The sequence below is a fragment of the Bradyrhizobium sp. USDA 336 genome, from assembly GCF_044908355.1.
GTDB classification, from domain to species: domain Bacteria; phylum Pseudomonadota; class Alphaproteobacteria; order Rhizobiales; family Xanthobacteraceae; genus Bradyrhizobium; species Bradyrhizobium yuanmingense.
In genome coordinates this window covers 7,192,645-7,249,853 of sequence record NZ_JBIYDC010000002.1, presented here as the reverse complement: position 1 = coordinate 7,249,853, position 57,209 = coordinate 7,192,645, and the positions used below count along the sequence as shown (strand labels likewise).

The following is a 57,209-nucleotide window of genomic DNA, read 5'->3' as shown; positions in this document are numbered from 1 at the left end:
GATCTACAAAAGCAAGTTTGTGAGGACAGCATGCTCGGAATTGGAAGTCAGTTGCCGCCATTCGACATCACAGGCGTGAAGCCCGGTTTTCATGCGCAGGAAGAAGAAGGGCAGAGTGCATTTGAGACGCTGACCGAAACGAGCTTTCCGGAAAAATGGAAGATTATCTTCTTTTACCCCAAGGACTTTACATTCGTCTGCCCGACAGAGATCGCGGAATTTGCCCGGCTTTCCGAAGAATTCGCTGAACGGGATGCGGTTGTACTGGGTGGTTCGACTGACAACGAGTTCTGCAAGCTTGCATGGCGGCGTTCGCATGTCGACCTGCACAATCTACCAATCTGGCAGTTTGCCGATACAAAGGGAACGCTCGTCGATGGTCTTGGCGTGCGTTCACCCGAAGGGGTCGCCTATCGTTGCACCTTCATTGTTGACCCCCAAAACACGATCCAGCACGTTTACGCGACCAATCTCAGTGTGGGGCGCAGTCCTAAGGACACGCTCCGCGTTCTGGACGCGCTGCAAACCGGCGAGCTCTGTCCCTGCAACCGCGAAATCGGCGGCGAAACCTTGAAAGTTGCTTGAGGCAGCATGTCGTGGATCGAACAAATAAGGATTCCCGATTTCGCGAAGGATGTCCGGCTTAACTTGATCTCCGTGGTGACCGACGAGACGTTTTCGCTGCAGAGAAAATACGGGCTGCTGCTGGCGAGTGCGGCTGCCACCCGCAATGCAGCCCTGGTGGCCGCGCTGGAATGCGCGGCGTCCGCCGTGATGACCTCTGTAGAGATCGCCGCAGCGAAAGCCGCCGCCACTGTGGAGGCAATGAACAACGTCTACTACCGCTTCGCTCACCTCGTTTCCGACCCCGAATACAAGACGATGCCGCCACGGCTACGTATGGACGTGATCGGCAATCACGGGGTGGACAAGACAGATTTCGAGCTGTGGTCGCTTGCTGTCTCCGTCATAAATGGTTGCGGTGTCTGCATTGATGCCCATGAGAAGACACTGAGGGCCGCGGGCGTTGATTCCAGAGCGATACACACCGCTGTGCGTTTTGCTGCGATCACGCAGTCAGTGGCGGTCGCTATCGAGGCCGCTGGGTCCGCCCCCGCTCAGGCGAGAGGCTGATCTCTACTCTGCCATTCGATCGACGCAGTTGGGGCGCCACGCAGTGGCACCACAACGAGGCCTTTGCGGCTCCCGCACGAGCTGCACGGCGGGTCACGTCGGCAAGTCATGTTGCGCGGCGTCCTCATTAAGAGCGTCGTGGTCGAATTCCCGCCGTCCCGCAGATGACACGCAATGCGCCACGGATAGGATGAGTTCCCACGCCTCGCCTCGGTCGCCCGACGGCCTTTCGTTCACCATCACCCAAACTTGAACAGCACACCATACCCGCCGCGCGGATGGCTCCATTGGATGTCGCCGGTCGGCTCAGCGATAACGCGACAGGTACCGCACTCGATGCAGCCGTCAACCGCTACCTCGACCTGGCCGCCGTCGTTGAGCTCATAGCACCGCGCGGGGCAGACTTTCAAAAGTGAAAGTAGCTGCGGCGATGGCGTTGTGTGCGCACGGACCTTGACGTGAGGGTTTCCGACGTCGACAAGATAGCGGTTGTAATACAGCTTGTCTTCGACGCGCACCGCGGGTTCGGAACTCATGCTTTGGCCTTCCATTGTTGGACTTCACACCGTTGCGGTCAGCGCCAGGCCCGCGCAAGACGACAAGCATCGCCGAACAGACCTGACCATGACCGCGCCTTGACAAAAGATTTCAGGCTAGCTTTCTCCTTTTCAGCCTTGGGCGTACCATCGACGCGCACAAAGTTCTGCATCGCCTTGGAGATGAGCTGCGGATAGGTGAGAAAGAAGTTCTGGGAGTGAGTATGCATTAGGGGCGGCAAATCCTTGTACTTCTTCAGATCTTTGATGACGAACGAATCGTCCAGCATCTTCTTGTAAATTGACAGATTTGTTGCACTCATCGGTTCGCCGCGTGATTTAACCAGACCTATCGCTTCCGCGGCGATACGGCCGGAGGTCATCGCGAGATTGGAGCCCTCACGATGAATGGCATTGTTGAGTTGGGCCGCATCGCCCACTACGACCCAGCCTTCCCCAAAAAGCTGCGGGATCGACTTGTAACCGCCTTCGGGAATGAGATGCGCCGAATATTCCTTGACTTCGGACCCTGCTAACAGGGGCGCCACAGAGGGATGCCTCTTGAATTGATCGAGCAGTCCGTACGGCGTTTGGCCCGTGCGCTGGAAGTCGGCGACAAGACAACCGATGCCAAGCGAAATGCACTCTTTATTGGCGTAGATGAAACCCATCCCGGTCATGCCACGAGAAATGGTGCCGGCCGCTTCGATCACGACGCCTTCATCGCCCCTGAGATTGAAGCGCGCCTCGATAGTCTCGCGAGGCAGGAAATGCATTTCCTTAACCGCGAGCGCAACGTTGTCGGCTGTCGGGCGCGCGCGTAGGCCTGCACGTGTGCCGAGCAGGCCATTGACCCCTTCGGCCAGGACGACGACGTCGGCATGTATTTCGCCGTCTCTGCGATCTGTACGAACACCGACGATCCTTTCACGATCGTCCCGTACGAGCTCGGTGACGGTGGTCTCGCACAGCACGATCGCACCAGCTTCACGCACCTTGGAAGAAAACCATTTGTCAAACTGAGCGCGTATGATCGTATAGCGGTTCGGCCGCTCCTCGTTGAAGTCCTCCGAACGGTAGTGCATGCCGACATGGGAGCGGTCGTCCATCATCCAGAACCGCTGTTCGATCAGGTGGCGTTCGAGCGGCGCCTCCTCTCGAAACTCGGGGATCAGCTTTTCCATCATATCGGCATATAGGATGGCGCCCTGCACATTCTTCGATCCGGGATATTCGCCCCGCTCGAGCTGCAGCACCTTCATGCCGCGTTTGGCCATCGTCAATGCCGCCGCGTTTCCGGCCATACCGGCTCCGACCACGATCGCATCGAATTTCTCTTCAATCATCCTCATCTCCTCTAGACCGCGATCCGGGCGCGCGATTCTGGCAAAAGCCGCGCGCGGAATGCTGCCGTCAGCGTCGGTAGCAATTGAGTGGCATCACTGACGATCGCGAGATGGGCGAAGTCGAAGATCGGAGCGTTCTTGTCAGTATTGACGGCGACGATCAGATCCGCGCCCTCGACGCCAACCCGGTGCTGGATCGCACCGGAAATCCCCGCGGCAATATAGAGCTTCGGCCGGATGGTTTTGCCTGTCTGGCCGATCTGCCGGTCAGACGTAACCCACCCTTTTTGCACGAGAGGACGCGAGCAGCCATATTCAGCCCCAAGCAGGGATGCGAGCTCGCGCACCAACCGAAAGTTCTCAGGCGATCCTAGTCCTAGGCCGCCCGCAACCACGACATCGGCATAGGCCAGATTGGACGTTTGTGCATCGCGGTCGGGCAGAAATGACAATACTTTTGTGACGATATCGTCTTCGAAAAGGCCGAGCGGATGAACGACGATACGAGCGGCATCGCGGTCGACACGCTCAGGCATCGGCATGACCCGCGGGCGGACGGTGGCCATCTGCGGACGATAATTTAGCGTGTAGATCGTGCAGAGCAGCGAGCCGCCAAAGGTCGGACGCGTCGCCGCAAGCGAACCATCGGCGTCCACGTCCAGCGCGGTGCAGTCGGCAGTGAGCCCCGTCGATAGGGTCGTCGCCACAGAACCTGCGAGATCGCGACCGAGCGTCGTCGCACCCAACAGCAGGATCTCGGGCTTGTAGGTGTTGACGAGTTCGGTTAGGGCCTTGGTATAGGATTCGTTACGGTAATCCGACAAAACATTGTCGCTCACGAGATAGGCCAGATCGGCGCCATAGCAAAAGGCTTCAAGCGCGGCGTTACGTGTGTGCTGCCCCTCCGGACCGATAACCACAGCGGCAAGATTCACTTTTAGCCTGTCGGCAAGGCCGCGCCCTGCACCCATAAGCTCCCAGGAAACGGGATGCACCTGACCACGCTCAAGCTCGACGAAGACCCAGACGTGCTTGTACGACTTAAAGCGCTCCGGCAGCTCTTTTTTGGCTGCTGCGCGGCCGGCAGCCGCTGGCATGGCCGTTCTGCTGACGTTGCTCATAGTTTCAAATTCCTCCTCAACGATAGGGGCGCCGGCGCCACGGGTTGCTTTTTCGCTTCGTCAACTGAAGATCACTTTCGGTTAGCAAGTGGCTGGCTGCTCTGCCCCGCCTGCGTGTTCGGACCGGCCACACAACAACACAGGTCGTGGCAATAGACGCACCCGTCCGACCGGATTTGCAGAGGTCTTCCAAACTCGACCGTTACCCGTCGGGTTCGACGAGCGCCACCGCGGCTCGCCAGGGCGCTGTGGGGATTCTAACCGATCGCTTCGGTGCCTGAGTGGGCGAGTTCGTACGCTGCGCAGTACCTGCGACCCAGCTCGGCCCAACGACTCCACATTGGCGGTGCAAACGAGGGCGATCCTGGCAACACTTCTATCACGCAATCCATCCCGACCGTCAAACGAAAGCACTCCGTATGGGCCGAACCTGGCGCTCTTCGTGGCACCGTTCCCATCCGCCATGAGATGGGCACAAATCTGAGCGGGATCGGGGACCGATTTGATGCAGATGATGTTGTGCATACGGGGTGCAGGAGTAACGCGAAGCGAAGACTTATCCATTGACCAGCATCTCACCGACGTTACGGAGCTTTGATCGCGTCAAAACCGGTTTCGAGGGGAGCTAACGCGATTATGGGCCTCGAAATGGTAGCGCAGGTCTCAGCAGGTAGTAAAAACAGCATCATAGGTCCTCCTTCAAACTCATCGCGGTCGACTGCTATCTGTCGGCACCGCTGACAGGACAACAGCAAGTGTCGTACCAGTTGCAAAGACCATTGAAAGCCAGTCGGAAGTAATGGCCTGCGACACAATTCAAACAACCGCTGATACCGTCGACACGACCAGTCCAGACATGGGTCGGGAATACGACAGCCGCCGCTCCGGTGATGGCTGCAGATACTTGAGCACAAAGAGAAGGCCCCAATATCGGATTGCCTCGGCGCCGGCCGGTCGTAATTCGCTTACAGTGAAACGCTAGATCACTTCAACTCGCTCAACGGGACAAAGGCTGCGGCCTTCTTACGGTCCGCGACGGCATCCTTCAAAACCTTGAACACTCGCTGATCGATCGGTGACGATGCCACGAAATCTGCATAGGCTTGCTCCAGCATCGCCTTGCACCTCGCTCTGATTTCCGGCTCTTCGGCGCCAGTAAATTGCTCTTCGGCAAAATATTGTCCCATGCGCTTTAAGATGTGAAGGCGCGCGACATTTACGATTTTGGGGTCGTAATCGACGCCAAGCAGCGAGAAAAAATCCTCTGCCGACGAGGCCTTGCTGAGCCGATCCAGGATACCGGCTGGCGTGGATGAGCTGATCATCGAAAATTCTCCTTCGGATTAGCTCTGGACGGTCAATGAGATGGGGGGCGCGTGTTGACTGCTGCCGTCCTGCCTCGCACAGCTGGTGCGCATCGCCACAGCCTGACTCCGGAAAGCGGTGCTCCCAACTTCGCTGCCCAGATCGGCAGGTCCGCCGGTGACGAAGCCAGTTCCGATGAAGATCCGGGATCAATGGCCAAATCACGATCTAGCTTGGCGCTCGTCAGGACGGTCGTCGGGCCGGAAATCAGCCGGGCGAGAAGATGCCGATTGGCAGTCCGGGGACAGCTCGTCATTGGGTAGGAGATCACAGCATGTATGGCGGAACGGGAAGTAAGATCTGGAGGTGAGATCGCGCCAGGGGATCTGACGTGCGAGAGCTGGACGCCGCTCGTGCCATCAGCGACATCGCACACTGTCCTTGCGGCGCGTCGGTTTGCCAAGGGTCGACGCAAACGTTGCTGGACACGGCTTTTCACGCGGGGTGGGGTGCCAAGCATCCGCACACGTCGCGCCAGATCGCCGCCACGGTTTCGCGCTCGACCGGCAGCTTGTGCTCGATGGCATATTTGCGGACTTGCGACAGGATCTGCCTGGCTTGATCGTCGCTGGCGACGAGCTGCAGTTCATCGAGTATCGCGGTGATCGCCGCAAGTCCGGAATGCTTGCCGAACACAAAGCGGTTGCAGCGGCCAAGCAAAACGGGATCAAGCGATTGATAGGTGCGTTGATCCTTCAAAAGGCCAGCGACATGAATGCCGGATTCGTGCGTAAATACATGCTGTCCGACGATCGCCTTGTTCATAGGAATCGCACGTGCGGCCGCGGCTGCTACCACCGTGGCGACGTTCTCGAGCTCCGGGAGTATGATGCCAGTCTCGCGCCCGTAGAGCTGCTTGAGTGCGACCGCGATTTCCTCGAGCGGTGCATTTCCGGCCCGCTCGCCCAGCCCGATGACGGTCACTGAGGCGTGGCTCGCGCCAGCCCTGATGGCGGAGAGCGTGTTCGCGGTTGCGAGTCCTAGATCATCGTGACCGTGAAATTCGAGTTCGAGATCGGTAGTCGCACGCAAATTTCCGACCAGCGCGTAGGTTGCGTCGGGATCGAGCACACTGAGCGTATCTGCAATACGAAAGCGACGCGCGCCCGCGGCTTTTGCAGTCGCCATCAGTCTAATGAGAAAATCAATGTCGGCGCGGGAGGAGTCCTCACCACCGACGGCGACCTCAAGTCCGCGCTCACGGGCATAGCCTACCACTCGCTTCACCCGTTCTAGCGCCAGGTCGCGATGACCACCTAGCTTGGCCGCGATCTGGACATCGGAGGTCGGGACGGACATATTGATCATGGACACCTTTGCTTCGATCGCCGCGTCGACATCAGATTCCCGCATCCGGCACCAGCCTATGGTGGTCAGCGGAAGATCTGCTTCGACAATGGCGCGGATGGCGGCGATCTCCTCGTTGCCCATCGCCGGCGTTCCCGCCTCGATCTCCGTGACTCCGGCCCGGGCTAGCGCCTGCGCGATCGCCAGCTTTTCGTCTGTGGTAAACGCAACGCCAGGTGCCTGCTCGCCGTCGCGCAATGTCGTGTCGTTGAGCACGGTGGGCTTGGCGCGCACCTGGTCGTACCGAGACGATTTGGCGGCGGTGCTGGCGGCGATCACGCGAGAGCTCCTCATTGTTTGACCTACCTACGCTTCAGCAACCAGCATGCCAGCCTGCCGTCCCGGCCAATCCATTGACGACTCTACCGCTTCCGTCCTCGACCTTCTTGAGCAAATGAATTGTCGCAAATGCGACAGGTCATCAAGCGGACGCCTTGCCTGTTGCTACGCCGAGTTCGAACGTTAGCAATTGCGGCTCGCCAGGATGTGAGAATTGTCGCGGAGCACTTGGGGGCCGCCGCGGCCTTGAACACATGGTCACTCGCTCGCATGGAAACGGCGTCAGCCGCGCCCTCAACGTCCCGCGCGGCTTACCAAACCCGGCGAGGCTTTCTCGGATGACTGGGCGATAGCGGACCTTTGTTGCAGTTCAGGCGGCCAGTCGCCGGCAACCACCGGCCGAGCCGCCTGCAACAGAAAATCGCGCCGGCGCTCGGCCATCCGGCTCTCACCGCTTTCTTCACCGAAGCAGATGTTGAAGTCGTGACATTGATTGCACACGGGTGTTGTGCACATCACGAGGCCTTCATTCTCACAAAGCATGCGGTAGAAGAAGCGCTTCCAGCGCATATTGTTGAAATTGCGCGCGGCGAGCGGCGCGAAATGACGGCTCAGCAACCGAGAGAGTTCGCCACGATTGCGCAAGCCGAGAGCTTCCCACAGATGGTCCGGCTCTATCGCGCGGCGCGCGATCATCGCAGCCAGCCAGCGGCCGATATCCCCTTCCGTCGATCGTTGCTTGAGCAAGAGATCGCGCAGCATTGCGATCTCGTCGTCCTCTTCGCACTTGCAAGCCGAAAGCTGCTTCGCGAGCTTGATCTCAAGCGTGGGAAAGTACTGCTCCAGCAAGGCCACCAGTTCAAGGCCGGACAGGCCAGCCTTCTCGGGAAGGGAGCCACCATCCATTGTGGCAGCCGCCAGGATAGACGCCAGGACATGGCGATCGAGATTGCTGTCAATGGTAATGTCGGCATCTGCAGGCGGCACACCGGTGAGCATGCGGTAGGTTGCAATTCCCCTGTGCATCTGGGTGTTGACATCAACGGCACAAGCAGCCAGCAACGGAAGGAAGTGCGCTTCGGACAAATTTTGCGGGTCTCCACAATGGTCAGGTTTGCGTGCCGCATCCTGGTTTTGATCAGGGTCGCTCGTCAGAATGCCGGCCTCCCGGGATGGGCGGTGAGGGAGACCGGCATCCGTCGCGCGCCTTTACGAGGCCGCGAGTTCGGCGGCGGTCTTGCCGATGATGGATTCGTCCACGGGCTTCATAATGCCATGCTCCATCAGCATGTCCTCGAGCTCGTCCATGGAGATCGGGGTGGGGATGATGCCTTTGCCGCCATTATTGTGAACCTTGGTTGCAAGATTGCGATAGTGATCAGCCTGCTTGGAATCGGGTGCATATTCGAGAACCGTCATCCTGCGCAGTTCTGCATGCTGCACCACGTTGTCGCGGGGCACGAAGTAGATCAGCTGAGTACCCAGCTTCTTTGCCAACGCTTCCGCCAGTTCCAGCTCCTTGTCGGTCTGCCGCTCGTTGCAGATCAGACCGCCCAGCCGCACGCCGCCAGAGTTCGCGTATTTCAGGATGCCCTTGGAAATGTTGTTCGCGGCATACATCGCCATCATCTCACCGGACATCACGATATAGATTTCCTGCGCCTTGTTCTCGCGGATTGGCATCGCAAAGCCGCCGCAAACAACGTCGCCAAGCACGTCGTACGAAACATAGTCGATGTTCTCGTAGGCGCCGTTCTCTTCCAGAAAATTGATCGAGGTGATGACACCGCGGCCGGCACAGCCGACACCTGGCTCAGGACCACCGGACTCCACGCAACGAATCTCCCTGTAGCCGACCTTCATTACGTCCTCGAGTTCTAGGTCCTCCACGCTGCCGGCGCTCGCGGCAAGGCTCAAAATCGTGTCTTGCGCCTTGGCGTGCAGAATCAGGCGAGTCGAGTCCGCCTTCGGATCGCACCCTACAATCAGGATTTTCTGACCCATCTCGGCTAGCGCCGCCAGCGTGTTCTGCGAAGTGGTGGATTTGCCGATGCCGCCTTTGCCGTAGAACGCGATTTGTCTTAGTGAAGACATGTTGCTCTCCATCAACCGATTTGCCAAAAACGTTGCGCACTTCTTGTGCGAGCTTGGTTCTCTCACAGAAGCGGGGCACACGGGTTCAAGGGAAGGAGCGCATCGCTCGCCGTGGGCGTCGGCCTGCACTCAGCCCTCACTCAGTGTTGCTGCAGCTCATTAGCAACAGCCGTGCCAGCGCTTGAATCCACACATTAAGCTTCTGATTACGCTTACAAAAGCCAACCAGCCGGCGCGTGATCATTGGTTGTCTTGGATGTGACGCGATCTGCGCGGCTGTCGGAAAACAAACAAACAAGCACAAACATCAACGCCAAAAGCCGGAATCACGGGATCTATTCCGATCTCTCCAGTTGTGGAACGGAACTTGCTGTTCCTCTCACAACCCGAGCGATTTCGGGAGAGTGAATATGCCGGACGGGCTCGAAACATGGCGGACCAGCGGCGAGTGTTGCAAATGCGGTACGGCGCTCGATGCGCAGATATCGGAGTTGACGGGCAAGAACTTCGAATGGGCTCGCGACAGCGGCAGCGGCTTGCCACAGATTCAGCTCAGCATCCCTACATAGGTATGCCGTGGCGACAATCATCGTTTATCAGAAGCCCGGCTGCGCCAGTAACGCGCGTCAGATTAAAGCGCTCAAGTCCGCCGGCCATGACGTGGTCGTGCAAGACATCTTGAAGCAGCCATGGCACGCGGACGAATTGGGCAGCTTCTTCCGCAATATGCCCGTTAACTCCTAGTTCAACCGAGCCGCGCCTCGTATCAAGTCAGGCGAAGTCAATCCCGATTCTATCGACGCGGCAAGCGCACTCGCATTGATGGTAGGGGATCCGCTCCTGATACGACGACCGCTGATCGACGTAGACGGGGCACGAAGTGCCGGACTCGATCGTGCGCCAGTGCTGTCGCTGCTTGGCGGCAAGACGCAAGATGATCTCGAGGTCTGCTTGCACGAAGCACACCGCACGCGTTGCCCGCAGACGTGAAGACGCCGAGTGCCAGCCATCAGGCGAGGCAAAGAATGACGTTTCCACTTCCGGCTTGCTTTACGCCAAGTAACCGCGGAGCGCTTCCCTGAAAGGGCCCGCGCGAGCGGTTGCTCGTAGGTTGGCGTCGCCGATATTCCACTGGAATGCCGCGCTTGCCGCTTTGCAACATGTGAGAGACGTAGCCGCATTTGCTACCTTTATCACGCGCGACCTCGGCGGCCCGCGTTAAATCGGAGCGCCACCCCGAGAGGCAGATTCTTCAAAGGATTCGTTTAGACTGACTACTGGATTGAATAACGATCAAAGCAGAACACGTTTCGCAGCCGTGATCCTAATGCAACTTAGCGGGACAATTGTGCTAACGGTCGCTTCGATTTTGATTGGTATCAAATACTACTCCGTTCCTCATGTGTGACAGAGATCTCGCGCGGCTGCTCGCGCGAGTTTTGGAATGGAGACTTCGATGAGAGTACTAACAGTTCTGGCGAGGGCATCGGTCCTCGCGCTTGCGAGCTCGTTGGCCAGCAATTCGGTACGAGGTGCGGATCTGGGCCCGGCGCCGGTCTACTATGTCTACTATAAAGCGCCTCCAATAGAGCCCGACAGCCCCTGGATGATCCGCCTGCGCGTGCTCGGCGTTTTGCCGGATACCGCAGGTAGCTCGGTCAACGTTGCCGGGACGCCATCGCTGTCTTCACCAAGTTCAGGGCTTTCGCTCAGCGATCGAGCCATACCAGAGCTCGATATCACCTACTTCTTCACAAGGAACGTAGCCGCTGAACTCATTCTCGGAGCGACTCGCCATCACATCAGCGGCAATGGCGTCCTCACTGGGCTCGATATCGGCACCGCCTGGCTGTTGCCGCCAACATTAACCCTGCAATATCACTTCACCGATTTCGGCCAGTTCAAGCCCTATATCGGCGCTGGCATCAACTACACTGCATTCTTCAACCAATCGGCAGCCAATGCGTCGCTTGGCGGCCTTGCCGTCACGGATCTACACATCAGAAACCAATTCGGCGCGGCGGTCCAATTCGGCTTCGATTACATGCTTGACCGTCACTGGGGCCTCAATTTTGACGTGAAGAAGCTGTGGCTGCGGCCGGAGTACTCCGCGACCGTAAACAATGCGATTGCTGTCACCGGGCGCGCCAATATCGATCCATGGCTCGTCAGCGGGGGCGTCGCTTACAGGTTCTGATGCCAGAACAGGGTCATAAAGGAGACTCCGTTTGATCAACTCGGACGCTGCGAGCGCATCAAGCGCATCTCCTGCCCTCTCCGTCTGCAGTGGGGAGCCGGCTGACGCGTCATCGACGCGTCAGCTGGCCAGAGGCAGAAATTCATTCGTAGCATTGCTATCGCTGTGAGCCACGGATCGCGCGGCACGTAAGTGACGATACACGAACAGATCGGCGCGTTATAATCCTATTACTGCTTCGCCGCGCGTTGCAGAGGAGCCACTTTGCCTATTTGGCCTCACAACAGGCGGTGCGCCACGCCCCATGTCAATGACCTACTGTTAGCGACCCGGAGCTCGAGTTGGACGGTCAACCTCAGACGATACGAGCTCCGAGCGGCCGGGCAGCTCATGGACGAGCACGCCGTCCATGCTTGCTGGTCCGGTCAAGTGGTCGCGACGACGCCTCTAACTTCGCTTGAGCACCATCACAAGGCGGTCGACACGTTTGCCCTGCTTGAGGTGGGATTTGACGATCTCGTCAACGTCCTCAAGCGTGGTCACGCGGTACCAGATTCCGCCGGGATAGACGACCAGCAAGGGACCAGAGTTACAAAATCCAAGGCAGCCCGCCATCGTGAAACCAATATCGTTGAGGCCTTGCGCTTCGATCGCCTTGCCCATTCGATCCCACAGGGCTTGCGCGCCTGAGGCGCCGCAACTGCCGTGGGCATGGCCTGGCGGACGCTGCGTGTTGCAGGCAAAGACATGATGCCGATAAACCTGAGGGAACTCCATTTCTTTTTCTGAGTTCATGCGCCTATCCTCTGATAAATGCTGAAGGGATGAGGTGCGAGCACATCATGCCCAACAGTCTCCGACTATTGAACGTCCCATGATTCCCACCCGCGCTTGCGGAACAAGGCGCAATGAGCGGGCGCCATAGTGGTTGTCGTCGCTAAAGATGAGCGATAAATACCTACGCGTCCGAAGCCGCCTCCTGATCAATTCCAACCTCTTCTCCTGTCATCTCGATCTGTTTATCCACTCATCGCGTATTCACGATCCAAATTCTTTAAGGTAAGTTGCACACCAGATGCGCAACGTTCGCTGCTGCAACGATTCTTTGCTTTGGGCGGCGCGCCTCGCAACGATTGCCCAAGTAGGGGCAATGTCGTTCGCTTCTCGCTTCTATCAGCGGTCCCCGACAGGCTAAGAGCCATGGCCTCGTTCAGCTCAATGGCATCGGCCGGACCGACCGCAAAACCCTCGGACCTATTCGCTCATCAAATCCCGCCGGTTTCTGTTCGCTCATCTCGGCCTCGCGGTTTCCTGCTTGAAGACATCGACCGCAGTCCGGCTCAGCCGAAAAATCCCGCGGCCCCGAGTGAGCGGCCGATAAGCCGAGCTGGCACGGGTATTGAGGACATCAAACCATTGGTCTGGCGTGAGCTTGGCCGGACGCTCGCTGATTTGTATCACCCTCCCGTTCGGGGCGAAGCGGACGTGGGTGACGATTTCTTGCGAGTTCATACGATCCCCATTTTGGTAACACTAGCGATCACGGCCCAAAGTGACCGACGATCTCGATTATAACGTGCTTGGCTTCGGGCACTCGGCGCCGGCCTCAAGCCGAGCCTTGGACGCCGACACTTTTTATGATTGAGCAGGCCTTCTCCGCGGTCGCCTGGAACATTTCTCTTCCCCCTTTCCTGGACGAATACATGTCGCCGGTGGCATCCAGCGCGCTCCTGCATTTTTGTGGATCACGATGCACAAAGCACGTATCCTTGGTCCGCTTGCTCATCTCTCGCGATGATAGTTGTGCGCGCCATCCAGCTGAAACTCTGCTAATTCAGTGCTCGCCGCACACCGCTCCTTTTGGCCAACAGGACGCTAGTCGGTCGCGTTGGGTCGGCCGTAATCTGCACGCAGCGATGTCGGGTCGATCGAGAAGGTCGAGACGAGAAAATTGTCGGAACGGCTGATCCGATAACTCTGACGCATCACAGCCGCCCCAAGAAAGCTGCGGAAAACGGCGCCGCGGCCCAACAAACGGGCCCATGTCGGCGCGATCTGCAGCAAGCGTTCGTTCGATTTCGATCAATTCTTTCGCTGTGAGCGCCATCGTGGCTTCTCTTCGACTAAAAGGCTGGTCCCTTATGGCCAGAACAGACGCTCAGGATCGGCGTTCAATTCGTCGATTGCAGAAGGCAAGCGGAGGTAAAGGCTGTAAAATTCCCAGATTCCTTGGGCATGATTCTTCCGAAAAAGCTTCCAGATCCCGCTCACGGTATCATAAAGAATTAGGGCGACATCGATGAGAGCGCCATCCGTGTCGATGTTGCGCGAGCAACAAGGGCTCTCGACGAGGTAGCCGCCCCTCACCGGCCCCACTTTCGGCGAGACGTAAAGATAGCGCTTGCGCGCGCTCAAGCCGCGCTCAATTCGTTTGCGGTCGAGCTCGTTTGGGTGAGGCAGCAGCTCCGTCTTTGCTTTCCTCATCAGCGCAGCATTCATGGCGAAAGCCTCCTTCAAAGCACTGTTATTTCTTCTTCAAGACAGCCGATGAGCAGCGCCTCACCAAAATCGACAATATAGACCGGCACGTTCGCTTCGGTGTGGATAGCGACTTTGATGATTTCTCCGGTCGCTCCGGCGGCGAGCAAAACTCCCTCGGGCTCCGCGTTCGGAAATGAGCTGTCGTTGGTGAGGTCGACTGCGGCTTTGACTCGCTGGCCGCGTCGATATTTCGGAACGCCTTGCTGAGTCATGTCTCCTCCGGTAATGGCAGATCATCAATCTCCTGACAGGTCTCCACCGGCTCTAGCTCCTTGCGTTTCATGCCAACGCGGTGGCCGCTGTCCAGAAATTCCACACCGTAGATGTAGAATTGCTGCAAGAAAGTGCCGATCGAGACGACGTAACCCACCTCCCCCTTCTTGACTAAGACGTCACCAATTTCCTTGCCGGGATAGGTGCCATCGTTTCGGATGGTGCGATTGGCACGGAGCTTTTGGCCAAAGCTGAAGACGGGTGGGTCGCTGAGCTCGACGATGTCGCTGTCACGAAGAATGCTGTTCATATACCCCTCCTATGCGCCGCTCCTCTGCAGAGGCAGAGAAGCCGCCTAGCTCACGCGGGCAACACTCTGCATCATTTCGTGCTCACGCGCCGTATCGTCAATCACATCGACGATGGGAGGGTTGCCTCGGAAGCCGCTCTCGTACCACGAAGCGCCCTCGGACAGCCGAGATGCCGCCAGGCCGTGCTGCCGACGCAACAGCACGACCGCAGGACAATACAGAGCAGTCGCCGTCCGCAAGGGCGCGAAGGCCGGCGCCTGCGACGTCGCCAGCCCCGAGGGCGACGCTTGGGACGGATTCAGCACCAGGTCTTGGCATGCCGCTCATGAGACCTCACGCATTAGCCCGGCGCTTGATAGCGAGGCAAGGACCTGTCAACCACGCAGGTATTGTCGACCGGACAGGCGGCTACACATTGCGGCTCGTCATAATGGCCAACGCATTCGGTACATTTCGTCGCTTCAATGACAAAGTGCCCCTCCTTCTCCGATATAGCAACGTTCGGACATAAGGGTTCGCAGGCTGAGCAGCCCGTACACTGCGAGGCGATGATTTTGAACGGCACATATTCCCCCTTACGCCGCAGAGATCCGAGCTCCCAGCGGAATCGCAGCGTCGCCGCGCTCCACATGCTGGATCTCCCCGCGCTTCACCTTGTCAAGATAAGATCTGAACCAAGCGATTGCCGACTTCTCAATGAATTCATGGGCGAATTGATCGACCGGCTCGATGCCCGCCTTGATCAAATTGCTTTTCGGGCAGCCGCCAATCTTGGCCACGAACACCGCATGGCAGTCACGGATTCCGCGCACGATGGTGGAAAGTCTATCTTCCTCGCCATAACCGCCCTGGCAGTAAACCTCCACACGGCGTAGGCCAACGAGTTTGGCGCCGGATGTAGAAAGCTCGTACACTTGGAATTCTTTTGCATGCCCAAAGTGCTCGTCGATCAACCCCGAGCCCTTGGTTGCCACCGCCACCAGAAGAGTGATCGCGCTCATCTCTCCGGAAAGCTTCTCAAGCTCCTCTTGGCAGGCCTCGGCTTTGGAGACGCGCTCATTCTCTACCCTTTGCTGATATGCCTTGCGCATCTCTAAGTCATATTGGACGTCCATTTTCATCACCTGATCAGTGGTGAACTCTGGGCTGCGGTCGTCCCCGAGTAGACCAACCGCATCGGCGCGGCACTGGCGACAATGCCGCATCATGTTTATCTGTCCTTCGCAAGCATCTTGCAGCGCTTTCAGTTCTTGCGCCGTTGGGCCGCGCTGACCGCTGAGGCCAAATGCTGTGCCATGCTCGGGTGCGGAGATCAGCGGCATGATATTGTGAAGGAAGGCACCGCGCGATGTGACCGCCTTGTTGACCTCGACCAGGTGGTCATCATTGATGTTGGGGATCATCACCGAGTTTATCTTGCACAGGATACCCCGTTCGCTAAGCATCTCGAGGCCTTTCAGCTGGCGATCAGTGAGTATCTTTGCCGCCTCGATTCCCGTGTATCGCTTGTGGTTGAAGAAGATCCACGGATAAATCTTGGCTCCGATTTCGGGATCAACCATGTTGATGGTGATGGTGACGTGGTCAACCTTGGACCTGACGATGGTATCAACATAGTCCGGCAGTGCGAGTCCGTTGGTGGACAGACACAGCTTGATGTCGGGAGCCGCCTTGGTGACCAGCTCGAATGTTTCGAACGTCTTTGCTGGATTGGCCAGAGCATCGCCCGGTCCAGCGATGCCAAGCACTGTCATCTGCGGAATGGCGGTCGCGACCGCGAGCACTTTTCTCACCGCCTGCTCAGGGGTCAGCTTCTCGCTCACCACGCCCGGACGCGATTCATTGGCGCAGTCGTATTTTCGGTTGCAGTAATTGCACTGGATGTTGCAGGCAGGCGCGACCGCGACATGCATGCGAGCGTAATGATGGTGCGCGTCTTCGCTATAGCAGGGATGGTTTTTGACCTTTTCCCAGATTTCGGTCGGCAGATCGCCTTGGCCGGCCTTCGAGCCGCAGTTCGGCTGCCCGGTCTTCGCCGAAGCGCAGCAGCCCTTCTGATCGGTGGTGGGCTGCATCATCTTGCCGTGATTTACTGCAGCTTTGACATATGTTCCGCGTCCGACGACCGCGTTCATTCGCTTTTTCCCCTGGAGACATCGTCGCCCTCCCAGGACCATCCTTGAGCGAGCCTCAAGAAGCCGGGTAGCAACTTGCATGCCATGGCCAGAATGATGCATTCGCAGCCGCAGGCCATCGAGTCAGCGCAACGTTAGCACTGGCGCATGCAACAACAGCAATGATGAGCTTGTTGGCAAAGCGACAGATACGTCGCCATCCTCACCCAGAGCTCCATGCCTTGCGCATTCATTCTCGCGCTAAGCTCACCCGAACCCGGCTCCATCCAATGCGTTTGCCGCGTTGCGGTTCTCGCAAGCCCGATACACGCTGGGGGATCCGGGCTCGACAAGGTCAGTAGTGGCTACCACGGATCCTGCTGGACGCCCAGCGACGGGGCGCAAGATGGAGTGTAACCGCCTCGGCTCAACTGAGCGAGCGATTGTCCGCGTCATCAATTCCGTTGCGACAGCCCTATGTTTGCTAATTTCGATATGCTGGGTCGCCGCTGACCGCATTGCCCGTAACTCGCTGCGGCGGCGCAAACTTACTGGCGAAGAAGCCGGCCAATGCGTCTGGCGTGGTCGGCAGAACGGATCTGCGCCATTCAGCGTGGCCAGGACGATATGGAACGATGCTCGGGGCCCTCAAACCAACGAGAGCGCCCCACGCAGCCGCCGCAACGACAAAGTCGATCTGCGGGAGTGTCTTCACGGATCGCGCCCGGTCTCGTCCCGTTTTTTCGCATTGATTGTGATCGGCAACCGGGTGTCCCTTGCCATCTCGGGCAAATCGAGCACCCAACCATTAGCCACTTTGATCCAGCCGCCCCATAGCGTCTCGTACTCGGATTCCACGATTGGCTCTTCGAGATCCTTTTTTGGCACGTAGATGGACAGGCCCTCCGGAGACCGGCGGATCATGATTTTCACGAGGTCTACTCCTTAACTGTGACGCGGGCGATGGCGCGCATGCGAGCCACAATGTCGGACACAGCGCACACGACCTCATCGACCTCCGCGAAGGAGGTCTCACGCGACAGAGAAAAGCGCACGGCGCCGCGCATCCGCCATCTCGGCACCCGCATGGCGGTCAGAACATGCGATGACTGCATTGAGCCGGCGGCGCATGCTGATCCGAGCGACACGGCTATGCCTGCCCGATCGAGATGGTGGGCGATGGCTTCGCCTTCGAGATGGTCGAAGGCTATATTGGCGGTGTTCATCAACCGGTTGCGGATATCGCCGAGCACAACGCACCCCCCATTGCGCAAGATTCCGTGTTCAAGGCGGTCGCGCAAAGCGCCAATGCGAACTCGATCAGGTTCAAGCCGCTCCGCCGCAAGGTCGGCAGCTTTTCCCAGGCCAACGATCCCGGGAACATTCTCGGTCCCGCCGCGGCGCCCTCGTTCCTGTGATCCGCCGCAGATTAGCGGCCGGAATTTAGTTCCTTTGCGCAAATATAGTGCGCCGACCCCCTTGGGGCCGTGCAGTTTGTGCGCGGATAGCGACAGCATGTCGATCGCGCTGTCCTTTAGGTTCAAGCGCACCTTACCAATGGCCTGGACCGCATCTGTGTGAAACAGCGCGCCCGCCTCACGGGTCAATCCGGCCAGAAACTCCACAGGAAACATCGTTCCGGTCTCGTTATTGGCCCACATAACCGAGGCAATCGCTGTGCGTGGCCCAAGCGCGCAGCGAAACGCCTCGATATCGAGCCGCCCGCAATCATCTACGGGTACTATGTGCGTCTTGATTCCCCATGTCACCAATTGCTGAGTTTGCGCAAGTACAGCGGAGTGCTCAACCGAAGTGGTGACAATCTCGTCTCGCTCTTCCTGCGTCGCCAGCGCAGAGAGGATCGCGGCATTATTGGCTTCGGTCCCTCCTGAGGTGAAGACGATTTCATGATCGTGCGCGTTACCTAACAGGTCCCTCAGGCTTCGCCGGGCCTGCCTCACAGCAACTGCGACGTCGTTGCCGAAGGCATGCGTCGAAGAGGCATTGCCGAAGTTCTCAGTGAAGAACGGCAACATCGCTTGCACGACGGACGGATCAGTCCGCGTCGTTGCATTGTTATCGAGGTAAATCGGCACTCGATCTTTGCTCAATTCACCGCCCCACCTGTACCAGCAACGAGGATTAGCCGACTAAATCCGCGGATTTTATCCACCAGCCGCGCCTGCGCACCTCCCACGCTCGCCCCCGAAAGCTTACACGACGTACAGGGACCGGCCAGCCGAGCCATGAACATGCTGCCATCGATGCCGATCAGCTGCCAGTCGCCACTGTGGAGTTGCAGATGAGGCATGATATCTTCGAGCGCGCCGCGAATGCGACGCTGTCGTAATGGACGACGATTGCCTCAGTTCTTTTGGCTCGACCGGCGCATTCGATGTTTTCTCCTCATCACCTGGACAATGTTTTTCATCAGCAGAACGATTTCCCGCAGGAGCAGTTCGCGGTGGCGTTCGGGTTGTGAAAAGTAAATCCAGAGCCCTCCAGCGCCACGACGAAATCGATGGTCGTACCGAATAGATGCTCGCAGCTCTTGCTATCGACGAACACCTTCAGCCCATCGCATTCGATCACGGTGTCGTCAGGCTTCGGTTCCTCGGCCAGACCCATCTTGTATTTGAATCCATTGCAGCCGCCTGCTTCAATGATGACGCGCAGACCGCCGGACGGGCGCGTGGACGATGACATCGCACTCTTGATTGCATTCACTGCGCTATCGGTCAGGTTGATCACGTCTTTCCCTCATCAGCTTGAACATAGCCAAGAGCAAGTCACGTGCCAGCGCGCAGACGCTTAATGATGCGCGCCTCGTACGTTGGCTTTGGAACAGGTGTCGGGTTTCTTACAAGCTACTTGAGGCGGTGCCAGCCAATCACGCGCTCTCTTCTTAGGCCGGGCCGCTACGCTGCGGCGGCAGGCAATTTGCATCGCATCTGGCACCGACCAACGGGTCGGTGAAGAGCTTAGATCGAGGACTAATTTAATGACTGCAATCGAGAACACCGCACTCGGCAGATTTGAGAAGGAGGGCCGCCTGCTCAACGCCGTACTCAAAGGTGCGACTACCAAGCCGGGCCGGTTCGGCTTTCGTGGCGACGTCGCACTGAAGTTCCAGGCTCAGGTCGCGGACGAGAAGCGACCGCCGGACTATTCGATCGAGCAGGTTCTGACCATCGCGCAGGACGGAGAACGCACTATTCCGGTGCTGGCCGGATACCTACACTCCTTCGCGTATCTTGCTGACGTCGCGACCGTCCTTGACGGCGCCTTGAGCCCAACCGGAAGCTACTTCATGTTTTGCAACAACATCGATTTGCTGGCGAAGTACAGAGTGAAGTTCGGCGATATTAACTTCCACGTCTTACCCTGCGATGAATCCACCGTTTGGAAGGAGATGATGGACCTGGTCGGGCTGAACAAGGACGACATCAAGAAGCTCGATCCGCGCGGTAAGCTTGATTACCTCCTCGATGCCGCAAAGGATCTCGATCTGTCCTATGAGGAGATCTCTTACGACGACGGGCTAAAGAGGATGGAGCCGGTGAAAAACCGCAACGAGAACCGCCCGGTCTGAGGCGGTCTTCAGTTGTTGGGCGATGCATCGTCTTCGACAAGACGCACGCCGAGGACACAGATATCACCATCCAGAACTGCCAACGCGATCGGCGTGAGCGTTCTACCCTGACATGGACCTTCGACACACCGGCCGGTGCCGAGTTCGAAGGTCGAACCGTGCTTGCCGCACATCAGTCGGATACCGTATGGGTCCAGGAATTGGTTCCGCTCCCAGTCCAAATTGACGCTGTTGTGAGGGCATTTATTGACATAGCCGAGTACCTTTTTGCCCCAGCGCACCACAATGATGGACCACGGTCGGTGATTGCCATCATCATCGACGACCATAAGATGGAATCCCATGGCCTGGCGGCTCGGAATGTCGTTAAAGCCGCAAATCGCATAGATCGCGTCTGGCTGCATTCATCGCTCGTTTATTGCAAAACGTTCTTCATTAGTCGCGTGCAATCGAGCCTGCAAGAACTGTACAAGTGTCGGAACGTGTTTCCGGCAATCCAACCGCAAGCTTCGCCGCCTCATTGGCGTTGACGCACAATTCAGAACAATTCGCAGGAGCATTGAGCCTTGCTGCCCTTTCCATGCCGGGCTGCGCAGCTACAGCTTTCGCGCTCCAACCTTTCTGGACCATTTGCCGGACTGCTAAACTCGATGGCTGGTTGCTGCTCGCTAATCGTCACGCTGCGGAAGGCCCGGTTCCGATGCCCTGCGACCGTATCCATCGCGGCATCGCAAGTGCCTTCCCAGAAAGTGAACGCTCGCTCCCCGCCCGCGAGGGGCGCCCGAGGCGAACGTGCGCCCCCTTTTAGGCTAGCCCTTGCGCCCGCGCGTGGAACGGCGAAATGTCCGTCATTTCCGGCCCGCAGCTGCTGTTGCAGCCACTTTACTCCACGAAGAGCTCCCTACTAAGAGCGTGCTCCAAGTAAAGTGAAGGCTCATCGTCTGAGAAATCCGACTCGAACCTTCCCTCAGTATCGATACCACCGCCTTCAGCTTTCGAAAGATACTTCGTCGCCGGTGAAGAACGGCTGAGCGAACGAGGTAGAATCGCACTTTGTCGTTGTGGACTGGTTTGCAACTGCGGGGTTTTAGTGCACCGGGCATCGGAGCCTTGGAATTTCATTTTCAGTTCCGTCGAATCGCCGCCAGCCATAATTCCGTCGTCGCACGAAGGTGGCGATGCGGCCGAAGAACGTGTTTCCAGTACTTCACCGGCGAAGAGTTCTTTCAGCACGCCTCCCCGCACGAGCGCTGGGGACCTGAGCCACTGGCGCAAGCGGCCGACAAGCTGGAGGTGTTGCAGGCCAACAGCCTGCGGGTGGCGCACGAGGACGGCACGTTATCGAATCAGGACCTCAGGCGGGTCACGGTCGACACTACTGTGCAGCGAAGGCCATCACCTTCCCCACCGACCAAGCTGCTGCCCCCGGGGATCAAGGGGATCAGCCGCCTGGCGAGCAAGCCCGGGGTCAAGCTCCGGCAGTCCTATCTTGGTATTACCAACACCGCGGCAATGATGGCTTCCGGCTACGCCCTTGCAAGCAATTCAAGCGGCATCACCGCCAGTTGCGCATCCTGCGCAGCCGGCTGGGCCGGATCATCCGCGAGATCCGCCGCAAGATCGAAGGTCAGTCTGCGCTCGAGAACGCGTTCACCCTTCTGCTTGGAAGGGCCACGCAAATTCGCGCGCAGCGGCAGCGCCAGCGCGGCTGCAGCTGCATTCTTTCCACGCCTCGGACGCGAAGTGCCTCGGCGATGGAGGGGCGCCAGTGCACCTGATATTTCGGTGCACCCGCGCCGCGCCTTCATCTCTGGCCAAAAGCACGGGGTCTTCGGCATCATCAAGCGCGAGCTGCGCCGCCCCTCCGCCATCGAACCCGTCATAGGACAACTGAAGGCCGATGGTCACCTCGGCCGCTGTTACCTCAAAGGCCGCGCCGTCGGCGCCGACAATCACCCTCTCCGCCGTCGGCCACAACTTCGGCCGCATCCTCACCTGGCTGAGCACTCTTTGGCGCACCACCATCATTGTTGCCCTCAGCGACCATCATCGCTGAAAACGGCTTCCTAACGAAGACCACGTATGCGTTCAAGAACGAGGACGGCGTGTCCCAGGCGCCGGCACCAGCCTATATCATCGCGAAGAAACTACCTCGCCGAGCCTGGCTATCGACTCCCGATCGAAGAAGGTGGCTTACTTATTGGCCTGGCCCGAGATGACCGAACCTTCGAGCTTCGCTAGACTATGCGGAAATGTGAGTGATGACGGCCTGAGATAGGCGGCGTATCGAGGCGGGTGTCGAATGCCGCCAAAACCTCTCCAGGAGAGCGATACGCCATGAATGACACTACCAATACTGTTCCATCAGGCGCGAGCTCCTGATTGACATCAAGCAAAGCGCGGGTTGCAGATCGGCCCGGAAATTGCCGTCGGCGACGGCGCGCTCGGCTTCTGGAAGGCTTCCCGGCACCCGACACCCGCGATGCTAGGTGCACAACACCGTCAATATCGTGGACAAGGTACCGCTCTCGGTGCAAGCCGCCAACAGAGGGATTCGCGCCAAGTCTATTTGGCGCCGAATCGGACGTCCGCCCGCAGCGGCAATCGACGTCTTTGCGAACAATACCGCGCCAGATGCGGACGGGCAGACGAATGATCGCCGCAATCGTCGTCTCACCATGAAGAAAAACGCTAGTCTATCTCATTCGTCGTTCGCAGTTGATCGCAATGCTCGGCAGGGAAGTCGTAGAAGGCCAGCAGGGTTTCGCGGTCCTTGACCAGGCTCGTGGCCAAGTTTGACCGTCCCGCAGAGAGACCATATCATTTCCAGGTTGCTTATCCTCGATCGGATTCATGATCACTTCATGGTTCTCTTTGAGCGCCCGCCGCCGCTCTTACGGGCTCTGCTTTGGTGCATTGACGATGTCGCCGACTGTATCAAGATGCCCCGCTCAAGCAGGATTGGTCGGTAGACCGCCGCCCTAGCCAACCGCGGTGGGGGAGCACCGGGCGGCGCAGCGCCAGCGGCAGCTGAGGGCTAAGCCGCGTTGGCGGCGAGCGGCCCAGCGCTGATCGGGCAGCACTCTGGGCGCGATCCCGCCGCCTGACGCAAGCGCGTGTTGAAGTGGCGAGCCATTCCTACAGCAACATACTCAATGAGCTCGAGTAGCCACCGCTTTCAGGCCCGACCTCGTCCACAGCGACTATTCGGCAGCCGACCCCGGGCCTAGATTGAGGCGCTCGAAGTACCAAGACGTGTCATCGCCTGACGACTCTGTCTCATCACTTGCTTCACTCGAAGCTCGCTCGATGTTCGCCTGAGCACCACTACTCTCGGCGGCAAGATATCCTTCAGGTTTGCCTACACGTTGCCATTTACCTTCGTCGTTATGCGTCCACTTGTCGGGATGCTGGTGAGGATCAAGTACCCAGTGATTCTTATCACTCACAGGAACAAAGCCCATCTGAGCCAGACGGGACTCGATGCCTGGGAACGCAGGTTTTGACATTATCAATGCTTGTTCGCCGTCTTGCCGAAGCTGATGTTCAAGTAGAATATCGCCAGCGTTCTCGACGAGCGGATGAGTAACCCGAAGATCTACTTGGGATGTGACCGCGTTGCGACCGGGAAACTGGGCGCTGAATCGCCTTCCTCCTACCCGAAGTCCGCCTTCTGTCCTCAGAAGCCCGACAGTTTTGTCACCCAAGCGATAGGCGTAATATCGCGCCTGGTCGGTGTCTTCGTCGGTGTGACCATAGGTTCTAGCAATGTTTGCCGCGCGCTCAGCTTTTGTGGATATGAAATCCGAGTACTCCAGTGGACGCTCGGCAATGTACTTGATGTCGTCGCCATAGAAGGCCTTCACTTCTTCCCCGAACTCATCACTGTCGATCTCTTTGATCGGAGGTTGGGAAGTTACAGAGTACGGCCGTGTCGCTGCCTGAGACGAACTTTGGCCAGCATCGGGCGCCATGCCTGCAAGCCTTTCCGCAAAGCCCTCGTCATCTGAATGCCTTGCTTCATCAGCCTGGGTAGCGCTTGTGGATTGGCTAGATGAGCCAACAATTCGGCCATACATCGGATCGCTCTCCTGTCGGTACGGTTTGGGGGTCCAGAGCTCGCGTTGCTCGAGCTCTACCGAGGATGGTAAGATGTCTAGCTGACCACGAGCTGACGCGCCGAGGTTGAGCATCTGTCGCCGGCTCTTGTGAGAGGAAGCTAACTCCTCGTCAGTGAAGAGCGGCTAAGCAAATGAGCTAGAACCGCATCTCATCGTTGTGGACTGATCTGCGAAGGCTCGGTCTTGGTGCACCGGGCATCGGAGTCTTGGAATTTCATTTTCAGGAATCCGTCGAATCGACAGCCATAATTCCGTCGCATCGGATGTGGCGATACGGCCGAAGAAGCACAGGACGACGGGGGTCGGGCAATCTGTTCCGGGCCAGGCTGGACCAGATCGTCAATATGAAGCACGCGCGGTTCAGCTCGCCGGCAAGGTCGATTGGGACTGGATCGACATCCGCCGCTGTACAGCGAGAACGGCCGGCGCGCCGCAGGTCCACGAGCTTGTTTCGAGCAGGCGGATCGAGCCACACAACCTGCGAATGCAACGCCGCAAACTGCTCGCGACGCTCGGTCAGCGGCAGTTGGGCATCCTGCGCGCCTAGCCAAAGACCCTTTGGCGTCTCTTCCTGACCGCCGATGGCACTGAGTTCCGGCCAGAGATGCGCGCCGGATGAGGCAGTCTTAAACCACACCAGATGCGCCTTCGGCTGAACAAGCGTCCCCGCCGGGACGAAGGTGTTGGCAATCTTAAAGTCGTCCCTGCTCCTTGTGGAGACGACCGCGGAAAGAACTATGAACCCGGCAGTGGATCACGTTTACTATCGGGGTTGACACCGTGCCTGCGATTAAAAGAACTCGTAGGCCTGTCGACCCGCTTCCACACGTCGTTCTCGTTCCTCGTCCACACTTCGGGGTGCTGGTTAGGATCAAGCACTCAGTGGTTGCGGCCCACGTGAACAACACCCAGTTCCGCTAGACGGGCTCCATGCCTCTCCTTGCAGGACGTGACAAGACCAACGGATGATCGCCCTCCTCTCGCATTTGATGTTCCAGGAAGATATCGCCCGCGTTCTCGCGCGGATGAGTAACCTGAAGACCTACCACGACGTGATATCGTTGCGGCCCAGCTGTTCCTGAAAATGCTCTCCTTCAATCCGAGCCGGGCCTGCTGCTCTTAAAGCTGCTGCTCCTAAAGGCCCCGGAGAGCTGCCTTCGCTCATGCAGCTTCGGCTGCAGCTGAAACGTGGGTCTGGCAGTCGGCCGGGCAAACCCTGGCGCACGCACCGCAGCCGATGCAGGCACCCTGATCGTTCAGGACCATGATCTTCTTCTCGATCTCATCGTCCTCGTCATTGTCGAGGTCGATAAGTTCGCCTTCCTCGTTGATTCCTTTCAAGGTCATGACATCTCGACCGCACACCTTGAAACAGCGGCCACAGCCGATGCATTTCTTTGCATCGATCGTGATCAAGTATTGTGGCGTCCAGTCGCGTCCGTCTCGTGTTTGAAACGACATGCATTGCTCCCTCTAGGTATTCTCCAGCGCCTTTAAGGCGAGGCTCTTGCGCTCAAGTTCGGCATAAGCATCGTACGCCTTCTGCGCGACCACCATGATCGAGGTCCAGTTGATGGGCAGTTCTTCCGAAAGGTCGTGCAGATCCATCTTGGCCTGAATCGCCTTGGCGGACACCTTCCTTAGTTCGGCCTTCAGTGTTTCACGATCGCTCATGAGTGTGCATCCTCAATAGTTCGCCACGTCAGGGAATTTCCGAATCAGGTCAACTCCATCCCTGACATACTTATCCCCCTCCTGAGCCAGCTTGACGAAACTGTCGAATCCGAAGCGATGCACGTCGCGCAGCTGCTTGTTTACGGCGACCAACCGCCCTGCGATGAGCACTATGCGCCCGAAGCCTTCATGATGCAGCTTCAGAATCGGCTGAATCATAACGCCGGTCTCCCTCTCTACTGACAGCGCAACTGCATTGAAGAACAGCTCAAGCCGCCACAGTGTCTTGGCATCGGGATCACCGATAATCGGCAATGCGCGCCGCTTCTCCATGTTCAGGATATAGGGTTCGAGCAGATCACGATCGCTCTTCCCTTCCCAGGCTCCGTTGGTATCCTGAGCACGCCAAATCTTGACCAAATCGATGAGGAATGGCGCGTCGACCGGGCTGGCCTGCTGCTCTATTTTTGCGGTCATATCACCTCATTCATCAAACTCGAACGTTCTCCCCTGGTCCTTTGCCATGACCTTGCGCAGCCAGGGAGGTGGTGTGCCCTTCAGCACCCGCTCGAGTTTTTCTAGGAGCACTAGAATGTTTTCTGGTTTGCTCACCTTGATAGGATGGATTTTGTTGGCCACCACTCGCGCAGCCGCTGCACCACCAATGGCAGCGACGTAAAGGATTGCGCAATCCTTGATAGCCTCGATCTTTGGCGCCAACTTATCATCGCTGCCGTCTTCCTTAAGATCGCCATCAAACTCGATCGCTTTAACAAACACGTGCCCGCCAGGAGCGACATCGTAGATTGCGATATTCTTTGCCCAACCAAAATGAGCATCGACGCGTCTCAGGTCCTGAGTGGCAAACGCAACTTTCATGCAACCGACCTCTCAGCCGCGACGGTGGAGCTGCGATGGCCCGCGCATCGTGGCAGTACGCGCCCAGTCCGCCACTTATCGGGCGTAGGCTGATCGTTCTCGTCGCGATGCGCGATCACGAGATTCGCGATTTCGAAGATCACATTCCGCGTACCACGGTAGCCTACCGATAGCTGGTGTCCCGCGCCAAGTCGATCGAATATCGGAAAACCTGCGCGATAGAACGGCACCTTCAGCCGCGCCGCCGCTTGCCTTCCATGCGAATGCGTGATCAGCAGATCGCAGTTGTTCTTTTTGGCAAGGCCTTCCAGATCTTCGAGATCGCCAATGATTACCTCCTTGGTCTTGATCCGTTCGATCACCTCCGACTGAGTAGTCGTCACGGCAACGGCCACCTGCGTGCCCATATCGTTCAGCATGCCGGACAAATCAAACAGAAGGTCTGGCTCAGCACCGATTGCGAGCTTGCGACCGCCAATATGGAAGTGCGCATCCAGCATGGCATCTGTGAGCTGACCGCGCTGGCGTCGATATTTCAAGGGTATCGGGCGGCCGCTGATCTCACTCAAAAACGTCATGAACTCATCATTCGGACAAAGGCCACACAGCCGCTCGAAGACACGAAAAGGCACGCCGGTCTTTGCCTGCATGACCTCTGCAGCTCGCCGCATCTGCGCACCGATTGCAATCGTCCACCCGGCGCGACCCATATCCGCAATTTGGCCGACGCCGATGCCGCCGATGGTCGTTGGCGTAAACTCATCCGGGATATGCCCATCGAGCGATCCCGCCAGGTCAGGGAGGAAGGACGGAGACAACCCGAAATCCTCCAGTATGACACGGAGTTCATCAAGATCGCCGGGCGTGAGGTGACATCCCGGCAGAACATTCACCCTCGATGGATCCCTCAGGCGACTGGCATTTGGCCCATCCACCAGCACCTCCACAATGCGCGCGACAGCCTTCTCCCAGCCGTCCTGGAACGCACCCTTGAAATCAGGTGTCGAGACGTAAACGAGCGGCAACTTTGCGAGTTGCGGATGCTTGCTCCGGATCAGCTTGAGGTAGGCATCCACATCGTCGCCGTTGGTCTCGGTGACACCAGTCGAGCAGATTCCGATGACCTTTGGCTTAGCTCGCTTGTAGATGTTCAGTATCGCCTGCTCGAGATTCTCATAACCACCCAGTACAGTCGTGACCTCACTCATCGCGGTGGTCTGCAGCGGTACAGCCTCTTTGAAATGCCGGACAAAGAGCGTGAGCCCGAAGGATGTGCACCCCTGGGAGCCGTGCAGAAGCGGCACTGCCCCGCCCAGCCCCATGAAGGCGAATGCGCCGCCGATCGGCTGGCTCATCTTCAGCGGGTTGACAGCGCAGGCTTTTGTTGGCGTCGTGACGATGGCCATGACGCCTCCCTACTCTGCGGCCTGCCGCATGGCAGATGGCTCGGACACCAAGATCTCCTCGATACGTCTTTGACAGCAGCCACCGACCGCATTGGTATGCTCCCTGACCGCTTCGACGCTCCTCAGGCGATGCGCGTAGATTGCATCCTCGATCGTGCCCAGATCGACCCTGTTGCACATGCAGATCTTCCTGGCGCGGCGCGACTTTTCGGCGAGCGCCGGGTCGGCGAGCGCGGTCGCGGGCGATTGCATCTGCTCCATCGCCTTGGCCAACGCCTCCCATGGCGCAGGTCGACGTAGCTGCTTCCACATCGGACTGGAGAGCGACTTATCGATCTCCTCCACCAGCTTGACCATTCCGACATAGCCCATATAGGCGTGGCAACGCTCCTGGTTGATATCGAGCCAAGGCACCGCCGCTTTCAGCGCGACGAACTGCGACTTTCCGCCTGATAGCATGATGTCCGCCTTTGCGCCCTTCAGCATCTCGTACATTTCGCGCGGCGTCATATTCTCGATCATGTGGGCATCATGCCCCATGAGCTCCTTAATGCGCTCCTTATCTTCCTTGGTCGATTTTTTTACGCTGGTGCCGACTACCTCAAGCCCGGCTTCCTGGAGTGCCGCAACGACCGACCATGACTTGACGCCGCCGGTCATTAACAAGGCCTTTTTGCCTTCGAACCGTGGCTTATACGGCTCGATCGCACCCCAGGCCCACGCTTCCTCGCGCGCGATCAACGCTTCGGTGCGCCCGAGCAGATCTGTCGGGGCGCCGCGTTCAACCAATAAGCGGGCAATCTGCCGTAGCGATTCGCTCGAATCTTGAATACCGTAGAAAGAACCCTCGAAGAATGGAATCCCGTAGCGTTGCTCCATCTTGCGTGCGACGTTGATCATGGACTTTGAGCACACCAACATCGACGCCCGTGCGCGATGAGATGAAGCGACTTCGCGATATTTGCCGTCGCCTGAGATGCAGCAGAGAATTCGCACTCCAAGCTCATCTAGTAATGGCTTCACTTGCCAGAGCTCGCCCGAAAGATTGTATTCTCCGATCAGATTGATGTCGTACGGGGTGGTGTAGTCCGGTTCTCGTGTACCGATCACATAGTCAAGCAAGGCCTCGCCGGCCAGCTTGTTGCCGAGGTTCTTCGAACCGACGAAGCCCGGAGAATTGATCGGGATCACCGGCTTTAGAAATCTTCGAGATGCCGCCTTGCAGACTGCGTTGATGTCGTCGCCGATCATCGCCGGGATGCAGGTTTGATAAACGAAGATGGCGCACGGATCGTACTTGTCGATGATCTCCTTGATCGCCTTGCAAAGCCGCTTCTCGCCTCCGAATACAATATCGGTTTCGCTCAAATCGGTTGTGAATGCGGTGCGCCACAGATCCGAGCCGGACGACACCGCACCCCGATTGTCCCAGGAATTGCCCTCGCACGCGATCGGACCATGTACCAAGTGAGCCACGTCGGTGAACGGCTGCAGCGCAACCTTGGCGCCATCGAAAGCACAGCCCCCGGCAGCACTACCCGGCTGCAGCTGTTTGGTGCAGCCGTTCCTGCGTTCAGCCTCCGACTTACTGCCATTCTTGGCGCAGCCCGGCTCGTCGAAGATATTCTGGACCGTGGCCGCTAGTGAACTCATCCTGTTTCCTCTCAGGGCGAACAAATTGCAAAGTCAACGACCATGTGCTCGTGCCATCGTCCATTGCTTGGGCGATGGCACGCGCAGTCGCTCATCAGCGAATGATGTCGAAGCTGTAGTCCGTTTTGCCAAGAACGTTGGTGTTTTTGTCGATCTCGTCGAAGATCTTGTCCAGGATCTTCACCAGCACATTCAGGCCGCCCTGATAGCCCCATAGGGGGGAGCGGTGATGATGATGCCGATCAAAAATCGGAAAGCCGATGCGGATCAGTGGCGTTCCGGTATCACGCTCCAGGTACTTCCCGTAGGTGTTGCCAATCAGAAAATCGACGGGCTCGGTAAACAGAAGTGAGCGCATGTGCCAGAGGTCTCGGCCGGGATAGGCTTGGCAGCCCTGTCCAAATGGCGAGCTTGCAAGCAGCGCCTGCATTTTTTCCTGCCAGGCCTTGTTGCCGTTGGTAGACAGCACATGGGTCGGTTCGGCGCCGAGTTCGAGCAGAAACGCAGCCAACCCATAGCAAAGATCCGGATCGCCATAGATCGCGAACTTCTTGCCATGAACATGCGCGCTGGAGTCGGCGATGGCGTCCACCAGGCGGCCACGTTCTCGCGCAAGTTGCTCGGGAATCTCCTTGCCGCTGAGGCGTGACAGCGCGACGATGAAGTCATCCGTTGCAGATAAGCCCACCGGGTAGTTGAAGGATACGACGTCCTGGCCATGCTCCGCCACGAATGGCAGCGTCTTTTCCGTGCACCACTGTTGCATGGAGATAGTCGCCTTGGCATGAATCGCGTTCGCCGCATCCTCCAGCGTCGTACCACCGTCATACATCCGGAATTCGCCGTCGGTCGGAGTATCAAAGACTTCCGAATTGTCGGCGAGAACCGTATGCTGGATGTCCATCAATTCCAAGATGCGCTTGATCTCGCGAAGGTTCCCAACGGTACAGCCATCGAACCCGCCAATGATGTTGATCGCCCCATTCGGTTTGCGCTCAAGCTTCGGCGCTGTTCCGGCCTTGCCGTCCCAAAAATGCTCCAGAATGCCCTTGAGCGCATTGTCATAGCCGGTGACGTGGCTGCCGACGAACGCCGGCGTGTGGGCGAACGGCACGTCGAAGTCCGCCGGAACCGAGCCTTTTTCTTTCGAAGTCTTGATGAAGGCGTTGAGGTCATCGCCGATCACCTCGGCCATGCAGGTTGTCGAAACCGCAATCATCTTGGGCTTATACATGTTGTAGCTGTTCGCGAGCCCGTCGATCATGTTGTTCAGACCGCCGAATACGGCAGCGTCTTCCGTCATTGACGAAGAGACACAGGAGCTAGGCTCCTTGAAGTGCCGCGACAAATGACTGCGGTAATAGGCCACACAGCCTTGCGAGCCGTGGACGAAGGGCAACGTGCGCTCAAAGCCAACAGATGCGAATACGGCGCCAAGCGGCTGGCACGCCTTGGCCGGATTTACCGCTAGCGCCTCTCGCGCGAAGTTTTTCTCGCGATATTCGGCGGTTTTCGTCCATTCCTTGATACGTTCGACCTCGGCGGGATGGCGAGGGTTCTCGAATATCTTCTTCTTGGCCAGCATCTGCTGGTATTCTGGACCGCGGAACAGTTCGACATGATCGATCACGTGCTCGGCACTCTGCGCCATTGGTGAAATCCTTCACTATCGTCGAGATTGGTATCGCCCGGCTTTCCCAAGCGAGATGAGTTGCTTTATTCCGCAGCCTGGAGCTTGGCCCTCGAAGCTTCCTTCCAGGGGGCCTTCGTTTTCTTCCAAATCGGCGAGTTGACAGCCATGTCCATGTCGCGCGCAAAGATCGCGAATCCGTCATAGCCGTGATATGGACCCGAATAGTCCCAAGAGTGCATCTGCCGGAACGGCACACCCATCTTTTGAAAAACGTACTTTTCCTTGATACCCGACCCTACAAGGTCAGGCTGGAGCTTTTCAACGAAGTGCTCGAACTCATAGCCATTGACGTCATCGTAGATAAGCGTGCTGTCCTTCACGTAGTGCTGAGCTGTGCGCTGATAGTCATCGTTGTGACCGAACTCGTATCCGGTGCCAATGACTTCCATCCCCAGGTCCTCATATGCGCCAATAACATGACGCGGACGGAGCCCGCCGACGTACAGCATCACCGTCTTGCCCTCCAAGCGAGGCCGATATTTAGCGATCACCGCATTCACGAGCGGCTGATACTTCTGGATTACCCGCTCGGCGCCTTCCTGGATCTTGTCGTCAAAATAACCCGCAATCTTGCGCAATGACTCTGCGATCTTTGATGGTCCGAAGAAATTGTACTCGCACCACGGGATACCGAACTTCTCTTCCATGTGGCGTGAGATGTAGTTCATCGAACGGTAGCAATGCAGAATGTTAAGCTTTGCCTTCGGCGTTGCTTCGAGCTCAGCCAGTGAGCCGTCGCCGGACCACTGCGCGATTACCCGCAGGCCCATCTCCTCCAGCAGAATTCGTGATGACCAGGCGTCGCCGCCGATATTGTAGTCTCCGATAATCGCAACATCGTACGGCGTCGGCTCGAACTTGGGTTTGCCATCGCCCTCGAGATGGCCGAAAATCCAATCGCGCACCGCATCGTTCGCAATGTGATGGCCCAGTGACTGCGACACGCCCCGGAAGCCCTCACAACGGACCGGCACGATGGTCTTGCCGCCATATTCCTTGGATTTCGCTCGTGACACGGCTTCGATATCGTCACCGATCAATCCGATCGGGCATTCCGATTGGATCGTGATGCCGTTGCTAAGTGGAAACAGCTCTTGGATTTCATCAAGAATTTTGACCAGTTTTTTGTCGCCGCCGAATACGATGTCCTTCTCCTGGAAGTCGGAGGTGAACTGCAGGGTCACAAAGCTATCGATACCCGTGGTGCCAACGTAATAGTTGCGACGCGAGCCCCACGAATACTGACCGCAGCCGACGGGGCCATGGCTGATATGAACCATGTCCTTGATTGGTCCCCAGACCACCCCCTTTGACCCTGCATAGGCGCAGCCTCTGATCGTCATCACGCCAGGTATGGATTTGATGTTGGACTTCACGCCGCAGTCTGACTTTCCGGCCTGGTGAACATTGAGGTGCTTGGCACGCCGTTTCGCGGTTTTCTCCGGATAGACCTTCAGCACCTCCTCGATCAGCTCTTTGTTGCGAGCCCTGATTTCTGCGGTGCTCTGGGTCGTGGCGAGACTCATCTGATGTCCTTCAAAGGTTAGCTGTTGCGAGGGCGGCTTCTTGATCCAAGACTTTTGCAACCAGCATGCCAGTGTCTCGCGAGCACCAAAACTGCAACAATGAAAACTACTTAGCGAGCCTCGTGCGGTGACACGGGCGTTGTTGCGAATCCGACATCACGCTTTCGCAGAGAACTCTTGGTGTGGCCCCGTTCGAAATGGAACAAGGCGGGCTCTGCCTGAAATTCCCTACCCAGTTCTGGATCTTATCCGCGACTGCAGCGCTCTGCGATTGAAGGCGGAAGTCGGCCGCAAGGCCGGCTGGCCGACACAGGCTTGCCAATGCTTCTATACTTACTGAAACCTACAGATGCTCACCTGCTGCGATGATGATGACGTGCACGATCCATGCTGCAGAGCTCAACGCGAGCTGCCTCGCCACGTGAACGCTCGCCAGGTCACGCGAGCAGTTGCCACGGCCTGATAAGGGCACGCACAGCACATCGAGCTCTTCGCATGTATTGTAGTCCAAGGGACACACGGCACGTCGCCAGCAGGCCGAAACACTTGAGCAGCGGCATCGCACAGTGCGCCCCCGCCCGCACGGCTACACCGGCGCGGTCAAGGATGGTGGCAATATCATGCGCATGTGTTCCCTTCACTTCAAACGAAATGATCGGCCCTTCTCGGCCGGCGTCCCGATCATGCGCACGAAGTTGATGGCCTGAGCCCCTCCTCCGGGTAAGCGAGCAGTATCTTCTCGGGCGTGTGGATCTGCACCTTGCCTATTGAATTGATGTAATCGACAGCGGCGCCGAATCCGATGGGCTTCGACGATCGGCGGCGTACCCGCTTTGAACCGGTGTGGCGGATCGCCGTAAATGACACTGGAACGCGAACTCGCGAATCATCTCCCCGTCGCCATTGGCGGGCGACATCGAGGCCAGTGCTCAGACTTGCCGTAAAGTACCCCGACCCCAGTCGGGCCATACAGTTTGTGACCCGTCATGACTTAGAATTCGCAATCGATGTCGCAGAAGTCGGCGTTCAGATGGACGCATTCCTTGCGAGCCGTCGACCCGGCGAACGCAAGCGGTTGATTGCGTTGGCGACGATACGCAGCGCGTTGATGTCGAGGCTAGCATCGATCTCGTCGAGGACGCAGAGGCTCGGCTGGAACAGCGCCATCTCCAAAACTTGGTTGCGCTTCCTCTCGCCACCGAAGAAGCCGACATTGAAGCCGCGCTTGAGCATGTCCTGGGCAGCCGCGCGCCTTGCGCTGGGCGTTCAGTGCGGCCCGCAGGAAGTTCATTGTAGTCACGCCGCAAACTCGACCGGATACTGGAATGCTAGGACGCCTCAAACGCCGGAGAATCGGTCTGGCGCAGGGTCGTCACCCAGATCACGCGCGCCACCTGCTGGGTCGGGTTGTCGAACATGTGCGGCACGATGCTCGGAAAACGAAAGCTGTCGCCGGCTTCCAGCACATGGGCCTGGTTGTCGAGCCAAAGCCGCAGGCTGCCCGAGAGGATGTAGCCCGCCTTCTCGCCGGTGTGCTGCAGGAAGTCGGTGCCGGAGGAGGCGCCGGGATTGAGCGTGAGCTCGTAGAGCTCGAGCTGGCCTTTGCCTTCCGGGGTCAGCGCTTCCTTGACGACGCCGCTGGCGGTGAGTCGCAGCAGCCGCCGGTTGGACTTGCGCACGATGTAGCGCTGCCCGTCGGCGGGATCGCTGCTCTCGAAAAAATAGGAGATGGGGACGTCGAGCGCGATGCCGAGCAGGCGCAGCGTGCGGATCGAGGGCATCGCGCGTGCGCGTTCGAGCTGGCTGATCATGCCGGTGGACAGGCCGGTCTTGTTGGCGACGTCCTGGATCGAAAGGCCGGCGCGCTGCCGCAGCAGCCGCACGGTTTCACCCAGGCGCTGGTCGACCGCATCGTCAGCTTCGATCGCCGAAGCGGCCTTGGTGACGTTGGTATCGCCGCGACCATCCATGTCGCTCTCCCGTGCATCATCTCAGCCTCGGGCATCGCGCCCCCGGCTTCAGTCGGAGTGAAAAGCTGGCGCATTCTAGCAATGCGGTGACGGCTGTATTTAGTCGTGAAGAACTTTTGCTAGAAAAATTTAGAAGCACTAAAGCCCACTCCTGTCCCTTTGCCGGGGTCTCGGGACGGCACGCTCATTACGCCGCAAGCTCTGCGAGCGACTCGCGCAAGTCACCACGGACTCGCGGCTAGCATGTGAGAAAACAGGAGACGGATAGGAAAGGCGGCGGTGTCGATAGCGTTTTCCTTATGTTTCGTACGGGAGCTCCTCTCGTCGGCTACCCGACCTTTGCCGGCACGCATGTATCGGGCACCGGGCAAACGACGGCGCATTGTGGCGCGTCAAAATGCCCTTCACATTGGGTACACTGGGACGGATTGATCACATATATGTCGTTCTTCAGGCTGATCGCGGCATTGGGACACTCGAACTCACACGCACCGCAGACGGTGCACTGGGACGCGATTATCTTGTAAGCCATCACTGCGATTCCATAAGCAAAAGGTGCGGGACAGTGTCTTGCTATCAAGTCTTGTGCCAGACAGTTTGAGCTTGATTCGTCTAGAGTATTTTCAATAACGCAAATCGCCGCGTCGACACGCTGTCGCAAATCCTACAAAGGCCGTGGCGGCTTGATCTCGATGCTTTGATTTGCGCATGGTCGATTCAGCAGTTAGCGATCAGGTGAACGACCGTTGCCAGACTTAAGGGGACGATCTGAGATCCTCCCCAACGCCGCCGTGCCACGGCTAAGATCGATGCGTCGCGCGGCATCACAGAGTTCCCCGCGGGTCTAACCCAGAGCGCATCTTGTTGATTCCACTCACCGGGACAGCCGCGGCTTACGCGACAGCATCACGGGCAGCAACCGGCAGGTCCTCACCGGTCCGCCTCGCCGCAGCCAGTCAGAAGGTCGCGGCGGCCGCTCCAGATACAGTCACACCCGTGATGCGCGTCCCTCTCGGGGCCCGCGGGACGCATTTTCAGTTGCCCCGTATTGCCGGCGAAACCGGCACATGCGCTGTATGGGGCAAAAGTACACTGGCTCCCCCTCGTGCAGGCGACTGAAGCCAGGTGTTCGTCTGGTGATCCTCCGCTACGCTTCGCGGTCAAAGTAGATGCCGGCAGCGGTCAGCCGATTGATGTAGCCGAAAAAAAGCCACCCCAAAGGGTGGCTTAGTCACGGAGGAAACGGCCATGAGGGCCTTTGGGATCACGCCGCCGCCTGTTCGATCGGTGAGAAGGGCAGCCCGAGGCTTTCGGCCACCGCTTTGTAAGTTAGCCGGCCTCGATGGACGTTGAGGCCTGCGCGCAAATGTGGATTTTCCAGTACGGCGGAAAACCCCTTGTTGGCCAGAGCCAAACCAAACGGCAGAGTTGCGTTATTCAGTGCTTGACTCGAGGTCAGCGGAACGGCGCCGGGCATATTGGCCACACAATAATGAATGATGCCATCTTCTTCGTAAGTTGGATCAGCGTGAGTGGTTGGGTGTGATGTCTCAAAGCAGCCGCCCTGATCGATAGCGACGTCCACGAGTACCGCTCTCTTGCGCATCGAGCTCAGCATGCTCCGGCGGACCAGCTTCGGCGCGCTCGCACCTGGAACGAGCACGGCACCAATCACCACATCCGCCGCAAAAACCTCTTCCTCTACGGACTCGATGGTTGAAAATCTGGTGCGAACGCGTCCTTCGAATAGCTCATCCAGCTCGCGGAGCCGGATTATCGAACGATCGATGATGGTCACTTCTGCGCCCAGACCGACCGCCATGCGTGCCGCGTGCGTACCGACGACGCCACCTCCGATCACCACGATTCGGGCAGGCTGAACACCGGGCACCCCACCGATCAGCAGTCCTCGTCCGCCTGTACTCCGCTTTAGGGCGCTACCCGCCGCTTCGATCGCAAGCCTACCCGCGACCTCGCTCATCGGCGCCAGCAGAGGTAGACCACCATGCGCATCAGTTACCGTCTCATAGGCGATCGCGGTGCATCCTGATTCCAGGAGGCCGGTAGCCTGGTCCAGGTCGGGAGCCAGATGCAGATAAGTGAAGAGGATGTGATTCTCACGCAGCTGAGACCATTCGGACGGCTGAGGCTCCTTGACCTTTACGATCATCTCGCTCAAGGCGAATACCTCAACGGCAGAAGGTAAAATCGTTGCGCCAGCATTGCGATAATCGTCATCGGTTGCACCAATGCCAGCGCCCGCATTGGTCTCGATCATCACGCTGTGGCCTGCTGCCACGTATTCGCGGGCAGCTCCAGGAGTAAGGCCCACGCGATATTCGTGCGCCTTGATTTCCTTTGGGACTCCGACCTTCATTGAAAACTCCCTGCCTGACGCGCCCTTCTTATCGGAAGCGAGCAGTGATATCGCGACGCAGCCGATAAAATGGTGCAGGAATTCAGCGATATTTGACAGGCTTCGCAGGATTTCAAACCCACAGATGCCGAGCGGACCGTGTGACCTTGCTCCCTGAGCTTAACCCGTCGACACTGCGCGATAGCGACAAATCGTTCCGAATTGCGGTCTCGGGTCGCAGAAAAGCTGACCACCCAGCGAAGTTCTCAAGCAGCAAAGATGGCAATTTGCCAGTTACGCAGGATTGCCCATCAAGCGAAGCGGTTCTGGAGTTGATGGCCAATGACCATTGATGGTAAATTTGGCTACCAGGAAATGGACCATCACGGCGACAAGCCGGATCGCGGAGATATTGTCGCGCGCGCGATCCTTCCAGCCCTTTGCCAGGGCGCCGTCGCCGGCGACATGGAAGTTCGCGCCGCGCGTGCGGCGAGCGGATGACACAGAAACCGCGGCCGCCGCAACTGGCGCCGCGGGGGGCGGCGCCGATGGATCGGGACCATCGTCATCCTCCGGCCTGGACGGGGGCTGACGCCGAGGTCGCAGTCAAGCGGCGGGAAAGAAAGGCTCGGGCGATATCAAAGCGTGGAAATCGGCAACTACAAACGCTCTCGATCGTTTGTGCGACCTCAATCATCAAGCTTGCTAAACGAGGCTTGAAAGTCCCGCTCTGGATTCAGACTTTGCTGCAAAGACGGCCGGTCAACGTCGTATCGGTGGCGCTCGCCAATAAGGTTGCGCGCACCATCTGGGCCTTGTTGGTCAGAGGCGGCATCTATCAGGAGCCGGCTGCAATGCTGAAAACCTAATCCTAAGAGTTCCCCGGCGGAAGAAGAAAGCTGCCGAGGAGAAAGGTGCAAATCTGGATGCCCCCCGAATGACGACATTCCCGGTAGCGATCAGACCGCCTGACTCACTGCGCTTCGAGCGGGAGAAATTGACTGGGCGATTGCTTCCGCGGATATCATCGTGGCCAGCGGCCAGGCGCCGCGTTTACGGGCCGAACATATGACCGCACCGTCATCCCTTGTTCACCAGAGAAAGATCTTGCAGCCCGGGCCGTTCCACATATGAGTCAGAGCCCCTGTTGGACGCCGATGGGGGTCCCATTCCAGTGCCGATTGATAGCCTAGAGGCGATTCTCCCGGGAGAGGGCGGCCACGGCATTCACGTTTTCCATATTTCAACGATATTGAATTTGCCGTCGATGCCCCCCCGGCACGATCATGTGGATGCGCGGATGGTGGTTCATCGCCGAACCCGAGGTATGCAGCACCGCGGCGATGCGGATACGTACGCCAGATGCTCGGGATTTGCGGGGATGATCGTCATCGCCTCGGAAGCCTCGTGGAACAGCAGGCCATAAGTGCCGATCGCACCCGATAATCGGTAACCTAGCGTTGAACCCGCGGTAAGCGCGCCGCAGGCAAGCGGATGACGATCTGGCTGTCCGTGATGTCGACGACTTCCTTGCGCTTTCTCCCGTCATCGTACCGCAATTCGAACGTCACTCCCGATGCAGATGGGGCAAAGGGCTCAGGCGTAAGGCTGATCCACCCCTCCCCCAAATTCAGAATGATCGGTCGATCCGCCCGGAATCGGGCGTCGAGCAGCACCAAGTCCAATCGGAGAGACTGGAGCCGCACGTTGAGCCGTCGACGCACGCCATCACGTGGCCAGATACGCAGGGTGTGAGCGAACGTCTCCATGATGCCACCATGACAAACCTGCCCAAAGATGGGATCGTCGGCAACGATTGTCGCAGCAGCGCGGACCGCCCCACAAAATCCCAGGTCGATCTCGCACGAGTAATACCACGTTCCACGGTGATGCGGCTGACCGAGCCATGTGGTCCCGCTCGGCGCGGGCTCGAAGCCGCCACCGGCCGCGCCGTCATTCTCCTCGCCCGGATACCAATAGCCATGACCGGCCGACGCAGGGCCGCTGTTCAGCAAAGCCCACGCGCTGAGTTGTGACGCATAGCCGAGACGAAGGAGCGGATGCGGGTCGTCCGCATCGTTCAGCGCATGATCAAGCAGCGCCCAGCCACCCATCTGCGCCATGTAAGTCAGCGTATAGGCGTCACCCGCAGTGCGGCGATAATCGCTGCCCAGGTAGTAATAAGCAGGTTCCAGCCAGCCACGGCAGAACAGATTTGCAGCGATCTGACGCTCCGCGAAGGCACGCGCTGCCGCCTTCGAAACCCCCATGGCGACAGGGTCGTCAAGGGCCGAGCGCGCCAGTGCCTGAGTTGATTCGAAGCTGTGGAATCGAACGGATATTCAGACTTGAACAGGTCCGCCTTCGGATCGACAAAGGCGCGCACCTTACGCGCCCAGTGCGCCTCCAACGTCGCCGCCTCGCGCGTCAAGCCCGCCGTCGTGAGCGCCGAAACCAGTTCGGGGATCACACATTCGTTGCAGATGCCGGTGCGGTAGGCAGACCACATCACCACGCGCATCGGCACCGTGAACATGGCCAGCGCCGTACCGTAGGCGCGTACCAAATAATCTCGTGCGCTCTGGCGGGTGGGTATCGCGGGATGGTCACGCGCGATGCGGTGCATGGCCAAATACATCGCGAAGATGTGCGGATAGTCATAAGGCCGCCAGATATGCAGGCGGCCCTTTGGGCCGGGATCGCTGCTTTCCCTGTTCTGCTTCCAATCGGGTATACCGTAGAGGCCGTAGGCGTATGCCTCCTGTGTGGTACGTTGCAGCCCGCCCCAGACGAACGTATCTATATACCGATCCAGCGCCGCCACTTCCGCCACATCAGGATGCTCGGCATTCTTGGTCGCGAGGTAAGCGGGCTTGCTCAGCCCGGGATCGTCGCACGTCACCTCGTAGATGCGCCAGCCCTTGATCCGGTCGTAATTGTCCGGGCCAAGCAGGACCTGCGTCTCCATATTCCACTCGCCAAACAAACCGTCGTACCATTTGGACGGGTCACGATGCTGCCGCTTCACGATGAAGGTTGCGCGCTTCTTCATCATCGTCTCGACGGGCTCGGTAGCGAAGAATTCAAGAAAGGTCTGGCGCGCACCCGGCTGGTGCAGAGTCAGCCGGTTCTCGCCCAATCGCGAAAAGCGAACCCGCCACAGTCGCCTGCCAGCCCGATCCGGCAACCGTTGCACCACCGTGTCGCCGGTAAATTCCGCCTCAATTCGCTCCACCGGAATGGAGGACGCGAGCGCGATGTCGACATGCAGGTCGTTGGGAACCGTCATGCCCGGCATTACTTCCACGTCCACCAGACCGGCGTCCGCGATAGCCCTGCGCGCCGCCTCGTAATCGGCAACCCACTGGAAGCGGAGACGGTAACGCCGTTGCTCGGCCGGCGACAGGGACAGGGAATGGGTCGGCTGTCGCCAGCGAGTCCCGCCCGCCACTGCCTCGCCGGCGGCCGCCCCGCCCAAGATGTAGGCGCACCACGTCCCACTGGCTTCGGCCGAATCCTTGTGGACATCCCAATATTCCAGTGACGTGTCCGCTTCCGGTAAGAGCATGAGGAACGGACCGGTGCTGTTGCCGCGAATCCAGAGGATGTGCGATCCATGCCCCGAGACGAAGCTGTGCTTCAAAACAGCCATCGATACCGGTTGCCCTGCCGGAAATTCGGTGTTCATCGGCATGGGTAAATAGAGGTCGCCAACCTCCACGCTCGCCATGCCGTCGTTCCGCAGCATGATCTCCCACGTCAATCCAGCCTCGTCGACTGCGAGGCGGGTCGTGAGAAGGACACCAGCATCGCGGGCTGCTAGTTCGAGGGCCGCGCTATGCATCGGCTTCGTTGCATCAACGCCGGTTCGAAGCGTATGCCACTCGGATCCGGCACGCCGAACTCTAGCGTGAGCCGTCCCCAGCACGGCTGCAGGCAGAACATAATCCGTGTCATACGCATCGTTACGATAACGCAACGAGGTAATGCCGTCTTGTGTGCACCCAACGACGAAGGGAGAGTCGGCCGCCTTCAACACCATAGCAACCTTGCGCTGCGGCCGATTGGGTGTAGGCACCGTAACGCCCCCGAACAACGCGCTACCCAAGAAGCTACTGCCCAACAGCATCGTACGACGCGTATACGTCCAGGCATTAGACATCTCTTTGGTCTTCGTGATCAACGGTATCCGGTATCGCTACATACGGATGATCAAGGCGTGCCGTTTCCCGTCGTAAACGTCAACGCGACAAAGCGACATACGTTCTCAAGTACCCAGCGTTCGGTCGGCACCGCTTCGTCACCATCGGTCCTCACGATGCCCTTGGACACCAGACCTTGCACGCAAGGAGGCCTCCGTTCTTGTCGGCGAGTCGCGATCGGCGGAGCAGACGAGATGCTCGGGCGCAAGGAGTAGGATCAGTTGGAGCTCGATCTCTCCGTGGCGTTCGATGCTCGGCAGCACTAACTCACGGCAGCAGATCCACATAAGCGCACTGGAATGGGTGATTGATCCGAGCCGACCAAGCGGGAGAAGCGGACGCTCCTGAAGGAGCTGACGCTCGTTGGCTCTACCGTTTCCGTGCGAACCAACCGTCAGAGTAGTAACTACAGAATATGGAAAAGACACAGCAGCGAAACGTCTAATAGCAAGCTGCAACAAGTTTAGCTGTCGTATCAACTCTCAGCCCAATCTATGTGAGCAAGTTGTCGCTCTACAATCTCGGCAAATTGTAGGGCTGCTTGCGCCATGTCGTGTTCACGACACGGCGACAGCGGCCCTTTGGACAGGATAAGCGTTGGTTCTGCTTTATATCCAGGTGGCGCGCGCCCTGGCGCATCCCATGGCAAATGGCCCCGCCTTTGCTTCATTGCATTTCGGACGGTGTGCGGCCGCCAAGTCTTGTTCTGCTCCGCCACAGTCGGTGCATATATATGGAACGAAAGGCGTTACCATGAGCGATCGGAGTTCGGTCACCGCCAACACAAAGGAGACCGCCGCAGGTGCCTTCCCGATGACGCGGACTACGCTGGTCGAAGACGGAACGAGGGATAGCACTACTCCTAACCGATACGGTTCACACGAGGGCGGCGTTCTTGCTCAGGCGAGGTGGGATCGACCAGCCAGCTTTGCGCTTCAGAATGGGCTCGAGGTTGTGGTGATTCCGGATCATCGGACGCCCGTCGTAACTCAGATGATCTGGTACAAAGTCGGCTCGGCCGACGAGCCACCTGGAAAATCGGGGCTGGCGCATTTCCTCGAACATCTGATGTTCAAGGGCACATCCAAACATCCGCCCGGTGAATTTGACCAGGCCGTGCTGCGCGTCGGCGGCTACCAAAATGCCTTCACCTGGACCGACTATACCAGCTATTTCCAGCATGTTCCGCGCGGGCAGCTCGGAAAGATGCTGGAATTTGAGGCCGACCGCATGACCGGTCTCATCCTCGAAGATGAACAGGTGTCGTCCGAGCGCGACGTCGTGCTCGAGGAACTAAATGGGGCCGCCAACGATCCGGGTGCGCGGCTCGTCGAGCAGATGATGGCGGCGCTTTACCTTAACCACCCATACGGTCGCCCCATTATCGGCTGGCGGCAGGAGATCGAAAAGCTTGGTCGTGAGGACGCGCTCGGCTTCTATAAGCGGTTCTATGCACCAAACAACGCTATCCTGATCATCGCCGGTGACGTAGAGGCGGGCGAGATCCGCCCGCTGGTGGAGACGAGTTTTGGCCGCATCCCCCCGCAACCATCGATCCCCGCAGAACGCTTGCGACCTCAGGAGCCGACGCCGGCCGCGCCGCGCAACGTGACGCTGGCCGATGCCCGCGTTGAGCAGCCAGCGCTGTACCGCTACTATCTCGTGCCGTCGGCGCGCACCGCGGGTGCGGGCGAAAGCGCAGTGCTTGACGTGCTCGCGGAATTGATGGGCGGTGGCATCAATTCGTATCTCTATCGCGCGCTGGTAATTGACAAGCAGCTCGCAAGTAGCGCCTCGGCGGGCTACGAGGCCGCCCAGCTCGATCATTGGCTACTCGAGATTTCAGCCATACCAAAACCCGGCATCGACTTCGGGCAGCTCGAATTCGCTATTGACGAGGTGATTGCCGGCATTGCGCATAATCCGGCGAGCGCCGAAGATATCGAGCGGGTCAAGACGCGGCTGATCGCGCAAGCAATCTATGCTCACGACGACCAGGAACAGCTTGCGCTCTGGTACGGCAGCCGGCTCACGACGGGACAGAGCATCGACGAGATCCGAGGCTGGCCGGACGGCATCCGCGCTGTTAGTGACGCACAGGTGCTCGAGGCCGCGCGCAAATGGCTCGACAAGAAGCGCTCAGTAACAGGCTATCTCACTAAAGAGCGATCCCAAAAAGACGCGGAGAAGCGATCATGACCTATTGTTACACACGACGGGGGGTTCTCCTCGCCGGAGCATCGCTGTCAATCGCGACGCTCGCCTGGCCAAGCTTGTTTGCCGCCAGCAGCACGCTTTCCGCGGCCAAGATCAAACGGCTGGTCTCGCCTTGCGGTATAAAGGCATGGTTGGTGCAGGATGCAACTGTCCCGCTGATCACGGTGGAATATGCCTTCGGCGGCGGCGCGACGCAGGATCCCGCCGAAAAGCCCGGTGTTGGGCACATGGTGGCTAGCCTGCTCGACGAAGGCTCCGGCGATCTTGACTCCAAGACCTTTCACGAGCGGCTCGATGGCCGCGCCATTAAGTTGAGCTTTGCATCGCATCGCGACTACTTCCGCGGTAGCTTGCACATGCTCAAGGACACCAAGGAGGAAGCCTTTGACCTCTTACGGATGGCGCTAACCTCACCACGTTTCGACCCAGCCGATGTCGAACGGATTCGTGCCGGAGTGCTTGCGAACCTTCGACATCACTCGACCAATCCGGCGTCGCTCGCAAATCGCAAATTCTTCGAAGTCGCCTTCAGGGATCATCCTTATGCTCGGCAGGCCAGAGGTACCCTCGAGAGCGTGCCGAAGATAGAGGTAGCGGATCTCAAGGGCTACCTCCGAGGCGTGATCGCCAAAGACACGCTCAACATAGCGGTGGTTGGCGACGTCGATCCAGATGCCCTTTCCAAACTGCTCGACATCAGTTTTGGCGGCCTGCCGGCCAGCTCGGATTCAACGCCGGTTCCTGACGTGGTCGCAGCAAAGCCGCCGCAGCGGGTCTTCATTCCGCTCGACGTACCGCAGACGGTCGTGGCTTTCGGCGGTCCGGGCGTCCGCCGCAGCGAACCCGATTTCATGGCGGCCCGTGTCGTCAACCACATCCTTGGCGGTGCCGGTCCGACCTCGCGGCTGTTCCGCGAAGTCCGGGATAAGCGCGGGTTGGCCTATTACGTCGGTCAGCACCTGGTTTGGATGAATCATTCGGCCGTTTTCGTCGGCGGTAGCGGCACGCGCGCCGACCGTGCCGACGGAACGGTCGAAGAGATCGTGACGCAGGCCCGCCACATTGCCGAGGAAGGGCCAACCCAGCAGGAACTCGACGATGCAAAGTCTTATCTGAAGGGCTCGCAGATACTGGCTCTCAACACATCATCGAAGCTTGCGCGAACGCTGTTGCAGCACCAGCTTGACAAGCTGCCGATCGACTATCTCGAAAAGCACGACGCCATCGTCGACGGGGTGACGTTGGAGGATGCCAAGAGAGCTGCGCAGCGGCTGTGGGGCGACGGTCTGCTCACCGTTCTCGTCGGCCGTTCCGCAGTGCCATGACTACATCCCGGTCAAGTGCCGAGCTGGACGTCAAACCACAATACGCAAGGCCTCAACGCCTGAAGCGAGGACCGGCAGGCTGTCCTGGATAGGAGAGCAATGCGGCTTGGCTCGGCGCCCGGTCAGCTTTCCCAAAGCTAGACCTGCGAACATGGCAGTCGAGAAATTGCGGGACTGATTGCGGCTGCATCCAACGCAAACATCGGTGACGGATTTGTGAGATGCTGCACCTTCATAACACGCGCGCGACGACGAAGTTCGCGTACGGCAGTACATCGCAGCCCGCGCAGCAAGACGAACTTGGAACAGCAAGCCGATGCGGGTCCGTCCCATGATGTTATCTTCGGCTAAGTGGAGAGCCGCCCGGTCGTGTAGACCAGAATCTACATGAAAGATCGTCATCCTTCCGAACCGCGGCTCGCCGGTCGACTGCAATAAACCCAAGGCCGGCGGGCTAGCCGACCTGAATGAGCGGATAGCTTCCGTCAAACATGGGGACGTTAAGTTACCGCGTTAGGCCGCGCCGGTCGCACTTTCCAGTGCCAACAGAATGCCCCAGTCCACCGGGAGAGCTCGCAGCGTTTGGGCGGCTGCACAAACATCAAAAAAATCGACGTCCAGCTTTTTCGGCGATACGGTCGAGAAAATCAATTGTCTGGGTCTTCCCATGGCGGCTCAAGGCCACTCATGTAGGAGCGGTCAATCCCGGCCTCGTGGGTAATTTAGCTTTGTGAAACACCTTGATCTCAGCGGATCCGACGCACATTCGAGGCCACAATCGCACGAGTTTTCATGCGTCAACTCATGCCATGGGCCAGGCCTGTCAAAACACTGGCTATAACTCGACTGTTAGGGTTCAGGCTGAAGTAATCCAATAGGCAGTGATGGCGGCGAGGTGGATGGTAGCCAAGAAATTCCTGGCGAGTTTGTCATCGGGTTGCGACACGCCTGAAATCCTTAGACGGCTGAAACAGCGCTCGAGAACGTTGCGCCTTTTGTAGGCACGCTTACTGAAGGTGTGGAGGGTTACCCGTCGGATTTGTTTGGAGTGACGGGCTTTGCGCCGCGATTGACGATTTCGGCACGAAAGCCGACGCCGTTGTAGCCTTTGTCGCCAAAGAGGGTAGACATCGGCGGCGCGAGTTCCAAGAGGGCCGACCTGCAGTAAGATCTGCGGCTTTGCCATGGAGTGAGATCAAATGCGCAAGGCCTGCAATCAGGGTCGCTCAGCGCGTGGATTTTGGTGGTCCGCCCACCGCGCGAGCGGCCGATCGCCTGTTCATGCTCGCCCTTTTCCGCCGCTCGCCGAGCGATGCGCTTTGATCGTGATGGAGTCGATGGACAAAGTCACGCCGTCCTTGCCGCAGCGGGCGAGTGCTTCAAAGATCGCCTGTCAATGTCCGCGGTTGGGCCGGCGATTGAAACGATTGTAGATCGTCGTGTACGGACCATAGTCGCGCGGGCAATCGCGCCAGCGTGCGCCGCACTGAAGCATGTGAATGGTACGCTGATGATGCGCCGATCGTCATCGCGCGCCGGGCCAGTCTGGTTCGTGGGCAGATGCGGCTTTATCTGAGCCCACTGCTTGTGGTTGAGCCAGAACAGCCCTTTGCGCATCGAAGCCGCCCGCCGAATCAACTCGGTGCGAAGGAATCAGAGTTCGCTAATTAGGTACAGACCCTAGGAGGCGCCGGCCGAACGATGGCTCATTACCCGGCACCGCTTTTCAAGGCGCTGGTCGGCATGCGGGGTCTGAGCCTAATTAGCGACTTCCCTTGCGCGCTGCCTGAATATCGAAAGGGTCTCCAGCCGACTGCCACTTTGCCTCCACTGAGAAGTTCTCAAAGCTGCCGAGGGCTGCACGAGCTGATGTTAGTCAGCGTTGGTGAAAGTAACTTGCTGACGACCTGATCGTGCTCCACTTCACCCACCATCGACAAGCCGCCGATGTGCATAGATGTAGATGAGCGCATCCTGGCGAGCACTTTCGATAGGAGTGGCGGGCCCATGTCCGCCGTTGAAATCCTCATAGTAGAAATACGGCTGGCCAAGCGCACGCAGCCTGGCGGCTGCCTTGCGGCCGTGTGCTGGATGTACGATGTCGTCGTTAGTCGCGCTGAGAATGAACGGAGCCGGATAGGTTCTGCCTGGCACCAGCTTCTGATAAGGCGAGTAACGCTGGATCCATTCGCGTTGGTCGGGAATGGCGGGATCGCCATATTCACCCCTCCAGAGCGCGCCCAATGTCAGCTTGGTGAACCGAAGCATGTCGAACAACGGTACCCGCGCGATCGCTGCATTGAAGAGATCGGGGCGCCGGGTCAGCGCGGTTCCCACCAGCAGACCTCCTTGGCTGGCGCCGACCACTCCCAGCCGCCGCGGACTTGTGACCTTCCGCCTGATCAGGTCCTCCGCAACTGCGATGAAGTCCTCCCATGTGCGCTGCTTCGACGCTCCCTGGGCAGCCTCGTGCCAGTGCGGCCCTAGCCCGCCGCCGCCGCGCAGGTGCGCGACGACATATGCGTTGCCCTGTTCGAGCCAGAGTCGTCCCATGACCCCATCATAGGACGGCAGGAGGGGATGCCCAAAGCCGCCATAGCCATAGAGAAGAGTAGGAATTGAACCGTCGAGACGGGCGTTACGGGGCCGCACCAAAAAGTAAGGAATACGCGTTCCGTCGCGCGAGGTCGCCTCGAGTTGCTCAACGACATGTTGAGACGCGTTGAAGCTTTCACGCGCGACCTTCAAGGACTCAAGGTGTTCGGTCTCGGCGTCAAAGTACCAGAGTGACGTCGGCTTGAGGTAGTTGGAGACGGTGAACACTACTCGATCGGAAGTATCGGAAGCGGTTAACAGGCTGACATTCGCATTTTCTGGAAGTGGAATGGACGTGACCCGCCAAGTGCCGCGGTCGTACCTGTAGGTGAATGCCTTGCCCTGAAGATTGTCAAGGACTGTGAGTATCAACAAGCTCTTGCTGATGAGGAAGCCGCTGAGTTCCTGTCGAGGCCCGGGCTGAAAGACAAGCGAGGGCCTGGCATGCAGCGGATCCCGCTTCCATTCCGCCAAATCATACGAGATCATCGAGCCGCCCCTGAAGCCGGCGCCACCGAACGGCGCCCAATCTTCATCAAGGCCTTTATCAAGTTTAATGAGCAGGCGGCCACCGGTGATGCCGCCGATCTCCGCGCGCTTGGGCAGACGGAGCTTGATTGGTCCCTTGGGTCCCAGGAGTATATACTCCCGCTCATCGCGGCTCGTGACTCGTATGGCGCCGGTCGCATGGACCGCGCCCTCATTGTCTCGCAGCACGAATGGCTCAACCCTATAATCGGTCCGTTCGCCGCGAAAGACCTCGCGTGCTTGCGCGAGCGGCTGAGAGCGCTTGACCTCCTTCAAGACGAAGGGATGACCGGCACGTGTCATGGTCCCTTTGCCCCAATCTCGCGCAACCAGAATAGTGTCGCGGTCTACCCAGTCGACATCCTGCTTTCCCTCAGGGAGATTGAAGCCGGTTTTGACGAAGGCCTTCATATCTTGGTCAAATTCGCGTACAAATGCAGCTTCCCTTCCGCCATCGAAAAGTTTGACCAAGCACAGCCGCTCTTCGGGCTGTAGGCATCTGGTGTCTCCGTTAAAAACCCAATTCTTCTTCTCCTTCGCAGCTAACGCGTCCACGTCCAAAATAGTTTCCCATTGCGGCTCTTTGGTGCGATAGCTATCAAGCGTGGTACGACGCCAGATGCCGCGCACGTGCTTCTCGTCTCGGGTGAAATTGTCTAGGCCGCGCCATCCCAAGGAAACCTTCGGGATGTCGTCTCGGCCCTTCCTGATGGTGAGCGCGCCCTGGTGGAAGCGCCTATAGCGCCAATCCGATTGTAGGGTCACTAGTGTCTTACGGGTCTCTTTGCGAGCCCACCTCAATGCGCGCGGCGCCTTCCTCCTCTCAAGCCAAAGAAAAGGATCACCTGCCGACACGCTGGCCACTAAGGTATGGGGAAACGCCGAGGATAACATGTCATGGAGAGTGATGCGCGAGGAGGAGCGACTTATTTAGGGGCATGTCCTGGACTGGGTCGGCCGGCCAAGCTCTTGCGAACTGGACGGAAGCTACGAAGCGCTGGATTTGGTCTCAAAGAGTCACATGAGAGATCGCGTCTGCGACTTGCCTGAACTTTGCAAGAGGCAGGCCAATCAAAGCAGATGGAATCTCCAGCCGCCCGAGGCCGAGAAGCACCTGAACTTGGTTTCAAGCACGACAATCCCACCAACTTTGTCGGTATCGTCTCAAAAACGGCAGTCCCGGCGCGAGCTCCGCGCCTTCCTCCAAAGATATACTCTCCTACTTCTCATATCGGCTTTCGGACGCAGAAAGCTACTGTCTATCTCGCAGCAGACCTTCAAAGTACTTGAACGGCATCCCCATAGCAGGATCGAAGACCTCATGCCGCGGCTATTCCGCAAAACGTCACGCCAGCCTCACAAGGATCAAACGAAATGAACGAAGCCGCGCCCGGATACGGAAGGGCGCTGTTGCCGCAGCGGACGAGTGCTTTAAAGATCGCCTGCCAATGTCCGCGCTTGGCCCAGCGATTAAAACGATTGCAGATCGTCGTGTACGGAACATAGTCTGGCGGGCAATCGCGCCAGCGTGCGCCGCACTGAAGCATGTGAATGATGCCGCTGATGATGCGTCAATCGTCATCGCGCGCCGGGCCAGGCTGGTTCGTGGGCAGATGCGGCTTTATCTGAGGCCACTGCTTGTCGTTGAGCCAGAACAGCCCTTTGCGCATCGAAGTCCACTGCGCCGAATCAACTCGGTGCGAACCAATCAGGGTTCGCTAATTAGGTACAGATCCTAGTTCTTCCTCGCGTTCTTCGACGTGATCTGGCCTCAAGTTCGGGAGCGCCCGGGATCGATGCATCATCATAATTGGGCAGGCGGCGCAATTTGCCGGGCTGAGCCAGCCGACCCGCTGTCCGTGGCCCAGCAAACGCCGAGACGTGGCGCTAAACTCAAACAGCAAGCGGGTGCGGAGCCGACGATGGTCTGGGGAGTCAATGGCGCCAGAGCGTTTCCGGTGGTCGCTCGCCAAATCGTGCGCGGTAAGCGCGCGCGAACTCGCCTAGGTTTATGTAGCCCAGGCATAGGCCACACTCGACACGCTCTGTCCCGGAGCCGAACCGCACAGATCGCGCCTGACGCCTTGCATGTCGCTACTCCCGAAGAAATGCACTCGGCGCATGATGGCCATATATTGTTCAGCAAGCCTGACCGCGCGAGGGGCAAGCCGCTTGCGGGGGTTCTCTCGGTCCAGATCGGCGCGGCTGGCCCATTCGTTCAACAAGTGGATACAGATCGTCTGCCAAAGCCAACCAGCTCGAATTGTTGCCTCCGATCCGGGTCTTGTATTGGCAGAGCACATTGTCCGGCACGAAGCCGAACCAGTCGCGACAAACCCGCTCGAGCACGCTGTGCGGGATGGTCAGATTGAGCTGGAGATGATCAGGATCGAAGTCGACATTGTAGTCTGTTCGGCTGCAATCGACGGCGGAGCTCTCGCCGATGGCGATTGCCTCAGCTCGGGTCGCATCGACGAAGTGCGTTGCGTTGTCACCGATCGTTGTCAGGACAACCGCATGGCCCGCGTCCTGCGACTCCTTGATATTGACGGGAATGCCGTAGGCAAAGCGGGTGACAGTAATCCGCCCGATCTGCGCCGAGTGCATAGTGGAATCCGGGGCGGGCCAGCTTGCCCGTGGGGGATACGCGGTGTGGCATATAGACCTGGTTCGACCAGTCGCGGATCTCGTCCCAGTCGTTGACAAGACTTTGTGGTCTTGCCGGATCGGATCTCCTTTGGGGTCAAACAGCAGAGCCTGCCTCAACGTCGACGTTCCCCCTCCCTGAAAGTCGCCTGCCACGCAGCCTTAGGTAAACCCACCACCCTAGCCTGAACAGTCCTCAAAGCCGCTGCGATATGGAAAATCACCGATCATAGACATCCTTTGCCGATTGACACACGCAGCGAGGGCGAAATTTCGCAGAGCCCTCTCCGGCGACGCCGACGGTAATGCCAACATGAGGAGGAAAGCAGAACGACGGACTTGAAATCGGCTTGCGATGACGTGCTGAAGAGGACGGTCAATTCAGCGCCTGGCGTTCCCGCCGTGGTGGCAGTGACAACCGATCGGCACGGAAAACATCCATGAAGGAGCCGCGGGGAAGCGGCAGCTCGGCGGCGGCCAGGAGATGACGACCGATAGCGTCTTTGCGATCTTCTCGACCACCAAAGCGATCACCGGGACGGCGTGCCTGCAACTGGTGGAAGGCAAGCTCGACCTCGACGCTCCGGCAAAGACCTATGCGCCGGCCATCGGCAAGCTGCAGGTGATCGAGGGCTCTCGATGACAGTGGCAACCCCAAGCTGCGTCCGCCGAACCGCAACGTCACGACGCGCATGCTGCTGCTCCACACAGCGGGCGTGGCTACAATTTCTTCAACGAGACCTACAACCGGCTCGCTCAGGAGCATGGCCAACCCAGCGTTATCACCGCGTCGCTTGTTCGGGCCCGGCGAGAAGTGGGAGTACGGCTCCAACATCGACTGAGCCGGTCAGGTGGTCGAAGCGATCACCGGCAAGCGACTCGGAGAGGTCATGAACGAGCGCATCTTCGAGCCCCTCGGTATGGAGGACTCGGCGTTCACCATGACCCATTCCAGCGGGACGATGACGGAAATCTCACGGCGCTTGCCGATTTCATTCTTCCGCAGGACCCCGAGGTCCACATGGGAGGGCACAGCCTCTACTCGACGGCCCTGGATTGTGCCAAGTTCATCCGTATGTGGTTGAACGACGGACAGGGCTCGTGCGGCGCGTCCTCAAGAAGGAGACAGTCGAGATGGCGGCCAGAAACGGCTTGCCTGCCAGCATGAAGATCAAGGCCTGCCAAGCGTCATCCCAAATCTGTCGAATTATGCCGAGTTCTTCCCGGGAATGCCGAAGGGTTGGGCTCTCACGTTTATGGTCAATGAGCAGGATGCCGTTACGGGGCGCCTCGCTGGTGCGCTCACCTAGGCCGGTCTCGCCAACCTTTGCTATTGGATCGACCGCTGAAATGGGATTGGCGGCTACCGGGCAACACAGATCTTGCCCTTTGCCGACCCAACCTTCGGTCGGAAGCTATCTTCAGTTCGAGACTACTGTATACGGCAATACTAGAAGAGCTGTAGCCTGAATCCAACTTGCGAACTTCTCGCCGGACCTCCCGTGAAGTCGTGGTTCATCCCTGTGGCAGCCAGTTGGCAGCCACAGGCTCGCTCTCGAGAGTTACGCTCGTTCTGTGGGCGACGATCTTCCGGTCGGCCTCTTCCGCTGCTGAGGCTGGCTGTATGGGAGTCGGCGGCAGTTAGGCGGATTCGGTTGCTGCTCGTGCGAGTTGCGGCCGTGCACGATCAGCGTTGCGCCGATCGAGCGCCTTCTCGAGGAACAGGGTCGCAACCATGGGAAGCCAGGCGCTACCAGCGGGCGCGGGTTAATTTACCGGGACGATGGCTTTGGGGATTGGGGCCGTTCACACGCCGCGTAGAAGTTTCAGATAACCGCGCTCGACCAGGGCCTGGAATCATGAATGAGCCGGTTAGCCTTGCGACGGGCATGCGAGTCCTTCCACTCGACCGAAGGACGGTGGGCGTGGTCGGAGGCGAGCACCTTCGCTGCCACGTCTTGCGGGCCACCGCCGAGGTCGTGGACGTCGAAGGCGTGAAGGAGCTGTATCAGTGGACGTTTCTGAAACGCCGTCAGCCGCAGAGTGCGCACCCTGTTCAACAGATCCTAGGCAATTGTTCGCCCCACAGCCAGTCGACGAGGCGTCGGCCGCCGAAACAGGTGGTTATCTGCACAAATTTGTGATCGTCAGCCACCGCCTCGCCAATATCAGCTGCATCGGACCCGAGCGGGTGCGCCTTCATGGCAGCAAGTACGGCATCGGCCGCATCAGGCGCGACGATCGCAACGAGCTTGCCCTCGTTGGCGACATGGATCGGCTCTAGTCCAAGAAGTTCGCAGGCAGCCGCAACCGCAGGCTTCACCGGAATGGTTGATTCCTGCAAATGGAACCCGAGGTCGGATTGATGCGCAATCTCGTTGAGAGTCGCAGCGAGCCCGCCGCGCGTGGGGTCGCGCATCACCCGGATGCCGCCACCGCCGGCGGCAATCATGACCGCTACGAGATGATGCAACGCTGCTGAGTCCGAGACGATTTCGGTTTGAAAAGCGACGTTCTGACGTTTTGACATGATCGCCACCCCATGGTCGCCGAGGCTTCCGGACACCAGCACACGATCCCCGACCCTTACCTTGTCGGCGGACAGATCCAGCCCATCGGCCACAAGCCCGATCCCGGCCACAGAGATGAACAGACCGTCTGCCTTGCCGCGCTCGACGACCTTGGTGTCCCCGGCAATGATGTAAACGCCGGCCCCGCGTGCTGCCGCGCCCATCGAATCCGCGATCGTCTTCAGATCCGAAAACCGGAAACCCTCCTCGATGATAAAGCTGGCTGACAGATAGAGGGGACGCGCACCAGACATCGCGACATCATTAATCGTGCCGTGCACAGCCAATGACCCGATATTGCCGCCGGGAAAGAACAGTGGTGAAACCACATAGCCGTCGGTCGTCATCACCATCCTGCCTGCCGAAACGTCAAACGCCGACTGATCATTGCAGCGGGCGAGCCATTCATTACCGAAGGCTTGGTGAAAAAGGTCGGAGATCAGCTGTGCCATGGCACGGCCCCCGGATCCGTGGGAAAGTTCAACGCGCCCGTTCTTTACGTCGAGCTTGCGTGGATAGGATTTCACGCTCATGACCTCTGCCTCACCTGTTCATCGCGAACTCGGCCATAGGTCCAATACGCCGCACAAGCCCCTTCTGATGACACCATGCAGGCTCCTATCGGCGTTTCCGGCGTGCAGATGTTTCCAAACAACTTGCAATCGACCGGCCGTTTGGCGCCACGCAGGATCGCACAGCACTCGCACGCCGGATTGTCTGCGACAGGCATGTCGCGGGTCGCAAAACGCGTCTCGGCGTCGAATTTTGCATAAGACCGCTTCAGCTTCAGTCCGCTGTTGGGTACGAGTCCAAGCCCCCGCCATTCAAACTGATCACGCAGTTCGAATACCTGCGACACCTCGCCCTTGGCGCGCCGATTGCCTTCGCGTGTCACTGCACGGCTGTATTGGTTTTCTACCTCATAGCGGTGTTGATTCACTTGCCGCACCAGCATCAATATAGCTTGCAGCACGTCGAGGGGCTCAAATCCCGCAACCACGATCGGCTTCTCGAACTGTTCTGCCAGCGGCTCGTAAGGCTGCGTACCGATAATGGTGCTGACATGTGCAGGCCCGATGAAGCCGTCAATTGGGACGCCACCGGTGTTGCGGATCTTCGGGTTCTCGAGAATGCTGTGCATCGCAGAGGGTGTAAGCACGTGATTGCAGAACACGCTCAGGCCCTCCATCCGCTTGCTCTCGGCAATCCGGATCATGTTCGCCGTTGGGGGTGTCGTGGTCTCAAATCCGATGGCAAAGAAGACCACCTCACGGCCCGGCATCTGTTCGGCGAGCCGGATAGCGTCGAGCGTCGAGTAAACCATCCGAATGTCAGCGCCCAGCGCTTTGGCTCGCAACAGGGATTGTCCTTGCGACCCGGGCGCGCGCATCAAGTCGCCGTAGACGCAGAGAGTGACCTCTGGTCGGTCGACGAGCCGGATCGCCATGTCGATTCGGCTTGCGGGCAGAACGCAGACGGGACAACCGGGCCCGTGGATCATCCGGACGTTCGCGGGCAGCAGATCCTCGAGGCCATAGCGGGAGATCGCATGAGTGTGTCCGCCGCAAAATTCCATGAACCGATAGGCTCTTTGCGAACTCACCTCAGCGTCAATCGCACGCGCAAGTCCCTGCGCGATGATCTTGTCGCGAAATTCATCAGAATATTTCATGACCGGCGTTCCTGCGCGGCGCTGCCTAGCTCCTGCAGGAGCTCCAGCGTGCGTTTGGCTTCTGTCGGATCGATCTTGGCGAGCGCGTAGCCGACATGGACGAGGACGTAATCGCCGACATCGAGCTCGTCGACGAGGGCAATCGATATCTCCAGGCTGATGCCGTCGATCGACACGAGAGCCACGTCGTTGGGTAGAATCTTCGCGATCCTCGCCGGAACCGAAAGACACATGTCAGGCAGATCCTCTCCCGGCGGACGACTGTTGAGCAATCTGTAGAGCGGCAATCCAGGCTTGGCCAAGGCTCAAACCGCCATCACTGGGCGGCAGCCGCCGCGGCACCAACGGTGTAAGACCGGCAGCGCTGCAACCGCGCGGGATCTCGTCCGCGAGCACCGCGTTCAGGAAGCAGCCCCCGCTCAGAACGACGGTGTTGACGCCGGTTGTCCGCGCGGCGCACGTGACCCAGTCGACGCAGGCGGCGACGAAAGTGCCATGAAACAGCCCGGCTCCGCCTGCGGCGTCAATGTCATCAGCAATCAACCGCGAAAATAGCGGATGAAGCGACAGCACGCCGCCATCGATCGTCCAGCCGGCTTCGAGAATCGCTGCCCGCCGCACCAGCGCTTCGAGCTTCATCGCTGCTTCGCCCTCATAGCTCTGCAAATGCCCAATCCCGAGCAGCGCCGCTGCCGCGTCGAACAACCGTCCCGCACTGGTCGTGGTGGTCCCGCCCGGCTGATCGAGCAAGTCCGACACATACGCGGCTTGCCGTTGTGCCGCAAAACGCTGCCCGATTTCGTTGCCCCTGCCGAGCCCGTGTAAGACTGAGCTCGCCATACGCCACGGCTCGCGGGCTGCACGATCTCCACCAGGCATCTGCAGAGGCGCTAAGTGCCCGATGCGACGGGACCACGCCCCTTCGCACAACAATAGTTCGCCACCCCAGTTACCGCCGTCGGAGCCGAAGCCATGGCCATCGAGCACCAGGGCAAGCGCTGGTCCCGCATGCCCATGCTCGGCGATCACTGCGGCAGCGTGTGCGTGGTGATGCTGGACCGCGATCAGCGCGCGAGCATTTGCTTGCGCAAAGCGGGTAGAAGCCATATGGGGATGCAGATCATGGGCGAAAGCGACAGGTTCCACGTCAAGGCTCGATGTGAGGTGTCGGATCGTCTTCTCGAACGCACGGATGCCTTCGGCCGTATTTAGATCGCCAATATGCTGAGAGACGAACGCTTGGTTGTCCCGGGTGATGGTGACGGTCGATTTCAGTTCGCCGCCGACGGCGAGCACGGGCGGGACGGATCTCGCAAGCCGGATCGGCTCGGGAACATAGCCACGGGCACGACGAACGAATTGCGGCCGGCCAGCCACCACCGAAACCACGGAATCATCAGCACGCGTCAAGATATCGCGATCATGGGTCACGACAAGATCGGCGATTCCCTTGAGCCGCCGCAGCGCCTGCGCGTTGTCAATCAGGAGCGGTTCGCCGCAAAGATTGGCACTGGTGGCCACCATGACCGGGCTAGACCCCGCACGTGCACCTGGCGAGCGAAGCGCATGGAAGATGAGGTGATGCAGCGGCACTACGGGCAGCATGATACCAACTCGCGATAAACCAGGTGCTATGGCGGGCGCCAGATTGTTGCGCGATGGCAGGAGGACGATGGGACGTGCTACGGATTTTAGCAGCGCTAGCTCGGGCGCGTTCGCCTCCGCGATCTCGCTGACGCGCTCGACGGAGTCGACCAAAACCGCGAACGGCTTCTGAAGGCGGTGCTTTCTCCTGCGCAAACGCTGCACGGCATCCTGATTACGCGCATCGCAAAGAAGCTGGTATCCGCCCAGCCCCTTTATCGCCACGATCTGCCCCCGCGCGATTGCCGCGACAATATCGCTGATCCCATGGCTGAGCCGAGGACCGCATGCTGGGCACGCGATCGCCTCCGCGTGAAACCTGCGGCTTGCCGGATCGGCATG

At 58.7% G+C, this 57,209-nt stretch carries 55 protein-coding genes and 6 pseudogenes (1 of these 61 running past the window's edge); 14 read left to right on the top strand and 47 right to left on the bottom strand.

Features of this window, described 5'->3' with window-relative positions; genetic code table 11:
• Positions 1–30: 30 nt before the first annotated feature.
• Both ABIA45_RS34990 and ABIA45_RS34985 read left to right on the top strand, forming a co-directional pair.
• Positions 31–585, top strand: coding sequence for a peroxiredoxin (locus ABIA45_RS34990; protein WP_370157568.1), 555 nt, complete (start codon positions 31–33; stop codon positions 583–585).
• 6 nt (positions 586–591) lie between these two features.
• Positions 592–1,134, top strand: a complete 543-nt coding sequence (locus ABIA45_RS34985) for a carboxymuconolactone decarboxylase family protein (RefSeq protein ID WP_036014866.1) — start codon at positions 592–594, stop codon at positions 1,132–1,134.
• A gap of 239 nt (positions 1,135–1,373) precedes the next feature.
• On the opposite strand, the gene ABIA45_RS34980 is transcribed toward ABIA45_RS34985, so the two are convergent.
• The 7 genes from ABIA45_RS34980 to nifH form a co-directional block, all read right to left on the bottom strand.
• A complete protein-coding gene (locus tag ABIA45_RS34980) occupies positions 1,374–1,670 on the bottom strand; it encodes a ferredoxin family protein (protein WP_036014950.1) in 297 nt (98 codons plus the stop codon).
• 38 nt (positions 1,671–1,708) lie between these two features.
• Positions 1,709–3,016: an FAD-dependent oxidoreductase gene (locus ABIA45_RS34975; protein ID WP_036014868.1), complete on the bottom strand. Its 1,308-nt coding sequence runs from the start codon at positions 3,014–3,016 to the stop codon at positions 1,709–1,711.
• Between the two features lie 11 nt (positions 3,017–3,027).
• Entirely contained in the window at positions 3,028–4,137 is a 1,110-nt protein-coding gene (locus ABIA45_RS34970; protein WP_036014870.1) for an electron transfer flavoprotein subunit alpha/FixB family protein, read from the bottom strand.
• A gap of 983 nt (positions 4,138–5,120) precedes the next feature.
• Entirely contained in the window at positions 5,121–5,462 is a 342-nt protein-coding gene (nifW, locus tag ABIA45_RS34965) for a nitrogenase stabilizing/protective protein NifW (RefSeq protein ID WP_036014872.1), read from the bottom strand.
• Positions 5,463–5,937: 475 nt separating this feature from the next.
• Complete coding sequence (nifV, locus tag ABIA45_RS34960) at positions 5,938–7,128, bottom strand: homocitrate synthase (RefSeq protein WP_370157567.1); 1,191 nt, start codon at positions 7,126–7,128, stop codon at positions 5,938–5,940.
• A gap of 294 nt (positions 7,129–7,422) precedes the next feature.
• Entirely contained in the window at positions 7,423–8,214 is a 792-nt protein-coding gene (locus ABIA45_RS34955; protein WP_036014874.1) for a nitrogen fixation protein NifQ, read from the bottom strand.
• Between the two features lie 123 nt (positions 8,215–8,337).
• Positions 8,338–9,222: a nitrogenase iron protein gene (nifH, locus tag ABIA45_RS34950; protein WP_036014954.1), complete on the bottom strand. Its 885-nt coding sequence runs from the start codon at positions 9,220–9,222 to the stop codon at positions 8,338–8,340.
• 410 nt (positions 9,223–9,632) lie between these two features.
• Here nifH and ABIA45_RS34945 point away from each other — a divergent pair, with 410 nt between their 5' ends.
• From ABIA45_RS34945 to ABIA45_RS34930, 4 genes are all read left to right on the top strand, one after another.
• Positions 9,633–9,791, top strand: a complete 159-nt coding sequence (locus ABIA45_RS34945) for a hypothetical protein (RefSeq protein ID WP_225173776.1) — start codon at positions 9,633–9,635, stop codon at positions 9,789–9,791.
• 7 nt (positions 9,792–9,798) lie between these two features.
• Positions 9,799–9,966: a hypothetical protein gene (locus ABIA45_RS34940; protein ID WP_338129091.1), complete on the top strand. Its 168-nt coding sequence runs from the start codon at positions 9,799–9,801 to the stop codon at positions 9,964–9,966.
• Between the two features lie 21 nt (positions 9,967–9,987).
• Positions 9,988–10,212 carry a hypothetical protein gene (locus tag ABIA45_RS34935; protein ID WP_404546116.1) on the top strand — a complete coding sequence of 75 codons (225 nt, stop codon included), beginning with the start codon at positions 9,988–9,990 and terminating at the stop codon, positions 10,210–10,212.
• 454 nt (positions 10,213–10,666) lie between these two features.
• On the top strand, positions 10,667–11,419 hold the full coding sequence (locus ABIA45_RS34930; RefSeq protein ID WP_081493866.1) for an OmpW family protein: 753 nt from the start codon (positions 10,667–10,669) through the stop codon (positions 11,417–11,419).
• Between the two features lie 447 nt (positions 11,420–11,866).
• On the opposite strand, the gene ABIA45_RS34925 is transcribed toward ABIA45_RS34930, so the two are convergent.
• From ABIA45_RS34925 to ABIA45_RS34875, 11 genes are all read right to left on the bottom strand, one after another.
• Positions 11,867–12,214, bottom strand: a complete 348-nt coding sequence (locus ABIA45_RS34925; protein ID WP_225124648.1) for a ferredoxin — start codon at positions 12,212–12,214, stop codon at positions 11,867–11,869.
• A gap of 1,080 nt (positions 12,215–13,294) precedes the next feature.
• Positions 13,295–13,483, bottom strand: coding sequence for a hypothetical protein (locus ABIA45_RS34920; protein ID WP_225124649.1), 189 nt, complete (start codon positions 13,481–13,483; stop codon positions 13,295–13,297).
• A gap of 75 nt (positions 13,484–13,558) precedes the next feature.
• Positions 13,559–13,918, bottom strand: a complete 360-nt coding sequence (locus ABIA45_RS34915; RefSeq protein ID WP_050991954.1) for a DUF3024 domain-containing protein — start codon at positions 13,916–13,918, stop codon at positions 13,559–13,561.
• A gap of 14 nt (positions 13,919–13,932) precedes the next feature.
• The gene (locus ABIA45_RS34910; protein WP_036014885.1) at positions 13,933–14,172 is read right to left on the bottom strand and encodes a nitrogen fixation protein NifZ; all 240 of its coding nucleotides are present in this window, start codon (positions 14,170–14,172) and stop codon (positions 13,933–13,935) included.
• Positions 14,169–14,483 carry a nitrogen fixation protein NifZ gene (locus ABIA45_RS34905; RefSeq protein WP_036014887.1) on the bottom strand — a complete coding sequence of 105 codons (315 nt, stop codon included), beginning with the start codon at positions 14,481–14,483 and terminating at the stop codon, positions 14,169–14,171. The genes ABIA45_RS34910 and ABIA45_RS34905 overlap by 4 nt, the downstream gene beginning before the upstream one ends.
• Before the next feature lie 341 nt (positions 14,484–14,824).
• A complete protein-coding gene (locus tag ABIA45_RS34900; protein WP_225124650.1) occupies positions 14,825–15,049 on the bottom strand; it encodes a 4Fe-4S binding protein in 225 nt (74 codons plus the stop codon).
• A 10-nt stretch (positions 15,050–15,059) separates the two neighbouring features.
• Positions 15,060–16,619: a nitrogenase cofactor biosynthesis protein NifB gene (nifB, locus tag ABIA45_RS34895; protein WP_370157566.1), complete on the bottom strand. Its 1,560-nt coding sequence runs from the start codon at positions 16,617–16,619 to the stop codon at positions 15,060–15,062.
• A gap of 690 nt (positions 16,620–17,309) precedes the next feature.
• Entirely contained in the window at positions 17,310–17,531 is a 222-nt protein-coding gene (nifT, locus tag ABIA45_RS34890; RefSeq protein ID WP_370157565.1) for a putative nitrogen fixation protein NifT, read from the bottom strand.
• 5 nt (positions 17,532–17,536) lie between these two features.
• The gene (locus ABIA45_RS34885; RefSeq protein ID WP_370157564.1) at positions 17,537–18,709 is read right to left on the bottom strand and encodes an aminotransferase class V-fold PLP-dependent enzyme; all 1,173 of its coding nucleotides are present in this window, start codon (positions 18,707–18,709) and stop codon (positions 17,537–17,539) included.
• Positions 18,706–18,933 carry a NifU family protein gene (locus ABIA45_RS34880; protein WP_370158051.1) on the bottom strand — a complete coding sequence of 76 codons (228 nt, stop codon included), beginning with the start codon at positions 18,931–18,933 and terminating at the stop codon, positions 18,706–18,708. The genes ABIA45_RS34885 and ABIA45_RS34880 overlap by 4 nt, the downstream gene beginning before the upstream one ends.
• A gap of 95 nt (positions 18,934–19,028) precedes the next feature.
• Positions 19,029–19,349 (bottom strand): iron-sulfur cluster assembly accessory protein, encoded by a 321-nt coding sequence (locus tag ABIA45_RS34875; RefSeq protein ID WP_225124653.1) that lies wholly within the window; start codon positions 19,347–19,349, stop codon positions 19,029–19,031.
• Between the two features lie 250 nt (positions 19,350–19,599).
• Between ABIA45_RS34875 and ABIA45_RS34870 the strand changes: the two genes are divergently transcribed.
• Positions 19,600–20,190, top strand: a complete 591-nt coding sequence (locus ABIA45_RS34870; protein ID WP_036014903.1) for a hypothetical protein — start codon at positions 19,600–19,602, stop codon at positions 20,188–20,190.
• Between the two features lie 8 nt (positions 20,191–20,198).
• Here the strand turns inward: ABIA45_RS34870 and ABIA45_RS34865 are convergent, their stop codons facing one another.
• Positions 20,199–20,594 (bottom strand): Rieske 2Fe-2S domain-containing protein, encoded by a 396-nt coding sequence (locus tag ABIA45_RS34865; protein WP_036014905.1) that lies wholly within the window; start codon positions 20,592–20,594, stop codon positions 20,199–20,201.
• Between the two features lie 478 nt (positions 20,595–21,072).
• Complete coding sequence (locus ABIA45_RS34860) at positions 21,073–21,423, bottom strand: hypothetical protein (protein WP_370158107.1); 351 nt, start codon at positions 21,421–21,423, stop codon at positions 21,073–21,075.
• Between ABIA45_RS34860 and ABIA45_RS34855 the strand changes: the two are divergent.
• Positions 21,388–22,246: pseudogene (locus ABIA45_RS34855) on the top strand (IS5/IS1182 family transposase); the annotation flags it as partial. The gene ABIA45_RS34860 and the pseudogene ABIA45_RS34855 sit on opposite strands and share 36 nt — an antisense overlap.
• A gap of 1,147 nt (positions 22,247–23,393) precedes the next feature.
• Here ABIA45_RS34855 and ABIA45_RS34850 read toward each other — a convergent pair.
• On the bottom strand, positions 23,394–24,383 hold the full coding sequence (locus ABIA45_RS34850) for a host specificity protein (RefSeq protein WP_404655053.1): 990 nt from the start codon (positions 24,381–24,383) through the stop codon (positions 23,394–23,396).
• A 199-nt stretch (positions 24,384–24,582) separates the two neighbouring features.
• Here ABIA45_RS34850 and ABIA45_RS34845 point away from each other — a divergent pair.
• Positions 24,583–24,737, top strand: a pseudogene (locus ABIA45_RS34845) (IS5/IS1182 family transposase); the annotation flags it as partial.
• Positions 24,738–25,472: 735 nt separating this feature from the next.
• On the opposite strand, the gene fdxB reads toward ABIA45_RS34845, so the two are convergent.
• The 13 genes and pseudogenes from fdxB to ald all read right to left on the bottom strand — a co-directional run bounded on the left by fdxB (position 25,473) and on the right by ald (position 37,489).
• Entirely contained in the window at positions 25,473–25,772 is a 300-nt protein-coding gene (fdxB, locus tag ABIA45_RS34840; RefSeq protein WP_036014911.1) for a ferredoxin III, nif-specific, read from the bottom strand.
• A gap of 12 nt (positions 25,773–25,784) precedes the next feature.
• Entirely contained in the window at positions 25,785–25,985 is a 201-nt protein-coding gene (locus ABIA45_RS34835; protein WP_036014914.1) for a CCE_0567 family metalloprotein, read from the bottom strand.
• A gap of 12 nt (positions 25,986–25,997) precedes the next feature.
• Complete coding sequence (locus ABIA45_RS34830) at positions 25,998–26,462, bottom strand: NifX-associated nitrogen fixation protein (protein ID WP_225124657.1); 465 nt, start codon at positions 26,460–26,462, stop codon at positions 25,998–26,000.
• A 6-nt stretch (positions 26,463–26,468) separates the two neighbouring features.
• Positions 26,469–26,864 carry a nitrogen fixation protein NifX gene (gene nifX / locus ABIA45_RS34825; protein WP_036014919.1) on the bottom strand — a complete coding sequence of 132 codons (396 nt, stop codon included), beginning with the start codon at positions 26,862–26,864 and terminating at the stop codon, positions 26,469–26,471.
• Positions 26,861–28,270: a nitrogenase iron-molybdenum cofactor biosynthesis protein NifN gene (gene nifN, locus ABIA45_RS34820; protein WP_225124658.1), complete on the bottom strand. Its 1,410-nt coding sequence runs from the start codon at positions 28,268–28,270 to the stop codon at positions 26,861–26,863. Before nifN ends, nifX begins: the two co-directional genes overlap by 4 nt.
• Positions 28,271–28,279: 9 nt before the next feature.
• Positions 28,280–29,923 (bottom strand): nitrogenase iron-molybdenum cofactor biosynthesis protein NifE, encoded by a 1,644-nt coding sequence (nifE, locus tag ABIA45_RS34815; protein WP_036014924.1) that lies wholly within the window; start codon positions 29,921–29,923, stop codon positions 28,280–28,282.
• Between the two features lie 94 nt (positions 29,924–30,017).
• Positions 30,018–31,574 carry a nitrogenase molybdenum-iron protein subunit beta gene (nifK, locus tag ABIA45_RS34810; RefSeq protein WP_370157561.1) on the bottom strand — a complete coding sequence of 519 codons (1,557 nt, stop codon included), beginning with the start codon at positions 31,572–31,574 and terminating at the stop codon, positions 30,018–30,020.
• Positions 31,575–31,639: 65 nt separating this feature from the next.
• Entirely contained in the window at positions 31,640–33,142 is a 1,503-nt protein-coding gene (nifD, locus tag ABIA45_RS34805; protein ID WP_404655052.1) for a nitrogenase molybdenum-iron protein alpha chain, read from the bottom strand.
• A 463-nt stretch (positions 33,143–33,605) separates the two neighbouring features.
• Positions 33,606–34,200: pseudogene (locus tag ABIA45_RS34800) on the bottom strand (aminotransferase class V-fold PLP-dependent enzyme); the annotation flags it as partial.
• A pseudogene (gene sufC / locus ABIA45_RS34795) lies at positions 34,190–34,474 on the bottom strand (Fe-S cluster assembly ATPase SufC); the annotation flags it as partial. The pseudogenes ABIA45_RS34800 and sufC, both read right to left, overlap by 11 nt.
• Positions 34,471–35,112 (bottom strand): cupin domain-containing protein, encoded by a 642-nt coding sequence (locus ABIA45_RS34790; protein ID WP_370157560.1) that lies wholly within the window; start codon positions 35,110–35,112, stop codon positions 34,471–34,473. The pseudogene sufC and the gene ABIA45_RS34790, both read right to left, overlap by 4 nt.
• A gap of 328 nt (positions 35,113–35,440) precedes the next feature.
• Complete coding sequence (locus tag ABIA45_RS34785) at positions 35,441–35,644, bottom strand: 4Fe-4S binding protein (RefSeq protein WP_036014930.1); 204 nt, start codon at positions 35,642–35,644, stop codon at positions 35,441–35,443.
• Between the two features lie 732 nt (positions 35,645–36,376).
• The gene (gene ald / locus ABIA45_RS34780; protein ID WP_036014931.1) at positions 36,377–37,489 is read right to left on the bottom strand and encodes an alanine dehydrogenase; all 1,113 of its coding nucleotides are present in this window, start codon (positions 37,487–37,489) and stop codon (positions 36,377–36,379) included.
• Positions 37,490–37,810: 321 nt separating this feature from the next.
• Between ald and ABIA45_RS34775 the strand changes: the two genes are divergently transcribed.
• A complete protein-coding gene (locus ABIA45_RS34775) occupies positions 37,811–37,969 on the top strand; it encodes a hypothetical protein (protein WP_157784106.1) in 159 nt (52 codons plus the stop codon).
• Positions 37,966–38,337: a hypothetical protein gene (locus tag ABIA45_RS34770; RefSeq protein WP_404538123.1), complete on the top strand. Its 372-nt coding sequence runs from the start codon at positions 37,966–37,968 to the stop codon at positions 38,335–38,337. Before ABIA45_RS34775 ends, ABIA45_RS34770 begins: the two co-directional genes overlap by 4 nt.
• A gap of 374 nt (positions 38,338–38,711) precedes the next feature.
• Here the strand turns inward: ABIA45_RS34770 and ABIA45_RS34765 are convergent, their stop codons facing one another.
• The 3 genes from ABIA45_RS34765 to ABIA45_RS34755 all read right to left on the bottom strand — a co-directional run bounded on the left by ABIA45_RS34765 (position 38,712) and on the right by ABIA45_RS34755 (position 41,312).
• The gene (locus ABIA45_RS34765; RefSeq protein WP_370158049.1) at positions 38,712–38,780 is read right to left on the bottom strand and encodes a hypothetical protein; all 69 of its coding nucleotides are present in this window, start codon (positions 38,778–38,780) and stop codon (positions 38,712–38,714) included.
• A gap of 142 nt (positions 38,781–38,922) precedes the next feature.
• Positions 38,923–39,591, bottom strand: coding sequence for a hypothetical protein (locus ABIA45_RS34760; RefSeq protein WP_404655051.1), 669 nt, complete (start codon positions 39,589–39,591; stop codon positions 38,923–38,925).
• 5 nt (positions 39,592–39,596) lie between these two features.
• Positions 39,597–41,312: a DUF5695 domain-containing protein gene (locus ABIA45_RS34755; RefSeq protein WP_404655811.1), complete on the bottom strand. Its 1,716-nt coding sequence runs from the start codon at positions 41,310–41,312 to the stop codon at positions 39,597–39,599.
• A gap of 1,171 nt (positions 41,313–42,483) precedes the next feature.
• On the opposite strand from ABIA45_RS34755, the gene ABIA45_RS34750 reads away from it, so the two are divergent.
• Positions 42,484–43,869 carry a M16 family metallopeptidase gene (locus ABIA45_RS34750; protein ID WP_404655809.1) on the top strand — a complete coding sequence of 462 codons (1,386 nt, stop codon included), beginning with the start codon at positions 42,484–42,486 and terminating at the stop codon, positions 43,867–43,869.
• Positions 43,866–45,212, top strand: a complete 1,347-nt coding sequence (locus ABIA45_RS34745) for a M16 family metallopeptidase (RefSeq protein ID WP_404655049.1) — start codon at positions 43,866–43,868, stop codon at positions 45,210–45,212. Before ABIA45_RS34750 ends, ABIA45_RS34745 begins: the two co-directional genes overlap by 4 nt.
• 513 nt (positions 45,213–45,725) lie before the next feature.
• Here ABIA45_RS34745 and ABIA45_RS34740 read toward each other — a convergent pair.
• From ABIA45_RS34740 to ABIA45_RS34720, 5 genes and pseudogenes are all read right to left on the bottom strand, one after another.
• Positions 45,726–45,881: a hypothetical protein gene (locus ABIA45_RS34740; RefSeq protein WP_157784109.1), complete on the bottom strand. Its 156-nt coding sequence runs from the start codon at positions 45,879–45,881 to the stop codon at positions 45,726–45,728.
• A gap of 187 nt (positions 45,882–46,068) precedes the next feature.
• Positions 46,069–46,829: pseudogene (locus tag ABIA45_RS34735) on the bottom strand (IS5 family transposase).
• A 306-nt stretch (positions 46,830–47,135) separates the two neighbouring features.
• Positions 47,136–49,229, bottom strand: a complete 2,094-nt coding sequence (locus ABIA45_RS34730; protein WP_404655048.1) for a prolyl oligopeptidase family protein — start codon at positions 49,227–49,229, stop codon at positions 47,136–47,138.
• Between the two features lie 523 nt (positions 49,230–49,752).
• Positions 49,753–50,005 (bottom strand): annotated as a pseudogene (locus ABIA45_RS34725) (transposase); the annotation flags it as partial.
• A 469-nt stretch (positions 50,006–50,474) separates the two neighbouring features.
• Positions 50,475–50,942 carry a hypothetical protein gene (locus ABIA45_RS34720; RefSeq protein ID WP_404655047.1) on the bottom strand — a complete coding sequence of 156 codons (468 nt, stop codon included), beginning with the start codon at positions 50,940–50,942 and terminating at the stop codon, positions 50,475–50,477.
• Positions 50,943–51,465: 523 nt separating this feature from the next.
• Between ABIA45_RS34720 and ABIA45_RS34715 the strand changes: the two genes are divergently transcribed.
• The gene (locus ABIA45_RS34715) at positions 51,466–51,624 is read left to right on the top strand and encodes a serine hydrolase domain-containing protein (protein ID WP_404655045.1); all 159 of its coding nucleotides are present in this window, start codon (positions 51,466–51,468) and stop codon (positions 51,622–51,624) included.
• Between the two features lie 1,183 nt (positions 51,625–52,807).
• Here ABIA45_RS34715 and ABIA45_RS34710 read toward each other — a convergent pair.
• The 5 genes in view from ABIA45_RS34710 to hypF are tightly spaced (at most 5 nt apart) and all read right to left on the bottom strand, a layout consistent with a single transcriptional unit that may run on beyond the window.
• Entirely contained in the window at positions 52,808–53,032 is a 225-nt protein-coding gene (locus ABIA45_RS34710) for a DNA -binding domain-containing protein (protein WP_404655807.1), read from the bottom strand.
• 5 nt (positions 53,033–53,037) lie between these two features.
• Entirely contained in the window at positions 53,038–54,084 is a 1,047-nt protein-coding gene (gene hypE, locus ABIA45_RS34705) for a hydrogenase expression/formation protein HypE (RefSeq protein WP_225124669.1), read from the bottom strand.
• Positions 54,081–55,223 carry a hydrogenase formation protein HypD gene (hypD, locus tag ABIA45_RS34700; protein WP_225157489.1) on the bottom strand — a complete coding sequence of 381 codons (1,143 nt, stop codon included), beginning with the start codon at positions 55,221–55,223 and terminating at the stop codon, positions 54,081–54,083. The genes hypE and hypD overlap by 4 nt, the downstream gene beginning before the upstream one ends.
• Positions 55,220–55,456 carry a HypC/HybG/HupF family hydrogenase formation chaperone gene (locus ABIA45_RS34695; RefSeq protein ID WP_225124671.1) on the bottom strand — a complete coding sequence of 79 codons (237 nt, stop codon included), beginning with the start codon at positions 55,454–55,456 and terminating at the stop codon, positions 55,220–55,222. The genes hypD and ABIA45_RS34695 overlap by 4 nt, the downstream gene beginning before the upstream one ends.
• Before the next feature lies 1 nt (position 55,457).
• A protein-coding gene (gene hypF / locus ABIA45_RS34690; protein ID WP_404655043.1) for a carbamoyltransferase HypF crosses the window boundary here: on the bottom strand, positions 55,458–57,209 show its 3' portion. Its footprint extends 504 nt past the window's final position; only the last 1,752 of its 2,256 coding nucleotides appear in the window; the start codon falls outside the window, past its right edge; the stop codon is at positions 55,458–55,460.

Coding starts and splice junctions, on each gene's coding strand:
- ABIA45_RS34785 (WP_036014930.1), bottom strand. CDS start 35,644: ATGGCTTACAAGATAATCGCGTCCCAGTGCACCGTCTGCGGTGCGTGT.
- nifE (WP_036014924.1), bottom strand. CDS start 29,923: ATGAGTTCACTAGCGGCCACGGTCCAGAATATCTTCGACGAGCCGGGC.
- ABIA45_RS34695 (WP_225124671.1), bottom strand. CDS start 55,456: ATGTGTCTTTCGGTTCCGGCGAGGATCGCGAAGATTCTACCCAACGAC.
- ABIA45_RS34755 (WP_404655811.1), bottom strand. CDS start 41,312: ATGCATAGCGCGGCCCTCGAACTAGCAGCCCGCGATGCTGGTGTCCTT.
- ABIA45_RS34835 (WP_036014914.1), bottom strand. CDS start 25,985: ATGAGCGATCGTGAAACACTGAAGGCCGAACTAAGGAAGGTGTCCGCC.
- ABIA45_RS34830 (WP_225124657.1), bottom strand. CDS start 26,462: ATGACCGCAAAAATAGAGCAGCAGGCCAGCCCGGTCGACGCGCCATTC.
- ABIA45_RS34740 (WP_157784109.1), bottom strand. CDS start 45,881: ATGGGAAGACCCAGACAATTGATTTTCTCGACCGTATCGCCGAAAAAG.
- ABIA45_RS34760 (WP_404655051.1), bottom strand. CDS start 39,591: ATGGCGCAGATGGGTGGCTGGGCGCTGCTTGATCATGCGCTGAACGAT.
- ABIA45_RS34720 (WP_404655047.1), bottom strand. CDS start 50,942: ATGCACTCGGCGCAGATCGGGCGGATTACTGTCACCCGCTTTGCCTAC.
- ald (WP_036014931.1), bottom strand. CDS start 37,489: ATGAAGGTCGGAGTCCCAAAGGAAATCAAGGCGCACGAATATCGCGTG.
- nifK (WP_370157561.1), bottom strand. CDS start 31,574: ATGGCGCAGAGTGCCGAGCACGTGATCGATCATGTCGAACTGTTCCGC.
- ABIA45_RS34915 (WP_050991954.1), bottom strand. CDS start 13,918: ATGAATGCTGCGCTGATGAGGAAAGCAAAGACGGAGCTGCTGCCTCAC.
- ABIA45_RS34985 (WP_036014866.1), top strand. CDS start 592: ATGTCGTGGATCGAACAAATAAGGATTCCCGATTTCGCGAAGGATGTC.
- ABIA45_RS34745 (WP_404655049.1), top strand. CDS start 43,866: ATGACCTATTGTTACACACGACGGGGGGTTCTCCTCGCCGGAGCATCG.
- ABIA45_RS34970 (WP_036014870.1), bottom strand. CDS start 4,137: ATGAGCAACGTCAGCAGAACGGCCATGCCAGCGGCTGCCGGCCGCGCA.
- ABIA45_RS34945 (WP_225173776.1), top strand. CDS start 9,633: ATGCCGGACGGGCTCGAAACATGGCGGACCAGCGGCGAGTGTTGCAAA.
- nifH (WP_036014954.1), bottom strand. CDS start 9,222: ATGTCTTCACTAAGACAAATCGCGTTCTACGGCAAAGGCGGCATCGGC.
- nifN (WP_225124658.1), bottom strand. CDS start 28,270: ATGGCCATCGTCACGACGCCAACAAAAGCCTGCGCTGTCAACCCGCTG.
- ABIA45_RS34775 (WP_157784106.1), top strand. CDS start 37,811: ATGACCATTGATGGTAAATTTGGCTACCAGGAAATGGACCATCACGGC.
- ABIA45_RS34975 (WP_036014868.1), bottom strand. CDS start 3,016: ATGATTGAAGAGAAATTCGATGCGATCGTGGTCGGAGCCGGTATGGCC.
- hypE (WP_225124669.1), bottom strand. CDS start 54,084: ATGAGCGTGAAATCCTATCCACGCAAGCTCGACGTAAAGAACGGGCGC.
- ABIA45_RS34905 (WP_036014887.1), bottom strand. CDS start 14,483: ATGAACAGCATTCTTCGTGACAGCGACATCGTCGAGCTCAGCGACCCA.
- ABIA45_RS34770 (WP_404538123.1), top strand. CDS start 37,966: ATGACACAGAAACCGCGGCCGCCGCAACTGGCGCCGCGGGGGGCGGCG.
- nifB (WP_370157566.1), bottom strand. CDS start 16,619: ATGAACGCGGTCGTCGGACGCGGAACATATGTCAAAGCTGCAGTAAAT.
- ABIA45_RS34980 (WP_036014950.1), bottom strand. CDS start 1,670: ATGAGTTCCGAACCCGCGGTGCGCGTCGAAGACAAGCTGTATTACAAC.
- ABIA45_RS34870 (WP_036014903.1), top strand. CDS start 19,600: ATGACTGCAATCGAGAACACCGCACTCGGCAGATTTGAGAAGGAGGGC.
- ABIA45_RS34850 (WP_404655053.1), bottom strand. CDS start 24,383: ATGCTCAACCTCGGCGCGTCAGCTCGTGGTCAGCTAGACATCTTACCA.
- ABIA45_RS34750 (WP_404655809.1), top strand. CDS start 42,484: ATGACGCGGACTACGCTGGTCGAAGACGGAACGAGGGATAGCACTACT.
- hypD (WP_225157489.1), bottom strand. CDS start 55,223: ATGAAATATTCTGATGAATTTCGCGACAAGATCATCGCGCAGGGACTT.
- ABIA45_RS34715 (WP_404655045.1), top strand. CDS start 51,466: ATGACGACCGATAGCGTCTTTGCGATCTTCTCGACCACCAAAGCGATC.
- nifX (WP_036014919.1), bottom strand. CDS start 26,864: ATGAAAGTTGCGTTTGCCACTCAGGACCTGAGACGCGTCGATGCTCAT.
- nifD (WP_404655052.1), bottom strand. CDS start 33,142: ATGAGTCTCGCCACGACCCAGAGCACCGCAGAAATCAGGGCTCGCAAC.
- ABIA45_RS34865 (WP_036014905.1), bottom strand. CDS start 20,594: ATGCAGCCAGACGCGATCTATGCGATTTGCGGCTTTAACGACATTCCG.
- ABIA45_RS34790 (WP_370157560.1), bottom strand. CDS start 35,112: ATGGATGGTCGCGGCGATACCAACGTCACCAAGGCCGCTTCGGCGATC.
- fdxB (WP_036014911.1), bottom strand. CDS start 25,772: ATGTCGTTTCAAACACGAGACGGACGCGACTGGACGCCACAATACTTG.
- ABIA45_RS34930 (WP_081493866.1), top strand. CDS start 10,667: ATGGAGACTTCGATGAGAGTACTAACAGTTCTGGCGAGGGCATCGGTC.
- ABIA45_RS34910 (WP_036014885.1), bottom strand. CDS start 14,172: ATGACTCAGCAAGGCGTTCCGAAATATCGACGCGGCCAGCGAGTCAAA.
- ABIA45_RS34990 (WP_370157568.1), top strand. CDS start 31: ATGCTCGGAATTGGAAGTCAGTTGCCGCCATTCGACATCACAGGCGTG.
- nifW (WP_036014872.1), bottom strand. CDS start 5,462: ATGATCAGCTCATCCACGCCAGCCGGTATCCTGGATCGGCTCAGCAAG.
- ABIA45_RS34730 (WP_404655048.1), bottom strand. CDS start 49,229: ATGTTATCCTCGGCGTTTCCCCATACCTTAGTGGCCAGCGTGTCGGCA.
- ABIA45_RS34925 (WP_225124648.1), bottom strand. CDS start 12,214: ATGAACTCAGAAAAAGAAATGGAGTTCCCTCAGGTTTATCGGCATCAT.